The 55,243-nt window shown below is 66.4% G+C and carries 56 protein-coding genes and 2 tRNA genes (2 of these 58 cut by a window edge); 27 read left to right on the forward strand and 31 right to left on the reverse strand.

All coding sequences use genetic code 11. The features are described from left to right. Positions 1-164 carry the 3' portion of a protein adenylyltransferase SelO gene (locus F3H87_RS09070; RefSeq protein WP_149789252.1) on the forward strand. Its footprint begins 1,258 nt before the window's first position, so only the last 164 of its 1,422 coding nucleotides appear in the window; its start codon lies beyond the left edge, outside the window; its stop codon occupies positions 162-164. Between the two features lie 62 nt (positions 165-226). Next, positions 227-724: a DUF2059 domain-containing protein gene (locus F3H87_RS09075; RefSeq protein ID WP_149789251.1), complete on the forward strand. Its 498-nt coding sequence runs from the start codon at positions 227-229 to the stop codon at positions 722-724. Positions 725-730: 6 nt separating this feature from the next. Here F3H87_RS09075 and lpxB read toward each other — a convergent pair whose 3' ends face one another. The 12 genes from lpxB to pyrH all read right to left on the reverse strand — a co-directional run bounded on the left by lpxB (position 731) and on the right by pyrH (position 12,931). After that, entirely contained in the window at positions 731-1,894 is a 1,164-nt protein-coding gene (lpxB, locus tag F3H87_RS09080; RefSeq protein ID WP_149789312.1) for a lipid-A-disaccharide synthase, read from the reverse strand. Next, positions 1,891-2,787, reverse strand: coding sequence for an LpxI family protein (locus F3H87_RS09085; protein ID WP_149789250.1), 897 nt, complete (start codon positions 2,785-2,787; stop codon positions 1,891-1,893). The genes lpxB and F3H87_RS09085 overlap by 4 nt, the downstream gene beginning before the upstream one ends. Before the next feature lie 4 nt (positions 2,788-2,791). Further along, a complete protein-coding gene (gene lpxA / locus F3H87_RS09090; RefSeq protein ID WP_149789249.1) occupies positions 2,792-3,577 on the reverse strand; it encodes an acyl-ACP--UDP-N-acetylglucosamine O-acyltransferase in 786 nt (261 codons plus the stop codon). A gap of 6 nt (positions 3,578-3,583) precedes the next feature. Continuing rightward, positions 3,584-4,048 carry a 3-hydroxyacyl-ACP dehydratase FabZ gene (fabZ, locus tag F3H87_RS09095; protein ID WP_149789248.1) on the reverse strand — a complete coding sequence of 155 codons (465 nt, stop codon included), beginning with the start codon at positions 4,046-4,048 and terminating at the stop codon, positions 3,584-3,586. 75 nt (positions 4,049-4,123) lie between these two features. Continuing rightward, on the reverse strand, positions 4,124-4,723 hold the full coding sequence (locus tag F3H87_RS09100; protein ID WP_149789247.1) for an OmpH family outer membrane protein: 600 nt from the start codon (positions 4,721-4,723) through the stop codon (positions 4,124-4,126). After that, on the reverse strand, positions 4,723-7,011 hold the full coding sequence (gene bamA, locus F3H87_RS09105; protein ID WP_223228018.1) for an outer membrane protein assembly factor BamA: 2,289 nt from the start codon (positions 7,009-7,011) through the stop codon (positions 4,723-4,725). Before bamA ends, F3H87_RS09100 begins: the two co-directional genes overlap by 1 nt. Positions 7,012-7,448: 437 nt before the next feature. Next, positions 7,449-8,792, reverse strand: a complete 1,344-nt coding sequence (gene rseP, locus F3H87_RS09110; protein ID WP_149789245.1) for an RIP metalloprotease RseP — start codon at positions 8,790-8,792, stop codon at positions 7,449-7,451. 41 nt (positions 8,793-8,833) lie between these two features. Further along, positions 8,834-10,003, reverse strand: coding sequence for a 1-deoxy-D-xylulose-5-phosphate reductoisomerase (gene dxr, locus F3H87_RS09115; protein ID WP_149789311.1), 1,170 nt, complete (start codon positions 10,001-10,003; stop codon positions 8,834-8,836). Then, a complete protein-coding gene (locus F3H87_RS09120) occupies positions 10,003-10,797 on the reverse strand; it encodes a phosphatidate cytidylyltransferase (protein WP_149789244.1) in 795 nt (264 codons plus the stop codon). The genes dxr and F3H87_RS09120 overlap by 1 nt, the downstream gene beginning before the upstream one ends. Then, on the reverse strand, positions 10,794-11,540 hold the full coding sequence (uppS, locus tag F3H87_RS09125) for a polyprenyl diphosphate synthase (protein WP_149789243.1): 747 nt from the start codon (positions 11,538-11,540) through the stop codon (positions 10,794-10,796). Before uppS ends, F3H87_RS09120 begins: the two co-directional genes overlap by 4 nt. Continuing rightward, positions 11,540-12,103, reverse strand: coding sequence for a ribosome recycling factor (gene frr / locus F3H87_RS09130; protein WP_149789242.1), 564 nt, complete (start codon positions 12,101-12,103; stop codon positions 11,540-11,542). Before frr ends, uppS begins: the two co-directional genes overlap by 1 nt. Positions 12,104-12,196: 93 nt before the next feature. Beyond that, a complete protein-coding gene (gene pyrH / locus F3H87_RS09135; RefSeq protein ID WP_149789241.1) occupies positions 12,197-12,931 on the reverse strand; it encodes a UMP kinase in 735 nt (244 codons plus the stop codon). A 132-nt stretch (positions 12,932-13,063) separates the two neighbouring features. Here pyrH and miaA point away from each other — a divergent pair, with 132 nt between their 5' ends. The 7 genes from miaA (at position 13,064) to F3H87_RS09170 (ending at position 21,751) form a co-directional block, all read left to right on the forward strand. Then, a complete protein-coding gene (gene miaA, locus F3H87_RS09140; protein ID WP_149789240.1) occupies positions 13,064-13,945 on the forward strand; it encodes a tRNA (adenosine(37)-N6)-dimethylallyltransferase MiaA in 882 nt (293 codons plus the stop codon). A 66-nt stretch (positions 13,946-14,011) separates the two neighbouring features. Continuing rightward, entirely contained in the window at positions 14,012-14,827 is an 816-nt protein-coding gene (locus F3H87_RS09145; RefSeq protein ID WP_149789239.1) for a helix-turn-helix transcriptional regulator, read from the forward strand. Positions 14,828-15,051: 224 nt separating this feature from the next. Next, on the forward strand, positions 15,052-16,716 hold the full coding sequence (locus F3H87_RS09150) for an ABC transporter substrate-binding protein (RefSeq protein ID WP_149789310.1): 1,665 nt from the start codon (positions 15,052-15,054) through the stop codon (positions 16,714-16,716). Between the two features lie 107 nt (positions 16,717-16,823). Then, positions 16,824-17,876, forward strand: a complete 1,053-nt coding sequence (locus tag F3H87_RS09155) for an ABC transporter permease (RefSeq protein WP_149789238.1) — start codon at positions 16,824-16,826, stop codon at positions 17,874-17,876. Between the two features lie 14 nt (positions 17,877-17,890). After that, on the forward strand, positions 17,891-19,087 hold the full coding sequence (locus F3H87_RS09160) for an ABC transporter permease (RefSeq protein WP_149789237.1): 1,197 nt from the start codon (positions 17,891-17,893) through the stop codon (positions 19,085-19,087). A 99-nt stretch (positions 19,088-19,186) separates the two neighbouring features. Further along, positions 19,187-21,277, forward strand: a complete 2,091-nt coding sequence (locus F3H87_RS09165) for a dipeptide ABC transporter ATP-binding protein (RefSeq protein ID WP_149789236.1) — start codon at positions 19,187-19,189, stop codon at positions 21,275-21,277. A 138-nt stretch (positions 21,278-21,415) separates the two neighbouring features. Further along, entirely contained in the window at positions 21,416-21,751 is a 336-nt protein-coding gene (locus tag F3H87_RS09170) for an antibiotic biosynthesis monooxygenase family protein (protein WP_149789235.1), read from the forward strand. Between the two features lie 81 nt (positions 21,752-21,832). Here F3H87_RS09170 and F3H87_RS09175 read toward each other — a convergent pair whose 3' ends face one another. The 5 genes from F3H87_RS09175 to F3H87_RS09195 form a co-directional block, all read right to left on the reverse strand. Beyond that, positions 21,833-22,354, reverse strand: coding sequence for a hypothetical protein (locus F3H87_RS09175; RefSeq protein ID WP_149789234.1), 522 nt, complete (start codon positions 22,352-22,354; stop codon positions 21,833-21,835). A 198-nt stretch (positions 22,355-22,552) separates the two neighbouring features. Further along, positions 22,553-23,143 carry a lytic transglycosylase domain-containing protein gene (locus F3H87_RS09180; RefSeq protein ID WP_149789233.1) on the reverse strand — a complete coding sequence of 197 codons (591 nt, stop codon included), beginning with the start codon at positions 23,141-23,143 and terminating at the stop codon, positions 22,553-22,555. A 61-nt stretch (positions 23,144-23,204) separates the two neighbouring features. Next, a complete protein-coding gene (locus tag F3H87_RS09185) occupies positions 23,205-23,762 on the reverse strand; it encodes a helix-turn-helix transcriptional regulator (RefSeq protein ID WP_223228019.1) in 558 nt (185 codons plus the stop codon). Further along, a complete protein-coding gene (locus F3H87_RS09190) occupies positions 23,743-24,279 on the reverse strand; it encodes a cytochrome b/b6 domain-containing protein (RefSeq protein WP_149789232.1) in 537 nt (178 codons plus the stop codon). The genes F3H87_RS09185 and F3H87_RS09190 overlap by 20 nt, the downstream gene beginning before the upstream one ends. A 57-nt stretch (positions 24,280-24,336) precedes the next feature. Next, a complete protein-coding gene (locus tag F3H87_RS09195; RefSeq protein WP_149789231.1) occupies positions 24,337-24,600 on the reverse strand; it encodes a PepSY domain-containing protein in 264 nt (87 codons plus the stop codon). 237 nt (positions 24,601-24,837) lie between these two features. Between F3H87_RS09195 and F3H87_RS09200 the strand changes: the two genes are divergently transcribed. Further along, the gene (locus F3H87_RS09200; protein WP_149789230.1) at positions 24,838-25,335 is read left to right on the forward strand and encodes a single-stranded DNA-binding protein; all 498 of its coding nucleotides are present in this window, start codon (positions 24,838-24,840) and stop codon (positions 25,333-25,335) included. 37 nt (positions 25,336-25,372) lie between these two features. Here F3H87_RS09200 and F3H87_RS22080 read toward each other — a convergent pair whose 3' ends face one another. Continuing rightward, positions 25,373-25,504, reverse strand: coding sequence for a hypothetical protein (locus tag F3H87_RS22080; RefSeq protein ID WP_262974980.1), 132 nt, complete (start codon positions 25,502-25,504; stop codon positions 25,373-25,375). 38 nt (positions 25,505-25,542) lie between these two features. On the opposite strand from F3H87_RS22080, the gene F3H87_RS09205 reads away from it, so the two are divergent. After that, positions 25,543-26,400, forward strand: a complete 858-nt coding sequence (locus F3H87_RS09205) for a GNAT family N-acetyltransferase (protein WP_223228020.1) — start codon at positions 25,543-25,545, stop codon at positions 26,398-26,400. 82 nt (positions 26,401-26,482) lie between these two features. Next, positions 26,483-28,300 (forward strand): translational GTPase TypA, encoded by a 1,818-nt coding sequence (gene typA / locus F3H87_RS09210; RefSeq protein WP_149789229.1) that lies wholly within the window; start codon positions 26,483-26,485, stop codon positions 28,298-28,300. A gap of 89 nt (positions 28,301-28,389) precedes the next feature. Here typA and F3H87_RS09215 read toward each other — a convergent pair whose 3' ends face one another. The 3 genes from F3H87_RS09215 to recA all read right to left on the reverse strand — a co-directional run bounded on the left by F3H87_RS09215 (position 28,390) and on the right by recA (position 32,578). Continuing rightward, positions 28,390-28,677 (reverse strand): DUF1330 domain-containing protein, encoded by a 288-nt coding sequence (locus F3H87_RS09215; protein ID WP_149789228.1) that lies wholly within the window; start codon positions 28,675-28,677, stop codon positions 28,390-28,392. 5 nt (positions 28,678-28,682) lie between these two features. Further along, positions 28,683-31,346, reverse strand: a complete 2,664-nt coding sequence (gene alaS / locus F3H87_RS09220; RefSeq protein ID WP_149789227.1) for an alanine--tRNA ligase — start codon at positions 31,344-31,346, stop codon at positions 28,683-28,685. 155 nt (positions 31,347-31,501) lie between these two features. Beyond that, positions 31,502-32,578 (reverse strand): recombinase RecA, encoded by a 1,077-nt coding sequence (gene recA, locus F3H87_RS09225; protein ID WP_149789226.1) that lies wholly within the window; start codon positions 32,576-32,578, stop codon positions 31,502-31,504. A gap of 203 nt (positions 32,579-32,781) precedes the next feature. On the opposite strand from recA, the gene F3H87_RS09230 reads away from it, so the two are divergent. Further along, a complete protein-coding gene (locus F3H87_RS09230; RefSeq protein ID WP_149789225.1) occupies positions 32,782-33,384 on the forward strand; it encodes a gamma-glutamyl kinase in 603 nt (200 codons plus the stop codon). Positions 33,385-33,401: 17 nt separating this feature from the next. On the opposite strand, the gene F3H87_RS09235 is transcribed toward F3H87_RS09230, so the two are convergent. The 3 genes from F3H87_RS09235 to guaB all read right to left on the reverse strand — a co-directional run bounded on the left by F3H87_RS09235 (position 33,402) and on the right by guaB (position 38,449). Continuing rightward, entirely contained in the window at positions 33,402-35,696 is a 2,295-nt protein-coding gene (locus F3H87_RS09235; protein WP_394852174.1) for a hybrid sensor histidine kinase/response regulator, read from the reverse strand. 101 nt (positions 35,697-35,797) lie between these two features. Continuing rightward, complete coding sequence (locus F3H87_RS09240; RefSeq protein ID WP_149789224.1) at positions 35,798-36,961, reverse strand: RsmB/NOP family class I SAM-dependent RNA methyltransferase; 1,164 nt, start codon at positions 36,959-36,961, stop codon at positions 35,798-35,800. 39 nt (positions 36,962-37,000) lie between these two features. Further along, positions 37,001-38,449 (reverse strand): IMP dehydrogenase, encoded by a 1,449-nt coding sequence (gene guaB, locus F3H87_RS09245; protein ID WP_149789223.1) that lies wholly within the window; start codon positions 38,447-38,449, stop codon positions 37,001-37,003. Positions 38,450-38,585: 136 nt separating this feature from the next. On the opposite strand from guaB, the gene F3H87_RS09250 reads away from it, so the two are divergent. After that, on the forward strand, positions 38,586-39,545 hold the full coding sequence (locus F3H87_RS09250) for an agmatinase (protein ID WP_149789222.1): 960 nt from the start codon (positions 38,586-38,588) through the stop codon (positions 39,543-39,545). A gap of 144 nt (positions 39,546-39,689) precedes the next feature. Then, on the forward strand, positions 39,690-41,744 hold the full coding sequence (locus F3H87_RS09255; protein WP_149789221.1) for an ASKHA domain-containing protein: 2,055 nt from the start codon (positions 39,690-39,692) through the stop codon (positions 41,742-41,744). 312 nt (positions 41,745-42,056) lie between these two features. Here the strand turns inward: F3H87_RS09255 and F3H87_RS09260 are convergent, their stop codons facing one another. From F3H87_RS09260 to F3H87_RS22150, 3 genes are all read right to left on the reverse strand, one after another. Continuing rightward, positions 42,057-42,572, reverse strand: coding sequence for a hypothetical protein (locus F3H87_RS09260; RefSeq protein ID WP_149789220.1), 516 nt, complete (start codon positions 42,570-42,572; stop codon positions 42,057-42,059). Continuing rightward, a complete protein-coding gene (locus F3H87_RS09265) occupies positions 42,569-42,931 on the reverse strand; it encodes a hypothetical protein (RefSeq protein WP_149789219.1) in 363 nt (120 codons plus the stop codon). Before F3H87_RS09265 ends, F3H87_RS09260 begins: the two co-directional genes overlap by 4 nt. 168 nt (positions 42,932-43,099) lie before the next feature. Further along, positions 43,100-43,432: a minor capsid protein gene (locus F3H87_RS22150; protein WP_149789218.1), complete on the reverse strand. Its 333-nt coding sequence runs from the start codon at positions 43,430-43,432 to the stop codon at positions 43,100-43,102. Positions 43,433-43,736: 304 nt separating this feature from the next. Here F3H87_RS22150 and F3H87_RS09275 point away from each other — a divergent pair, with 304 nt between their 5' ends. From F3H87_RS09275 to F3H87_RS09290, 4 genes are all read left to right on the forward strand, one after another. Continuing rightward, positions 43,737-44,141: a (R)-mandelonitrile lyase gene (locus tag F3H87_RS09275; RefSeq protein WP_149789217.1), complete on the forward strand. Its 405-nt coding sequence runs from the start codon at positions 43,737-43,739 to the stop codon at positions 44,139-44,141. A 134-nt stretch (positions 44,142-44,275) separates the two neighbouring features. Next, positions 44,276-44,349, forward strand: a tRNA-Gly gene (locus F3H87_RS09280). 66 nt (positions 44,350-44,415) lie between these two features. Next, on the forward strand, positions 44,416-45,480 hold the full coding sequence (locus F3H87_RS09285; protein ID WP_149789216.1) for an AbrB family transcriptional regulator: 1,065 nt from the start codon (positions 44,416-44,418) through the stop codon (positions 45,478-45,480). 64 nt (positions 45,481-45,544) lie between these two features. Next, positions 45,545-46,300: a 3-hydroxyacyl-CoA dehydrogenase gene (locus F3H87_RS09290; RefSeq protein ID WP_149789215.1), complete on the forward strand. Its 756-nt coding sequence runs from the start codon at positions 45,545-45,547 to the stop codon at positions 46,298-46,300. Positions 46,301-46,389: 89 nt separating this feature from the next. On the opposite strand, the gene F3H87_RS09295 is transcribed toward F3H87_RS09290, so the two are convergent. The 3 genes from F3H87_RS09295 to F3H87_RS09305 form a co-directional block, all read right to left on the reverse strand. Next, a complete protein-coding gene (locus F3H87_RS09295; RefSeq protein ID WP_149789214.1) occupies positions 46,390-48,216 on the reverse strand; it encodes an ABC-F family ATP-binding cassette domain-containing protein in 1,827 nt (608 codons plus the stop codon). A gap of 40 nt (positions 48,217-48,256) precedes the next feature. After that, the gene (locus tag F3H87_RS09300; RefSeq protein ID WP_149789213.1) at positions 48,257-48,988 is read right to left on the reverse strand and encodes a GNAT family N-acetyltransferase; all 732 of its coding nucleotides are present in this window, start codon (positions 48,986-48,988) and stop codon (positions 48,257-48,259) included. Between the two features lie 91 nt (positions 48,989-49,079). Next, positions 49,080-49,517, reverse strand: a complete 438-nt coding sequence (locus tag F3H87_RS09305) for an outer membrane protein assembly factor BamE (RefSeq protein ID WP_149789212.1) — start codon at positions 49,515-49,517, stop codon at positions 49,080-49,082. Positions 49,518-49,603: 86 nt separating this feature from the next. Here F3H87_RS09305 and F3H87_RS09310 point away from each other — a divergent pair, with 86 nt between their 5' ends. The 8 genes from F3H87_RS09310 (at position 49,604) to F3H87_RS09345 (ending at position 55,049) form a co-directional block, all read left to right on the forward strand. Next, on the forward strand, positions 49,604-50,146 hold the full coding sequence (locus F3H87_RS09310) for a YceD family protein (protein WP_223228021.1): 543 nt from the start codon (positions 49,604-49,606) through the stop codon (positions 50,144-50,146). Positions 50,147-50,313: 167 nt separating this feature from the next. Next, entirely contained in the window at positions 50,314-50,520 is a 207-nt protein-coding gene (gene rpmF / locus F3H87_RS09315; RefSeq protein WP_149789211.1) for a 50S ribosomal protein L32, read from the forward strand. Between the two features lie 19 nt (positions 50,521-50,539). Continuing rightward, positions 50,540-51,637 carry a phosphate acyltransferase PlsX gene (gene plsX, locus F3H87_RS09320; protein WP_149789210.1) on the forward strand — a complete coding sequence of 366 codons (1,098 nt, stop codon included), beginning with the start codon at positions 50,540-50,542 and terminating at the stop codon, positions 51,635-51,637. Continuing rightward, positions 51,634-52,608: a beta-ketoacyl-ACP synthase III gene (locus F3H87_RS09325; RefSeq protein ID WP_149789209.1), complete on the forward strand. Its 975-nt coding sequence runs from the start codon at positions 51,634-51,636 to the stop codon at positions 52,606-52,608. Before plsX ends, F3H87_RS09325 begins: the two co-directional genes overlap by 4 nt. Before the next feature lie 98 nt (positions 52,609-52,706). Continuing rightward, positions 52,707-53,009, forward strand: a complete 303-nt coding sequence (gene ihfA, locus F3H87_RS09330) for an integration host factor subunit alpha (RefSeq protein WP_149789208.1) — start codon at positions 52,707-52,709, stop codon at positions 53,007-53,009. A gap of 18 nt (positions 53,010-53,027) precedes the next feature. After that, on the forward strand, positions 53,028-53,732 hold the full coding sequence (locus tag F3H87_RS09335) for a MerR family transcriptional regulator (RefSeq protein ID WP_149789207.1): 705 nt from the start codon (positions 53,028-53,030) through the stop codon (positions 53,730-53,732). A gap of 59 nt (positions 53,733-53,791) precedes the next feature. Beyond that, positions 53,792-53,868: transfer RNA gene (locus tag F3H87_RS09340), tRNA-Pro, on the forward strand. 104 nt (positions 53,869-53,972) lie between these two features. After that, positions 53,973-55,049, forward strand: a complete 1,077-nt coding sequence (locus F3H87_RS09345; protein WP_149789206.1) for a 2'-deoxycytidine 5'-triphosphate deaminase — start codon at positions 53,973-53,975, stop codon at positions 55,047-55,049. Between the two features lie 13 nt (positions 55,050-55,062). Here the strand turns inward: F3H87_RS09345 and F3H87_RS09350 are convergent, their stop codons facing one another. After that, a protein-coding gene (locus F3H87_RS09350) for a hypothetical protein (RefSeq protein WP_149789205.1) crosses the window boundary here: on the reverse strand, positions 55,063-55,243 show its 3' portion. 35 nt of this gene lie beyond the right edge of the window; the window shows 181 of its 216 coding nt (coding positions 36-216); the start codon falls outside the window, past its right edge; the stop codon is at positions 55,063-55,065.

Genomic DNA, 55,243 nt, shown 5'->3' on the forward strand with positions numbered 1-55,243 from the left:
GGGTCGAACAGATGATCCAGGCCGCCACGCGCGGCGATTACGCCCCGTTCGAACGGCTGCTCGACGTGCTGGCGCATCCGTTCGACGATCAGCCGGACGCCGACGACCTGCGCCGCCCGCCCGAACCGCATGAGGAAGTGAAACAGACCTTTTGCGGCACCTGAGATTGCGCAGGGCGCGCACCCGCCCTAGGCTGCGGCGGAGTCACTGGTCAAGGACATCCCCGATGCTTACCCCCCTGCGCGCGCTCCTGCTTGCCTCGTCGCTGACCCTTGCCGGGCCGCTGGCCGCCGGGGATGCCGAGGACGCCGCCTATCAGGAACGCCTTGCCGCCGCGCGCGCCTATGTCGAGATGTCGATGCAGGATGTCGAGATGGCGCGCATCGTCGAACAGATGTGGCGCGGGGCGCTGCCGCAGTTCCGGCAGATCGCCGGCGGGCCGTTGACGGAACAGCAGATGACCGATCTGCAGGCGCTTTACATGGAAGTGTTCGAGGCGCCCATGCGCGACGTGATGCGCGATCAGGACAAGCTGATGGCCGACCTCCTGTCGCTGGAGGAAATCGCCGCGCTGCGCGATTTCTACGCCACGCCCGAGGGCCGGTCGGTGATGCGCAAGCTGCCCGATATCCTGGCCCGCCAGCAGCCGCAGATCATGGCGCTGGTGCAGGATTCGCTGCCGCAGATACTGCCCCGGGTCAGGGATATCCTGCGCCCCGAGTGACCACGCTCAGCCCGCGCTGTCGGCAAGCCCCGACAGCACCGCCGTCGCCGCGCGCAGCCCCGGCGCCGCCTGCCCGCGCCCCAGCCTGTCCATCGTCAGGTCCATCGCCGCGCGCTGCGCCTGCGGGTCGGCCATGACCTGCCGCACGGCGGGGGCGATCAGGTCGGGGCGGCAACGCGCCCCGATGAATTCCGGCACCGCGCGGGTGTCGGACACCAGATTCACCAGCGTCACGGTATCGACTTGCAGCATCCGGGCGATGATCTGCCGGCTGAGCCAGCTCATGTCATAGGCGATGACCATGGGCGTGGCGCTGGCCGCCAGTTCCAGCGACACGGTGCCCGACGCCGCCAGCGCCACATCCGCGGCGCGGAAGGCGGCGCGCTTGTCGGCGGCGAATTCGGCGGGGTCCGCCTGCCGGGGGTCGAGGATCAGCGGCGCGACCGGCCACCCCCCCGTCGCCTCGCCGATCATGTCGGCCACATGCGCCACCGCCGGGATAACGACGCGCAGGCCGGGCAGATCGCCATGCAGCCGGGCGCAGACATCCGTGAATACCGGCATCAGCCGCCCCACCTCGCCCCGGCGCGATCCGGGCAGCAGCAGCAGCAGCGGCGCGTCCCCAAGCCCGTGCGCGGCGCGGAATCCCTCGGCCTCGGCCTCGCTGGCGACCGGTTCCGACACGACCGGGTGGCCCACGAAATCGCAGCGCATCCCGGCGGCCTCCATATAGGGCGGCTCGAACGGGAACAGCGCCAGCACCTGGTCGACCACCTGCGCCATCTTCCCGGCCCGTCCCGGCCGCCACGCCCAGACGGTCGGCGCCACGTAGTGCACGGTGCGGATGGTGCTTGCCGCCCTGACCCGGCGGGCCACGCGCAGGCAGAAATCGGGGCTGTCGATGGTGATCAGCACATCGGGCCGCGCCGCAAGCACCGCCTGTGCGGTCTGTTCGATCCGGCGTTTCAGGTGGCGGTATTTCGGCAGGATCTCGGCCAGCCCCATGACCGAAAGCTCCTCCATCGGGAACAGGCTTTGCATCCCCTCGGCCTGCATCAGCGGCCCGGCAACGCCATGAAACTCGACCTCGCGCAGGGATTTCAGCCCCGCCATCAGCGCCGCGCCCAGCCGGTCGCCCGACGCCTCGCCCGCGATCAGGAACACCCTCAGCGCACCCACAGGAACATCCCCATCGCATCGAGGATCGCCACGACCTCGGGCCGGTCCAGCACGATCACGCCGCCCGCCTCGATCACGATCCCGTCCAGCCCCACCTCGGCGGCATGGCAGGCGGTATCCGCGCCGATCGCGGGCAGGTCGGCGCGGCGGTCCTGCCCCGGTTTCGGCGCCTTGAACAGGATCGCCCCGGCGCCCGGCGCGTCCGCCGCATCCTCCAGCGTGTCCGACAGCCACGCGGCGGCCTGCCCGGTCATGCCGCCGGCGGGGTCGAACCGCCAGGCAAGGGGATCGAACCCGCTGGTCCCGATGCCGCGCGGACCGGCCAGCCGCGCCAGCATCGCGTCGGTGCCCGACTGCTCCTCGCGCGCCAGCACCCTGCCCCGCCGGATCACGCAGGCCTGCCCCAGATCGGCGCGGCCCTGTTCGTGCAGAACGCGCAGCGCCACCGCCACGTCGTCGCGGTGGGTCTGCTGCGGCTGCCGCTTCGTCGGCACGCCCGCTGGCAGCAGCAGGTCCGGTGCCAGTTCATGCGCGGCGCGGATGGTAAAGCCGGTTTTCTCCAGCAACCCCATCACCACGCGCAGCGCGCCATCGTCGCCCTGCCCCAGCGCCTGTTGCAGCAGCGGCACCAGCGGGGCGGTTTCGGCATCCAGCCTGGCAGGGTCGATCCGGGGCCGGTCGATGGCCCCGCACAGGCAGATATCGGTCACGCCGCGTTCGCCCAGCTCCAGCAGGAAGCTGCCCAGCGTTTCCAGCCGGAAGGTGATGTCGGGCGCCAGCCCCCCGGGCACGATCCCGTCCAGCGCGCAGACCAGAGGCGGGCTCTCCTGCGCCGCGGCCACCGCCGCGGGCAACCGGCCCCGCCCTGCGATCAGCGCCAGCATCGGGCTACCGTGGCGTCAGGAAATGCCGGTCCGACGCGGCGGTGACGAAATCGACGATCTGGCGCACGTAGTCGCTGCCGGTTTCCTCGCCCAGGCGGCGGGCGCGGTCCTGGAACGTGCCCTCGCCCTGCGCCAGCATCTGGAACGCGGCGCGCAAGGCGGTGATGTCCGCCCGCGCCACGCCGCGGCGTTTCAGCCCGACAAGGTTCAGCCCGTCCAGCTCGCCCCTCGGCCCCTGCACAAGCCCGTGCGGGATCACGTCATTGGCCACCATCGACAGCGCGCCGATGATCGCGCCCTGCCCGATCCGCACCCATTGGTGCACGCCCGACAGCCCGCCGACGATCACATCGTCCCCGATCACGCAATGGCCCGCGATGGCCGAGTGGTTGACGATCACCACCCGGTCGCCCACCTGCGCATCATGGGCGATGTGGCAACCGGCCATGAACAGCCCGTCATCGCCGATGCGGGTGACGCCGCCACCGCCCTCGGTGCCGGTGTTCATCGTCGCATGTTCGCGGATACGGTTGCGCGCGCCGATCTCAAGGCGCGTCCGCTCGCCACGGAATTTCAGATCTTGCGGGATCTCGCCGATCACGGCAAAGGGGAACACCACCGTTTCCGGCCCGATCGTGGTGGCCCCGGTCACGACGACATGGGATTTCAGCTCGACCCGGTCGCCCAGTCGCACCTCGGGACCGACATGGCAGAACGGGCCCACGCGCACATCGGCGCCCAGTTCGGCACCGTCCTCGATGATGGCGGACGGGTGAATGAGGCTGGCCATCGGGGGTTACTCCTGCGGCAGGTCCATCATCGCGGTAAACTCGGCCTCGGCGGCCATGTCCCCGTCGACCGTGGCCGTGCCCTTGAACTTCCACACCTTTGCGCCCGGCTTGCCGCGCAGCGTCGTCAGCTCCATCCGCAACTGGTCGCCCGGCACCACCTTGCGGCGGAACTTGCAGCCGTCGATGCCCATGAAATAGATCAGCAGATCCTTGTCGGCCAGGTCCATCGCCACGCCCACCATGACGGCGGCGGTCTGGGCCATCGCCTCGACGATGGTGACGCCGGGCATGATCGGGGTGCCGGGGAAATGCCCCTGGAAATGCGGCTCGTTCATGGTGACGTTCTTGATCCCCACGGCGCTGGACGTGCCGTCGATATCCGTCACCCGGTCCACCAGGAGGAACGGGTAGCGATGCGGCAGTATCCGCTGGATCAACTGGATATCGGCGCTTTTGAGCGTGTCACTCATGAGGTCATCCTTGGTCAGGTTCCGGCATCGCCTGTCCCTAGCAACTCCCCCCGCCCGGGGCAAGCGCGGCGGCGTTCAGTCGGCGGGATCTGCCGGGGCGGGCTCATCGTCCGGCGCGGCGCCGGTGTCGTCCTGCGGCGTGGCTTCCTGCGCGGCATCCAGCCGGCTGATCGCCAGTTCGGTGATGTCGATCGCCTCGAGCGTCAGCACGACCGAGCGGGTATCGACCACCATGACCGCGCCGGACTCGCGCACGATCTCGGCCAGCACCGGACGCGCGGCATCGTCGAACCGGTCGCGCATGGCATCGCCTTTCTGCGTCAGTTCCAGCGCGAGCTGCCGCCGTTCGGCGCGGATACGCACCACCTTCTGATCGAAGGCGCTGGCCGCCTCGCGGAACGCCTCGGGGTTCATGGTGTCGCGCAGGCCGGTCAGCTCGACCTCTTCGGCCTCAAGCTCGGCCTCGATCTTGCGGTTCTCGGCCTCCAGCAGGATGCGCTCGGCCTCAAGCTCGGCCACCAGCGCGCGACCGAGCTGCGAGCCGGAAAAGAACCGGTCGTAGTTGATCGACAGGATCGGGCTGCGGATCACCGGCTCGCCCTGCGACAGCGGTTGCGCCGCAAGGGGCGGCGCCAGCGCCAGCAGGACAGCCAGACAGACCGCCCGCAGCGCCATCAGAACCGGGTCGAGATCGTGACGTCGAATTTCTGTTCGTCGTCGCGGTCCTCTTTCTCAAGCGCCTTCGAGAAGTTGAACCGCAGCGGGCCGATCGGCGTATTCCAGAAGATCGACAGGCCGACCACATGCCGCCACGACCGGTCCTCGTAAAGGATGTTCGAACTGCTGAAGGTATCGTCCAGCCCCCAGACCGATCCGACATCGTAGAACGCGCCGCCGCGAATGCCGTATTCCTCGGGCAGGCCCAGCGGGAACTCGGCCTCGAACTTGGCCACGGCATAGAGGTTGCCGCCCAGCGCGTCGTCGATGACGTTGTTGGGATCGCTGTTGTCGAATTCGCGCGGGCCGATACCGTCGGGGGAAAACCCGCGCATGATCGAGTTGCCGATCAGGAAGCGGTCGGTGACACGGCTGTTGCCCTCGCGGAAGTTCAGCATCCCGCCTTCGAGCGAGGCGCGCAGCGTCACTTCCTCGTTGGCGATCTTGGTTTCGAACGTGGCCTTGGCCTTGGTGCGGATGAACTTGCTGTCGCCGCCAAGCCCGGCGAATTCCTGGCCGAACTGCAGCCGGAAGCCGGTATTCGGGTTCAGCCCGTTGATCCGGCTGTCATAGGTATAGTTATAGCCGACCGCGCTGGTCCAGACATCGCCCTGCGCCGCCTCGCGCGAGATGATGGTGCCCGAGGTGTCGAAGCTGGCCGACAGATCCTCGTAATCGGCCTCCATGTCCATGGTCTCGGCCAGGTAATAGACGTTCAGCCGCCCGCGTTCGCTGACCGGGAAGGTCAGGCCGGGGCGGATGCGGCCCAGGCGGGTGTCGTAATTGGCGTTCTGGTTGTCTGTCTCGATATACCCGACGTCCAGCGCGAATTCGAGATCGCGGCCCAGGAAGGCCGGTTCCGCGAATTGCAGGCGGTAAATCCGGTTATCCTGCGCGCCAGAGATCGAGAAGGACAGTTTCTGCCCCCGCCCGAGAAAGTTTTCCTCGGCAAAGGACGCCACCAGCGAAAAGCCGTTATTGGTCGAGAACGCGCCGCCGAAGGACAGCGAACCGGTGGGCTGTTCCTCGACATTCACGTCGATCACCACCTGGTCGGGGCTGGAGCCTTCGCGCGCGTTCACGTCGGCGTTCGAGAAATAGCCCAGCGCGCGGATGCGCTCGGCGCTTTCGCGGATTTCGCGCGGGTTGAACGGATCGCCCTCGACGATGCGGAACTGGCGCCGCACCACGCGGTCCAGCGTGGTGGCGTTGCCCTCGATGTCGATGCGCTCGACAAACACGCGCGGCCCGCGCACCACGGCGAATTCCACGTCCAGCGTCAGGTCGCGGTCGTTGCGGGTGATGCGCGGCTCGACCCGGATGAAATCCAGCCCCTTGCGGATCGCCAGACGCTCCAGCCGGGCGATCGAGTTCTCGACGACGGTCGGCGAATAGACGACGCCGGGCCGCACGCGCAGCGCCTCCTGGAACTCGTCGGGATCGACCTCGGACAGCTCGGTCGTCGTGGTGATTTCGCCAAAGCGGAATTGCTGCCCCTCGTAGATGTTGAAGGTCAGGAAATAGCCGTCGCGCTCGCGCGTCAGTTCGGCGTTGACGCTGGTGGTGCGGAAATCGACATAGCCGCGCGAGTTGTAGAAATCGCGCAGCACCTGCTTGTCGAACTCGATCCGGTCGGCGACGAAGGTGTCGCGGCGGATGAAGGCGCGCAACAGGCCCGCCTGCTTGGTTTCCAGCACGCGGCGCAGGCGGCGGTCGGAATAGACCTTGTTGCCGACGAAGCCGAGGCGCTCGATCTCGACCAGGTCGCCCTCGAAGATTTCGAACACCAGGTCGACGCGGTTGTCGCTGCGGCGGATAATGCGCGGGGTCACCCGCGCGGCCAGCCGGCCGGCGTTGTTATACGCTTCGGCGATGCGGGTGGCGTCGCGTTCGGCGACCGAGGCGCTGAACACCCGGCGCGAACGGGATTCGACCACCGCTTCCAGCACCTCGTCGTCGATCCGGCGGTTGCCCTCGAACGAGATGCGGTTGATCGTCGGGAATTCCGAGACCCGGATCACCAGCGTGTTGCCGCGCGGCTCCAGCTCGACGGTTTCGAACAGGCCCGAGCCCAGGATGCTCTGATACGCGTCGTTCAACTGCCCCGCCGACACCGTTTCGCCGCGGGCGATTCCCGCGTAGGACAGGATGGTGCCGGGTTCGATCCGCTGGCTGCCCTCGATTCTCACGTCGCTGAAGCGATAGCTTTGCGCCTCCGCCCGTTCCGGCAAGGCCGTCAAAGCCATTGCAATGACTAGGAAAATAAACGCGCCGGCATGGCGCAGTCTGGCGGTGGTCGTTGCGGGGCCCCGGCCCAGCGCGGAAAATGCGGCGATCATAGGTTCCCCCGGACAGACCTTCGGATGCCATCTGACTACCGGCAATACTGCCCCTTGTCAAAACGCCAAACGCGCGCCACCGGGGACGCGCGTCGGAAATCCGGCCTGTGTCAGGCCCTATGGGGGATCACAAGCTGTAGAGGTAGGAGGCAAAAGCAAGGCAGATATAGATGGCACCGATAAAAAGGATGCGGTCCCAGCTCAACCTGACCAAAAGCCCGAGGCCCCGTGCGCCTGTCTGGATCGCTTGCATGTCCATTCCTCGCAAATTCCGCGTTCGGCACGGAAATTACCGGTGGAATGTGGCACGATTTTGGCGCCCGCACGGCAAGATACTGCCCCGCTCAGGGGCAGAAGATGTCGTTCGTCAGCGCAAAGGCCATCAGCGACAGGATCACGATCAGCCCCGCCGTCATCAGCACGCGCAGCACCTTGTCGCTGGGCGGTTTGCCCGCCACCGCCTCATAGGCGTAGAACACCAGGTGCCCGCCATCCAGAACCGGGATCGGGAACAGGTTGAGCAGCCCCACCGCGGCCGACAGCACGCCGATGAAATAGACGAAATTCGTCGCGCCCTGGCTGGCCATCTGGCCCGACACCTCGGCGATGCCGATGGGGCCGGACATGTTGCAGCTTGAAATCGCGCCGGTCACCATGTGCCACAGCCCCGAGACCGAGCCGCGCATGATCGCCCAGGTGCCGGCGACGCCGCTCCACAGCGCCTCGCCCAGGCCCGGCGTTGTCGTGGCCGGCTCGAACGCCATGCCGCCGACGATGCCGATGCGCCAGTTGGTCTGGAACCCGCCATCGGGCTGCGGCTCGTCCACCCGGCGCGGCGTCAGCGTCAGCTCCAGCGTCTCGCCCCCGCGCCAGACGGTCAGCGCCAGCGGCGCACCGCCCCCGGTCTCGACCCGCTCCTTCAGCTGGGAAAAGGCAAAGATCGGCGTGCCGTCCACGGCGGTGATCACGTCATCCACCGCCAGCCCGGCGGAAAACGCCGCCGATTGCGGCGCAAGCTGGGTCACGACCGGCGGCAGCAGCCACGGGCCGTCGAGCGACAGCCGTTGCCCGTCGCGCTCGACCGCGTAGGTCAGGCCGGGCGCCTCCTCCAGCGTCTCGAGCAGATCGTCGAACCCGTCTTCCCGATCCATGCCGGGCACGTCCAGCCCGTTGATCCCGATCAGCACGTCGCCCGGTTGCAGCGCGGTTTCCTGCGGCAGCGGGCGCATCTCGCCGATGGTCAGCGGATCGACCGGAACGCCGCGGGTCATGCCCACGGCGGCGAACAGCGCGATCGCCAGCACGAAGTTGAACACCGGCCCCGCCGCCACCGTCGCCGTGCGCGCCCAGAGCGGCGCCCCCGCCATCGTGCGGCGCTTTTCCTCGGGCGTCATGTCACGCACCGCGCCCGCGTCGGGGGCGCTGGCGGCGTTGGCATCGCCGTGGAACTTGACGTAGCCGCCAAAGGGCAGCGCGGCGATCTGCCAGACCGTGCCGCGTTTGTCGGTGCGGGCATAAAGGACCGGGCCGAACCCGAGCGAGAACACATCCGCGTGAATCCCCGACCAGCGGCCGACGATGTAATGCCCGTATTCATGGATCGCCACGATCACCGACAGCGCCACGACAAAGGCCACAACAGTCCACACCAACCCGCCGAACTGCGGAAGCAACGTCAGAATATCCAAAAGCCTGTCCTTCTTTGCCTGTCCTGCCCGGGCCGGCCCCGTCAGCCGTGGCGCGCGATGGCGGTATCGACGCCCTGACGTGCCAGATGGTCCAGCCGGGCCACGTTATCAAGGGTGATTGGGTCATCAACAAGGCCGGAACGGGACGTAAGATCGTCCAGAACCCGCGCCACGATATCGGCCATGCCGGTAAAGCCGATATGGCCGGCGATGAACGCATCCAGCGCGCGCTCCTTGGCGCCGTTGAACACCGCGCCCGCCAGCCCGCCATGGCGCATCACCTGCCGCGCCAGGTCCAGCGCGGGGTAACGCGCCGGATCGGGGGCGCGGAAATTCAGCTGCCCGATACGTGCCAGGTCCAGCCGGTCGACCGGGAGTTCGGCGCGTTCGGGCCAGTTCAGCGCATAGCCGATGGCGTGGCGCATGTCCGACGGGCCGATATGCGCCATCAGGGCGCCGTCGCGGAACCCCACCAGCGCGTGCACCAGCGACTCGGGGTGGATCAGCACTTCGATCCGGTCGGGATCGACGCCGAAGAATTCCCTTGTTTCAATGACTTCCAGCGCCTTGTTGAACATCGAGGCGCTGTCGATGGTGATCCGCTGGCCCATGTCCCAGTTGGGATGGCACGATGCCTCGGCCACGCTGGCCTGCGCCAGCCGGTCCAGCGGCCAGTCGCGGAATGCCCCGCCCGAGGCGGTGATGACGATCCGCTCGACCGTGGCGATATCCTCGCCCGCAAGCGCCTGGAAGATGGCCGAATGCTCGCTGTCCACCGGCAGGATACGCGCGCCGTGGCGCGCCGCCGTTTCCATCAGCAGCGGCCCGGCGGTCACCAGCGATTCCTTGTTGGCCAGCGCCAGCGTGGTGCCCTGCTCCAGCGCGGTCAGCCCCGGCGCCAGCCCGGCCACCCCCACGATGGCCGACATGATCCAGTCGGCGGGGCGCGTCGCGGCCTCGGCCAGCGCGGCCTGCCCCGCCGCCGCCTCGACACCCGATCCCGCCAGCGCCGCGCGCAGATCGTCCAGCCGCGCGGGATCGGCGGTCACCGCCAGTTCCGCGCCCAGCCGTTTCGCATCCGCCGCCAGTTGCGCGATGTTCTGCCCCCCGGTCAGCGCCACGACATCGAACCGCGCAGGGTCACGCGCGATCAGGTCGATCGTGTTCTGCCCGATCGAGCCGGTGGCGCCAAAGATCGACACCCGCCGCATCACGCGAACAGCCCCAGCGCCAGCACCACCAGCGACGCGCCGATCAGCGCATCGAACCGGTCCAGCAACCCGCCATGCCCCGGTATCAGCGCCGAGCTGTCCTTGACCCCCGCCCGCCGCTTGATCGCGCTTTCCGCGATATCGCCCATCTGCGCGGCAAAGCCCACGAACATCGAAAACAGCGCCACCGCCAGCGGGTTTGCCGGTGTCCCTAAAATCCCGGTAAAGACCGGCACGAAACACAGCCCCACCAGCCCCGCGCCGATCCAGCCCGCCACCGTGCCCGACCACGTCTTCTTGGGGCTGATCGCGGGCCAGAATTTCGGCCCCCCGATCGTGCGGCCCGCGAAATACCCCGCCACGTCCGAGGCGATGACGACACAAAGCAGCCAGACCAGGAAAACGATGCCCGGCCCGTCGCGCATCCAGCACAGGCTGTAGCCCGCCAGCAGGACCATCGGCGCATAGATCAGCCAGGATTTGCGCGCGGTGCGCATCGCAACCGCCCCGGCGATCACGACGGCGGCAATGGCGGGCAACACCAGCAAACCGGGCACGTAATTCAGCGCCACGATCACCGCGCCCGACAGCGCGCCCAGCGCGATGGCCGTGCCGCGCCCGTCATGGGTCAGCATCCGCACCAGTTCCCAGATCATCGCCCCGATGACCAGCCCGGCAAAGGCATGGAACCATGCCCCGCCCAGCCAGACCATGCCCCCGCCGATGACGAGCATCGCAACCGCGGATGCAATGCGCACGCGCAGGTCGCCCCATTTCGAAACGGGGGCGGTCATGCCGGAACGGCACCGAAGCGGCGGTCGCGGGTGGAATAGCCCTGCACCAGCCGGGCGAACTCGGCGCGGGTGAAATCGGGCCAGAGCGTGTCGATGAACTCGTATTCCGCATAGGCCGACTGCCACAGCAGGAAATTCGAGATCCGCGCCTCGCCGCTGGTGCGGATCACCAGGTCGGGATCGGGCAGAACGCAGGTGTCGAGATATTTCGGCAGGGTTTCCTCGTTCACCGTGGCCGGGTCCAGCCGGCCCTTCGCCACGTCCTCGGCCAGCCGCCGGGTGGCGCGGGCCACCTCGTCGCGCCCGCCATAGTTCAGCGCGATGGTCAGGTGCACGCGGTCGTTTTCGCGGGTCAGGTGCTCCAGCTCGTCCATCATCTCGACCAGCTTGGCGTCAAGGCGCACGCGGTCGCCGATGAACCGCACGCGCACGCCGGCCTCGCGCAGGGCGCGGGCCTCCTTGGTGATATAGCGGCGAAACAGGTTCATCAGCCCCGCCACCTCGACCTGGGTGCGCTTCCAGTTCTCGGTCGAGAAGGCAAAGATGGTCAGGTATTTCACGCCGAGGTCGGGGCAGGCCTCGACGATCTCGCGCACACGGCGGGCGCCGGCATGGTGGCCGAACAGGCGCGGCCGGCCGCGCTGCGTGGCCCAGCGGCCATTCCCGTCCATGATGATGGCGACGTGGCGCGGGCCGCGCCCGATATCGGGGGTGGGTTTCACGGGTTCCGCGCCGTCGTCCATCAGACCTGCATGATCTCGGCCTGCTTGGTTTCCAGCGCCTCGTCCACCGCCTTGATGTAGCGGTCGGTCAGCTCCTGCACCTCGGTTTCCCAGAATTTCTGGTCATCCTCGGACATCTGGTCCTTGGCCTTCTTGATCTGGTCCATGCCGTCGCGGCGCACGTTGCGCACGGCAACGCGGGCGTGTTCGGCATATTGCGCGGCCACCCGGCCCAGTTCGCGGCGGCGTTCCTCGTTCAGTTCGGGGATCGGCAGCATGATGATCGTGCCGTTGGTCTGCGGGTTGATCCCGAGACCGGAATTCATGATCGCCTTTTCCACCGCACTCACCATCGAACGGTCCCACACGTTGATCGTGACCATGCGCGGCTCGGGCACGTTGACGGTGCCCAGCTGGTTGATCGGCGTCTGCTGGCCATAGGCCTCGACCGTCACCGGCTCCAGCATCGTGGCCGAGGCGCGGCCCGTCCGCAGCGAGGCGAATTCGGTTCTCAGCGATCCCATCGCGCCCTGCATCCGGCGCTCTAGGTCGGCGGTGTCCAGTTCAAACTCTTCGTCGGCCATCTGCTCGTCTCTCCCCAAAGGGCTTGTCTTCGCCCCTGCTATAACCCCAAGACGCGCGGCTTGTATAGGGCAGAGCCGCCGGCGCGGTGCCGATCAGCCATGCACCTTGGTATAGGTGCCCTCGCCCGCCAGGATGCCGCGGAAGCCGCCCGGCTCGTCCAGCGAAAAGACGATGATCGGCAGGTTGTTGTCGCGCGCCAGCGCGATCGCGCTGGCATCCATCACGCCCAAGTGCTGCTGCAGCACGTCGTCATAGGTGATCGTGTCATAGCGCGTGGCATCGTCGAACTTCTTGGGGTCCTTGTCATAGACCCCGTCCACCTTGGTGCCCTTGAAGATCGCCTCGCAGGCCATTTCGTTGGCGCGCAGCGTGGCGGCGGTGTCGGTGGTGAAATAGGGGTTGCCGGTGCCCGCGGCGAAGATGCAGACGCGCTTTTTCTCAAGGTGGCGCACGGCGCGGCGGCGAATATAGGGCTCGCAGACCTGGTCCATCGGGATGGCGCTGATGACGCGGGTATGCACGCCCAGCGCCTCGAGCGCGCCCTGCATCGCCAGCGCGTTCATCACGGTGGCCAGCATCCCCATGTAATCGGCGGTGGTGCGCTCCATCCCCTGCGCCGAGCCCTGAAGCCCGCGAAAGATGTTGCCGCCGCCGATCACCATGCAGATTTCCACCCCCATGTCGTGAACCGATTTCACCTCTTCGGCGATTCGCTGGACGGTGGGCGGGTGCAGGCCGAACCCCTGATCCCCCATCAGCGCCTCCCCCGAGATTTTCAGCATCACACGCCTGAATGTGGTTTTCGGGGGCTGGGCTGCGTCGGTCATCGCGGGGGGCTCCGTGCCTTATGTCTGGATCGCGCGCAAAATGTCGGAAAACGCCCGCGGGTTCAATGCATGTCGTGGCGACAGCGGGATTGCCTTTTGAAACCGCGCGGTTTTGCGGCTAAATCGCGCGGAATGGATGCCATCGCCACGATACCCGCCGACCGCCCCGTCCTGATCGCCGGCCCCACCGCCAGCGGCAAGTCGGCGCTTGCGCTGCGCATCGCGGAGGATGCGGGCGGGGTGATCGTCAATGCCGACGCGATCCAGGTGTTCGACTGCTGGCGCATCCTGACCGCACGCCCCGACGCGGACGACGAGGCGCGCGCGCCGCACCGCCTTTACGGTCATGTGCCCTGCGATTTTGCCTATTCGGTGGGGCATTGGCTGCGCGAGGTCGCCGAAATCCTGCAAAGTGGCGACCGCCCGATCATCGTCGGCGGCACGGGGCTGTATTTCCGCGCGCTGACCGAGGGGCTGGCCGATATCCCCGCCACGCCCCCCGGCATCCGCTCCGAGGCCGATGCGCTGCGGCGCGACGGGGGCGCGGGCGCGCTGCTGGCCGGGCTGGACGACAAGACCGCCGCCCGCATCGACCGCCGGAACCCGATGCGCGTGCAGCGCGCGTGGGAGGTGCTGCGCGCCACCGGGCGCGGGCTGGCCGACTGGCAGGACGACACGCCGCCGCCCCTGCTGCCGCTGGACGCCGCCGCGCCGTTGCTGGTCGAGGCCGGCAAGGACTGGCTGAATGCCCGCATCGCGCAACGCTTCGACAGGATGCTGGAGCTGGGCGCGCTGGACGAGGCGCGCGCGCTGCTGCCGCGCTGGGACCCTGCCCTGCCCGCCGCCAAGGCCATCGGCGCACCGGAGCTGATCGCGCATCTGCGCGGCGAGCTGACGCTGGAGCAGGCGCGCGAGGCCGCGACCGTCGCCACCCGGCAATTCGCCAAGCGCCAGCGCACCTGGTTTCGCGCCCGCATGGGCGGATGGACGCGGATTGCCGCCGAGACGCTTTGATTTCGCCATTTTTTTTGCGACAGAATGGGCGCGACACGTCCCACGCCAACCCCAAGTGACCACCCGATGCAGGATCAGCCCGCACTCCCGGCCCCGGCCATTCAGACCATCGTGCAATTCGCCGGCGGCGCGCCCTGGCGGCTGGAGCTGCTGCACGCGCATGACCACGACATGCTGTTCTGGATCACCCGCGGACAGGGCCGCGCGATCGTCGAGGGCACGCGGCGCGGGATCGGGGCGCATAACGCGCTGTTCCTGCCCGCGGGCACCCTTTACGCGCTGGACCTGGGGGCGCAGAGCTTTGGCCTTGCCCTGACGCTGCCGGACGGTCCGGCGCTGGGTTTCGGGCGGATGGCCCGCCACCTGCGCATCCGCGACCAGCAGGCGCAGGCGGACCTGACCGCGATCCTGGACGCGATGCAGCGCGAGACCGCCCGGACCGCCGCCCTGCAGGAGCGCGCGCTGGCCGCCCACGCGCAGCTGGTCGCGGTCTGGATGCACCGGCAGGACGTCGAACCGCCCGCCACCGGCAACACCGCCGCGCGGCGGCTGGTCGCGGCCTATTGCGACCTGCTGGTGCGCCGCCATCGCAGCGGCGTCAGCATGGCGGAGCTGGCCGATGCGCTGGGGGTCACGCCGACCCATCTGAGCCGCAGTTGCAAGAACATGTGCGGCCTGACCGCCGCCGAGATGCAGACGCAGGTCAGCCTCCATGCCGCGCGCGACCTGATCGAGACCGGCACCGCGCCGCTGTCGCGCATCGCCAGCCATCTCGGCTTTGGCAGCGCGGCGTATTTTTCGCGCTTCATCACCCAACATACGGGCAAAACCCCCAGCGCCCTGCGCCATTCCAGACCGGCTGCGTCAAAAATGCCCGGTTAGGGGATTTTCGGGTTGCGTGAACGCGCTATGTCGTTTTTGTATTAACATAATGTCGCTTTCAGAAGACGAAATGACGATTGCGAGCGTTGACGCGCGGAACATTCTGGTGCCGAATGCTTGCAAAGGAGGGGATGTAGAGACTGCCATTGCGCAGGCACGGCGAAATGCCGGGAAAAACAGTCCGTCCAGAACACCAAATCAGTGTGTCACAGGGAGAAAAAATGATGCAATCCAATTCCGTAACAGAGAACGTCCATGCCGCGGCAAAGATGTACGCCGAGGAATTCAGGGCCGGCAAGCTGAGCCGCCGCGAGTTCCTGACCCGCACCACCGCCCTGGGCGTGAGCGCAACCGCCGCCTATGGCCTGATCGGCCTGGCACAACCCGTCCAGGCGCAGGAGGCCCCGGTGCAGGGCGGCACGCTGCGAATTCAGCAATCGGTCAAGGGCATGAAGGACCCGCGCGCCTATGACTGGTCGGAAATCGGCAACCAGTCGCGCGGCTTCCTGGAATACCTGGTGGAATACAATGCCGACGGCAGCTTCCGCCCGATGCTCCTGGAAAGCTGGGAGGTGAACGAGGACGCCACGCAATATACGCTGAACGTGCGGCAGGGCGTGAAATGGAACAACGGCGACGATTTCACCGCCGAGGACGTGGCCCGCAACATCGCCGGCTGGTGCGACAAGGGCATGGAGGCCAACTCCATGGCCAGCCGCATGGGCGGGCTGATCGACGAGGGCACCGGGCAGGCCCGCGAGGGCGCGATCGAGGTGGCCGACACCCATACCGTCGTGCTGCACCTGTCGTCGCCCGACGTGTCGGTGATCGCCAACATGTCGGACTATCCCGCCGCGATCACCCATTCCAGCTATACCTCGGGCAGCCCGTTCGACAACGGCGTCGGCACCGGCCCCTATCGCCCGGTCAGCATGGAGGTGGGCGTCAACTGCATCCTCGAACGCGCCGAGGATCACGAATGGTGGGGCACCGAGGTCTATGGCGGCCCCTATCTCGACCGGGTCGAATTCATCGACTACGGCACCGACCCGTCGGCCTGGGTGGCCGCCGCGGAATCCGAGGAGGTCGACCTGCTGTACGAGACCGTGGGCGATTTCATCGACGTGATGGATTCGATCGGCTGGACCAGGACCGACGCCGTGACCGCCGCCACCATCGTGTTCCGCGGCAATCACGAGGCCGAGGTGAACGGCACGAAGCCCTATGCCGACAAGCGCGTGCGCCAGGCGCTGGCGCTGGCGGTGGACAACTCGGTGCTGCTGGAGCTGGGCTATTCCGGCCGGGGTGAGCTGGCCGAGAACCACCATGTCTGCTCGATCCACCCGGCCTATGCCGATATCGGCCCGGCGCCCTTCGACCCCGAGCGCGCGCTGGCCCTGATGGAAGAGGCCGGGATGGCCGATTTCGAGCACGAGCTGATCACCGTCGACGACGACTGGCAGCGCAATACCGGCGACGCCCTGGCCGCGCAGCTGCGCGACGCGGGGATCAACGTCAAGCGCACGATCCTGCCGGGCAACACGTTCTGGAACAAGTGGACGGAATATCCGTTCAGCGCGACCGAGTGGAACCACCGCCCGCTCGACGTGCAGATCCTTACCCTTGCCTACCGCTCGGGCGAGGCCTGGAACGAGGCGGCCTATTCCAGCGACGAGTATGACGCGCTGATCAACGAGGCCAACGCCATCGCCGATGCGGATACCCGCCGGGGCACCATCGAGAAGATCGAGACCCTGCTGCGCGAGGACGGGGTGATCATCCAGCCCTACTGGCGCTCGCTCTACAACCACCACAACGGCAACCTGGTGAACGCGGCGAAACACCCCGCGCACGAGATTCACCTGTACAAGATCGGCTTCGCAAGCTGATCGGGCACCAACGATAACAAGAGACGGGCGCACCCTGCGCCCGTCCGGCCGACCCGGGCCGGCACCGGCAGCAAGGCGCGAGCCGCGGCAACCAACGGGGGAAACTGATGGGACTGTTCATTCTCAGGCGTGTCTGGGTGATGGTGCTGACCGCACTCTGCCTGACCTTCGTCGTATTTTTCCTGACCAACCTGTACCCGAACCTGGAAAAACTGGCGAAAACCCAGGGCAACATGCGCATGACCGACGAAGAGGTCGCGCGATGGCTGGACAATCGCGGCTACGGCGCACCGATCCTGAGCAAGTACGGCCAGTGGCTGGGCGTCTGGCCCGGCTGGACCCACGAGACCGAGCGCGGCGTCACCGGGCGCTGCATCGACGGGCTGGCGACACCCGAACAGGCGGCCGGGGCGCCGCGGTTCTGCGGCGTGATCCAGGGCGACTGGGGCTATTCCACGGTGTTCCGCGACGAGGTGTCGGGCATCGTCGGCACGCGGCTGGGCCTGACCGGCAAGCTGATGCTGTGGGTGCTGGTGCTGATGGTGCCGGCGGCGCTGGCGGTGGGCGTGCTGGCGGGGATGCGCGAGGGATCGGCCACCGACCGGACGCTGTCGACCTTCTCGATCGCCACGACGGCGACGCCGGAATACGTGTCGGGCGTGATCTTCATCGCCATCTTCGCCTCGTCCGCGGTGGGGCTCAAGTGGTTCAAGGGCACCGCGACCAGCGCGATGGAGGACGCCAATTTCGAGAACTTCTTTCTGCCGGTGCTGACCATCGCGCTGTACGGCATGGGCTATATCGCGCGGATGACGCGGGCCTCGATGACCGAGGTGATGACCGCGCAATATGTCCGCACGGCGCGGCTGAAGGGCGTGTCCTTTCCCAATATCGTGATGAAGCACGCGCTCAGGAACGCGCTGATCGCGCCCTTCACCGTGATCATGCTGCAATTTCCCTGGCTGCTGAACGGGGTGGTGATCGTCGAGACCCTGTTCAACTACAAGGGCTTCGGCTGGACGCTGGTGCAGGCCGCCGGCAACAACGATATCGAGCTGCTGCTGGCGGTTTCGGTGGTGTCCGTCATCGTGGTGCTGGTGACCCAGCTGATATCCGATATCGGCTATGTCTACCTGAACCCGCGCATCCGTATCTCGTAGGAGGGGAATAGCTCATGGATCCTCTCGGCTGGGGTGAGATCATCGCGCGCGTCCTGTGGCAGTTCCTGCCGGTCTGGGTCTCGCTCGTCGCGCTTTTTGCAATCTCGATCGCGTTCAAACGGCGGCTGGGGCTTTACGGCAAGCTGTTCGACAGCACCATCGGCATGATCGGTTTCGCGCTGGTGATGTTCTGGGTGTTCACCGGCATCTATGCCGGGCTGTTCGACATGATCGCCACACATGACCCGCTGGGCCAGGTGTCGGGCATGAAGAACAAGGGGCCCGGCACGCCGCTGCAGGGTGCCGGAGAGGCCGATTACGGCTGGTACCTGCTGGGCGGCGACAACCTGGCGCGCGACGTGTTCAGCCGCATGGTCACCGGGTCGTGGGTGGTGGTGCAGATCGCGCCGCTGGCCACGCTTTTCGCCTTCATGGTGGGCATCACGCTGGGCCTACCGGCGGGGTTCTACGGCGGGCGGCTCGATACCTTCCTGTCGTTCCTGGCCAACCTGATCCTGGCCTTTCCGGTGATCTTGCTGTTCTACCTGCTGGTCACCCCCGAGATCGTGGCGACGGGCGTGCCGAACTACATGGCGACGGTGCTGTTCGTGTTTCCGCTGATCTTCATGGCGGTGCTGCTGAATTCGCGCTTTCACACCAAGCCGGGCTTTCGCACGCCGCTGCTGATCGCGGTGCTGGGGGTGATGGGCTGGCTCTACCTGTCGCTGATCTCGGAGGCGGGATCGAAGGTGGCGGTGCTGCCCCGCGCGCTGGACCTGTTCGACATCCCCGGCGGTATCCTGGTGGTCTTCGTCTCGGTCGTCTTCGTCAACTCGCCCACGGTGTTCCGCATCGTGCGGGGGCTGGCGATGGACATCAAGACGCGCGACTATGTGGCCGCCGCGCAAACCCGCGGCGAGGGGCCGTGGTACATCATGCTGTGGGAAATCCTGCCCAATGCACGCGGGCCGCTGATCGTCGATTTCTGCCTGCGCATCGGCTATACCACCATCCTTCTGGGCACTCTGGGCTTCTTCGGGCTGGGCCTGCCGCCCGAAAGCCCCGACTGGGGCTCGACCATCAACGAGGGGCGCAAGCTGCTGTCGATCTACCTGCATCCCGCCCTGCCCCCGGCGCTGGCGCTGCTGAGCCTCGTCCTGGGGCTGAACCTGCTGGCGGACGGGCTGCGCGAGGAAAGCCTGAAGGACTGACTTGGAGAACCGGACCGGGGGGCCAGCCCCCCGGACCCCCCGGGATATTTCCAGAGAGAGGAAGGCCAAAGCCTGCTTTCTCTGACAGGGAGACAAAAAATGAGCAAACTGGCAGAGTATGACGGGCCCATCCTCGAAATCGACAAGCTGTCGATTTCCTTTTTCACCCGGCTGCGGGAAATCCCGGCGGTGATGGATTTTTCCTGCGTGGTGCAGCCGGGCGAGGCGATGGGCCTTGTCGGCGAATCCGGCTGCGGCAAATCCACCGTGGCGCTGGGGGTGATGCAGGACCTGGGCGTGAACGGGCGCATCGTCGGCGGCTCGATCAGGTTCAAGGGCCGCGACCTGAGCGAGATGAGCGCCGCCGAGCTGCGCGACATCCGCGGCAACGAGATCGCCATGATCTACCAGGAGCCGATGGCCAGCCTGAACCCGGCGATGAAGATCGGCAAGCAGCTGATGGAAGTGCCGATGATCCACGAGGGCGTCGGCGAGAAAGAGGCCCGCAGGCGCGCGCTGGAGGTGGTGACGGACGTCAAGCTGCCCGACCCCGAGCGCATCCTGAAATCCTATCCGCACCAGCTTTCGGGCGGCCAGCAGCAGCGCATCGTGATCGCCATGGCGCTGATGTCGAAACCCGCGCTGCTGATCCTCGACGAACCCACCACGGCGCTGGACGTGACGGTCGAGGCGGCGGTGGTGGAACTGGTCAAGGACCTGGGCAAGAAATACGGCACTTCGATGCTGTTCATCAGCCACAACCTCGGCCTCGTGCTGGAAACCTGCGACCGGATCTGCGTGATGTATTCCGGCGAGGCGGTGGAAACCGGCAGTATCGCGGATGTGTTCGACAAGATGCAGCACCCCTATACGCAGGCGCTGTTCCGGTCGATCCCGCTGCCGGGGGCGGACAAGAACGCACGCCCGCTCAAGGCGATTCCGGGCAATTTTCCCCTGCCCCACGAGCGCCCGCCGGGCTGCAATTTCGGCCCGCGCTGCGATTATTTCGCCAAGGGGCTGTGCGATATCGACGAGCGCGTGCCGATGGTGGATATCGCGGGCGACGACCGGCACCGCTCGCGCTGCCTGCGCATCGACGAGATCGACTGGCACGCCCCGGTCGAGGCCAGCCAGACGACCGCCAGGACCGAACCGGGCAATGTCGTGCTGAAGATGGACAAGCTGAAGAAATATTACGAGGTCGCGGCCAACGCACTGTTCGGCGGCGGCGCGACCAGGGTAGTCAAGGCCAACGAGGAGCTGTCCTTCGAGGCGCGCGAATCCGAGACGCTGGCCATCGTGGGCGAATCCGGCTGCGGCAAATCCACCTTCGCCAAGGTGCTGATGGGGCTGGAAACCGCGACCGAGGGGCAGATCATCCTCGACAACCGCAACATCGAGGCCACACCGATCCAGGCCCGCGACACCAAGACGGTGGCGGATGTGCAGATGGTGTTCCAGAACCCGTTCGACACGCTCAACCCCTCGATGAGCGTGGGCCGGCAGATCATACGCGCGCTGGAAATATTCCGCGTGGGCCGCACCGATGCCGAACGGCGCGAGCGGATGCTGCAACTGCTGGACCTGGTGAAACTGCCCCGCGCCTTCGCCGACCGGATGCCGCGGCAACTGTCGGGCGGGCAGAAACAGCGCGTGGGCATCGCCCGGGCCTTTGCCGGCGGCGCGCGGATCGTGGTGGCGGACGAGCCGGTATCGGCGCTCGACGTGTCGGTGCAGGCGGCGGTGACCGACCTGCTGATGGAAATCCAGCGCGAGAACAAGACCACACTGCTGTTCATCAGCCACGACCTCAGCATCGTGCGCTATCTCAGCGACCGGGTGATGGTGATGTACCTGGGCCACGTGGTCGAACTGGGCACCACCGAGCAGGTCTTTGCCCCGCCCTACCACCCCTATACCGAGGCGCTGCTGTCCGCCGTGCCGATCGCCGACACGAAGGTCGAGAAAACGCATATCGTGCTCGAGGGCGATATTCCCTCGGCGATGAACCCGCCCACCGGCTGCCCGTTCCAGACCCGCTGCCGGTGGAAGGATCAGGTGCCGGGTGGCCTGTGCGAGAAAGAGGTGCCTCCGCAACGCACCATGGCCGAGGGTCACCAGGTCAAGTGCCACCTGTCCGACGAGATCCTCAGGGGGATGGAGCCGGTCATCAAGGTCGCCGCGGAATAGCCGCGTGCCCCCCTTCATCGTTCCGGCAATACTCCGGGGAGCGTGAGGGGCAGCGCCCCTCACCCGGGCGGTGACGCCCGGGCTTGCCCGCCCCATGCGCCCGGGCTAGCGTCGGCGCGCCAGCCACAGGACGCGCCGATGACCCGTTTCGCCCCCCTGCCCGATCCGCCCTATTACGCCGTGATCTTTTCCAGCCAGCGCGCCGATGGCGACAGCGGCTATGCCGCGATGGCCGAGAAAATGGCCCGGATGGCCGCCGCCGCGCCCGGCTGTATCGGCATGGAAAGCGCGCGCGACGAAGACGGGTTCGGCATCACCGTCAGCTACTGGACGGACGAGGCCGCGATCCGGGCCTGGAAAGCGGATGCCAGCCACCTTACGGCGCAGCACCTGGGCAAGACCCGCTGGTACGAGCAGTACCGGCTGCGCGTGGCCCGGATCGAGCGGCATTACGACGGCCCCGACGGGCGCTGAACGCCACCCGGCCCTGCCCGCGCGCATGAAAAACCCCGCCGGAGCCGTCCGGCGGGGTCGCTTCTGTGCAAGCCGGCGCCCTTACTTGGACGTGGCGCCGCTCATGAACTCGGGCAGGTTTTCGGCGACGTTCGACGCAAAGGCCTGGACCATCGCGTTATAGAAATCGTCCGGGGACGGGTTGATCTGGATGAACCCCTCGGGGACGGCAGACTCGTTGGTTATGGCGATCAGGCGCACCGGGTAGCTGTGCGGGTCCTGATCGGTCATCGGACTGGTGATCACGACGACCCCCTCCATCTGGTTGAATTCCTGGGTGTCCGGCAGGACCGTGTCGCCATCCAGGCTGACGGACTGCACCTTCACGTCAATGTCATAGCCGTTGGGATCGTCCGTCACCTCGACCAACTGGGCCACGGCCTTTTCCAGGTCGGTTTCCAGGTCGGGGTAATAGTCCAGCGCATTCGCGCCATCGACGCCTTCGATCTCGGTCGATACGTCGATATCCTTGACGGTGGCGTCTTCCGCCGCAATTGCCAGTGCCGGCAACAGGCCAAGACCCGCAACTGCGACAAGGGCTTGCATCGAGGTTTTCAGTGTCATGGCACACTCCATTCGCTTGTTGGCCGCATACCGGCGCCGGGCTGGCCCGGTTTCATGCGTATCGGAGTGAAAAACCAATCCCGGCGCGTTCGGTTCCCTGAACGCCCGCGGCGGGATCGGCGGATTCCTGCCACGTGCCACAGGTCCGCGCGTGCCGCGGCAAGGCCCTGATGGCGGCGGGGGCGGCCCCTGCGGGGCCTAGCTGCCCCAGATCACCCGCACGTAGTTGCGGGTTTCGCGATAGGGCGGCACGCCACCGTATTTCTTCACCGCGGCGGGCCCGGCATTATAGGCCGCCAGCGCCAGCCGCCATGTCCTGAACTCGCGGTATTGCTGGGCGAGGTAGCGCGCGCCGCCATCGAGATTCTCGTAAGGATCGTGCGGGTCGACGCCCAGCCGCGCGGCGGTGAAGGGCATCAGCTGCGCCAGGCCGATCGCCCCCTTGTGCGACAGCGCCTTGGGATTGAACCGGCTTTCCTGGTGCACCAGCCGCAGGAACAGGTCCTCGGGCACGCCATGGCGCCGCGCCGCATCGCGCGCCATCTGCAGGTAGGGCCCGGTATAGCGGCCGTTATAGGATTTGACATCGTCGCCCCAGATCGTCGGGGTGTTCACCTTTTGCGGCTGCAGCCGGACCGAGTTGTTGTATTGCTGCGCCGCCCGGGTATCCAGCACCTTGGTCTGCGACCGGAAAAGCTGGGTCCGGGATTTCGACGACAGAACATCGGCCTGCGCCGCGCCGGTCAGGACCAGCCCGAGAACCAGGGAAGCAACAACCCGTCCACGCATGTCTCACATGTCCCTCTGAATTTGCGGCGCAGTATACGCATTTCGCCCGGCACGAAAACCCTTAACCATCGGGGGCCGCCGGGGCGGTGCCGGCCTGGCCGACAAGCGGCGCCTGCATCAGATCCTCGACCAGCAGGCTCAGCAGCGCGCCACGCCCCGATACGCCCGCCTTGCGGTAAATCCCGTTCAGATGCGCCTTGACCGTGCCCTCGGCCGAGCCGCGCAGTTCGGCGATCTCGGCGTTGTTCAGCCCCTTCAGGGCAAAGGTGGCCACGTCGCGCTCGGACGGGGTGAGGTTCCAGCTGTCGAAATAGCTTTCCATCAGATCGTGCAGGGCACCCGCGGCGATGGACAGGCCGCGCTCTACATGCGCCTTGCGGCGCAGCAGGCGAAAAAGATAGCGCAGCTCGAACAGGATGCCGACCGCCAGCCCCAGCGCGGCCACGGTCTCGATGATCAGGTGCCAGTCGCCGAGGGCATATCGCCCGGCATCCGCGAAGTCCGAGATCGCGTCGCTCAGGAAAAAGACCGCGCAAAAGGCCTGGACCAGGATCAGCCCGGCCAGGCCCACGCCTTCGCGGCGCATACTGCCCAGATCGTCACCGTTCAGAAAGCTCATCCGGCATCACCTTGGTCCCCGTCACCATCGCGCGGGCCAGGTTCACCCCGGTACGGCGGCTTTCCGCGATCACCGCGGCGACATGCGCCAGCGCCGATATCCCGACCCACAGGACCAGAGCTTCGTGCATTTCCTCGACCCAGTCCACGCCCCAGAAGGTCGCGGTGGTCATCATCCAGCCGGTCAGGCTGATCGCGGCAATCCCGGCCAGCAGGTTCCAGATCATCCAGGCGCCCAGCGGGCTGTGGCCCAGGTGATGCCGCACCCGGCCCGTGGCCATGTCGCGCAACTGGCCGATCGCGGCGCTGACGCTTGGCAGGAAATCGCTGAACCGGGCATGGCGCGTGCCGACCAGCCCCCAGACCAGCCGCACGCCCAGAAGTGCCACGATGATCCAGCCGACCTGCTCGTGCAGCGCGCCGTCCTCGTCGATCACCAGCGCGTTGAGGACGAAGCCGGTGGCCAGCGTCCAGTGAAATACCCGGATTACCGGGTCCCAAACCTTTTTCGGTGTCATGATCGTTCTCCCGTTGTGGCGGGGCCGGCACCGGAACCGGCCCCGCGCGCCCGCCTGTCAGTCGTCGATCTTGGTGCGACGCACCGTCAGGTCGGGATTGAGGTAAAGCTCCAGCCGCTGACCGTCCTTCAGCGCGTAAACCTCGATCTCGCCATCCTCCATCTCGATCTTGCGCACGTCGTAGCCTTCGCCGGTCAGCCTTTGGGTGATCTCGGCGCGTTTCTCGGCGGTCAGCCCGCGGCCGTTGTCGTCCGAGGCCTGCGCCATCGGTGCGACAAGGGCCAGGGCGGCGATCAGCGGAAGGGTCTTGAGCGTTTTCATGGCAGTCATCCTTTTGCCTGTAGTTCCGGGTTGGCCGGCCTGTGTGCCGGTGTGGTGGCAATCTCGGATGGCGGGATGGCAAAAGGAATTGGCCCGCAGGTGTAATCGGGCCGGCGGGCATGGGTCTATAACTGCGGTTTAGGGCGAAAAGGCGGGTCTTTTCGGAAAAGTTTACCTTTCCTTCACTCACGCGGGATGATGTAACCTGCGCTGAGACGACTCGACAGGAGGGATGGCATGGCCGGTTCGGTGAACAAGGTAATTCTGGTGGGCAACCTGGGGCGCGACCCCGAGGTGCGCACCTTCCAGAACGGCGGCAAGGTGTGCAACCTGCGCATCGCCACGTCCGAGACGTGGAAGGACCGCAACACCGGCGAACGCCGCGAACGGACCGAGTGGCATTCGGTGGCGATCTTTCAGGAAGGGCTGGTGCGCATCGCCGAGCAATACCTGCGCAAGGGCTCCAAGGTCTATATCGAGGGCAAGCTGCAAACCCGCAAATGGCAGGACCAGTCCGGCCAGGACCGTTACAGCACCGAGGTTGTCCTGCAGGGCTTCGACGGGGTGCTGACCATGCTCGACAGCCGCAGCGAAGGCGGCGGCGGCGGCAATTACGGCGGTGGCCAGGGCGGCGGCTATGGCGGCGATTACGGCGGCGGCTACGACAGCGGGCCGGGCCAGGGCGACAGCGGCCCCGCGCCCTCGCGCGACCTGGACGACGAAATCCCGTTCTGATCTTTCAGCCGCCCCCGATCCGGGGGCGGTTCTCGTTTCAGCCCCAGACAAGCTGGATCACGGCGCCGCATGGCAGCGCGATGGCCAGCGCCACCAGAACGGCCGCCTGCCAGGCAAGCCGCGGGCCGGGGGCATGAATGCCCATGACGAAGGAACTGCGCCGGGTCATGGGCGCGATTAAGCCATGATTCACTTTCCGGTGGGTTAATGCGCGCCATGATGGACGGCGCCCCCTTTCCCCCTGCCGAATTGGCCCATGTGCCGGTGCAGCAGCACCCCGCCCATGCGGCGGCGTTGCGCCGGATCGGTGCCGGGGTTCAGCGGATCGACCTTGCCGACGGTGGGTATGCGCATGCGCTTTTGCGCCGGTTCGGCCCCCTGCGGCTGGCGCTTGTCCCGCGCGGCCCGGTCTGGCCCGAACCGCGCGCGCCGCGAATGGACGACCTGCGCGCGCTGCGCCGCGCCCTGCCCGCCCGGACAATGCTGATCGTCAATGGCGACGGGCCGCTGCCGCGCAGCCTGCGCATCCTGCCGCTGGTCACGCCGCAATGGGTGGCGGAATGGGATCTGACCCCGCCGCCCGATACCCTGCGCGCCGGGCTGCACCAGAAATGGCGCAACCGCCTGCACCGCGCCGGGGCCGCGCCCGTTCATGAACAGGCCATGCCGCCCGACCCGGATCACTGGCTGTTGCAGCACGAGGGCGCGACCGCGCGGCGCAGGGGATATACGCCATGGCCGGCAAAACTGGTCGCCGCCCATGCGGCGGCGGGCCATGCCCGGCTGTTCACCGCCGGGCCGCGCGACGCGCCCGTGGCGGCCATGCTGTTCCTGCGGCACGGCGCCCGCGCCACATACCAGATCGGCTGGTCCGGCGCGGCGGGCCGCGCGCAGGACGCCCACAGGCTGCTGTTGTGGCACGCCGCGATGGCGTTGCGCGGTGACGGTGTGCGATGCCTCGACCTTGGCACGATCGACACCGAAACCGCGCCGGGCCTTGCCCGGTTCAAGCTGGGCACCGGCGCCCGCGCCCGCCCGCTGGGCCCCACGGTGCTGGTGCCCTGACGCCGCAGCGCGGCGTTTTGCGGCTGGTATTTCCGTCGCACACAGGCTAGGCGGTCCGCGAACAGGCCCAAAGGACACGCGCATGGATCTTCGCAATATCGCCATTATCGCCCACGTCGACCACGGCAAGACCACCCTGGTGGACGAGCTGCTCAAGCAATCAGGGGCGTTTCGCGAGAACCAGGCGGTCGCCGAACGCGCGATGGACAGCAACGACCTGGAGCGCGAGCGCGGCATCACGATCCTCGCCAAGGCCACAAGCGTCGAGTGGAAGGGCACCCGCATCAACATCGTCGACACCCCCGGCCACGCCGATTTCGGCGGCGAGGTCGAACGCATCCTGAGCATGGTGGACGGCGTGGTGCTGCTGGTCGATGCCGCCGAAGGGCCGATGCCGCAGACGAAATTCGTGACCTCCAAGGCGCTGGCGCTGGGGCTCCGCCCGATCGTGGTGCTGAACAAGGTCGACAAGCCCGACGCCGAACCCGACCGGGCGCTGGACGAATGTTTCGACCTCTTCGCCAACCTCGGCGCGGACGAGGACCAGCTCGATTTCCCGCATCTTTACGCCTCGGGCCGGTCGGGCTGGGCGGATGCCGAACTGGACGGGCCGCGCAAGAACCTCGATGCGCTGTTCCAGCTTGTCGTCAACCACGTGCCCGCGCCGCGCCAGATCAAACACCAGGACGAACCGTTCCGCATGCTGGCCACCACGCTGGGCAGCGACCCGTTCGTGGGCCGCATCCTGACCGGCCGCGTGGAATCGGGCCGCGCAAAGGTGGGCGCCTCGGTGCAGGCGATCAGCCGCGTGGGGCAGAAGATCGAACAGTTCCGCATCACCAAGATCCAGGCGTTCCGCGGCCTCGGCCAGCAGGATATCGACGAGGCCGTGGCCGGCGATATCGTCAGCCTGGCGGGCATGTCCAAGGCCACCGTGTCCGACACGATCTGCGCGCTGGCGGTCGAGGAACCGCTTGAGGCGCAGCCGATCGACCCGCCCACCATCACCGTCACCTTCGGCATCAACGACAGCCCGCTGGCCGGGCGCGACGGCAAGAAGGTGCAATCGCGCGTGATCCGCGAACGCCTGCTGAAAGAGGCGGAATCGAACGTCGCCATCCGCATCAAGGACACCCCCGGCGGCGAGGCGTTCGAGGTTTCGGGCCGCGGCGAATTGCAGATGGGCGTGCTGATCGAGAACATGCGCCGCGAGGGGTTCGAGCTGTCGATCTCGCGCCCGCAGGTGATCCTGCGCGAAGAGGACGGGCAAAAGCTGGAACCGGTGGAAGAGGTCACGATCGACGTCGATGACGACTATACCGGCGCGGTGATCGAAAAGATCACCGGCGCGCGCAAGGGCGAACTGGCCGAGATGAAACCCGCCGGTGTGGGCAAGACACGCATCATCGCGCATGTGCCGTCGCGCGGGCTGATCGGCTATCACGGCGAATTCCTGACCGACACGCGCGGCACCGGCGTGCTGAACCGCGTGTTTCACGGCTGGACCCCGCACAAGGGCGCGATCCCGGGCCGCCGCGCCGGCGTCCTGATCTCGATGGAGGATGGCGAGGCGGTGGCCTATGCGCTGTGGAACCTCGAAGAGCGCGGCCGCATGTTCATCAGCCCGCAGGAAAAGGTTTACCAGGGCATGATCATCGGCGAACACAGCCGCGAAAACGATCTCGAGGTGAACCCGCTCAAGGGCAAGAAGCTGACCAACGTGCGGGCCAGCGGCACGGACGAGGCGGTGCGCCTGACCCCGCCGATCACGCTGAGCCTGGAAGAGGCGATCGCCTATATCAATGACGACGAACTGGTCGAGGTGACGCCGAACGCCATCCGGCTGCGCAAGCGGTATCTCGACCCGCACGAACGCAAACGGATGTCGAAAACGCTCTGAACAGACGAAAAGAGAACGGGCCGCAAATTGCGGCCCGTTTCATTTTCAACAGGATAGCGCCGGTCATCAGCGGCAATGCCGCCAAGCGATCACTCGGACGTTTCAACGATCAGCAATTCCCGTTCCGACGCGCCGCGCGCGTGATCCAGCGCCTGCTGGTATTCGGGGCTGTGATAGCAGGCCTCGGCCGCCTCGACCGAGGGGAATTTCGCCACCACGTTGCGGGGCCGTTCCTTGCCCTCAAGCTGCACGTAGCGGCCGCCGCGCGCGATGAATTCCCCGCCATGCCTGGCGATGGCGGGGCCGGCCAGTTCGGCGTATTTGCCATAGGCCGCCTCGTCGGTAACGGTCACATGGGCGATCCAGAGTGCGGGCATCTGTGTTATCCTCCGATGACGGCCTTGGCGGCCTTTATTGCGTCGGACGCGTTGGCCACGTCCTTGCCGCCGCCCTGCGCCATGTCGGGGCGGCCACCGCCGCCCTTGCCACCCAGCGCCGCGACCGCGGCCTTGACCAGATCGACCGCCGACAGTTTTTCGGTCAGGTCATCGGTCACACCGGCGGCCACGGCGGCCTTGCCGCCCGCGTCGGCGATCAGCAGAACCGCGCCCGATCCCAGCCGCGACTTGTGCTCGTCGATCAGCGCCGGCAGGTCCTTGCCCGACACGCCCTGCAGGGTCTGCGCCAGGAATTTCACGCCGCCGACCTCTTCGGCCCCGGCGCCACCGCCCTGCCCCGCGCCACCGGCCATCGCCAGGTCGCGGCGCAGCTGGGCCACCTCGTTTTCCAGCCGCTTGCGGTCGTCCAGCACGGCGCGCACACGCTCGGCCACCTCGCCCGGCGCGGTGCGCAGCTCGGCGGCGGCGGCGGAAAGCTGGGCCGACTGGCTGTGCAGATGCGCCAGCGCCGGTGCGCCGGTCAGCGCCTCGATCCGGCGCACGCCCGCGCTGCTGGCGCTGTCGCCCAGCAGGACGAACACGCCGATATCGCCGGTCTGGCGCACATGGGTGCCGCCGCACAGCTCGATCGAATAGGTCTGGCCATCGGCACCCTTGCCGGTGCCGTCCAGCGTGCCCATCGACACCACGCGCACCTCGTCGCCGTATTTCTCGCCGAACAGCGCCTGCGCGCCGATTTCGCGCGCGTCATCCGGCGTCATGATCCGGGTCGAAACCGGGCTGTTCTGGCGGATAAAGGCGTTCACCTCGTCCTCGACCTGCACCAGTTCATCCCCGCTCAGCGCCTTGGCATGGCTGAAATCGAAGCGCAGGCGATCCTGGGCGTTCAGGCTGCCGCGCTGCGCCACGTGGTCGCCAAGCGCGCGGCGCAATGCCTCGTGCAGCAGGTGCGTGGCCGAGTGGTTGGCGCGGATCGCGGTGCGGCGCGCGTGATCGACCTCCAGAACGGCGGCGGAACCGCGGGCGATCTCGCCCTCTTCGACCTCGGCGAAATGGATGTAGACGCCGGCCACCTTGCGCGTGTCGGTCACGCGGGCGCGTCCGCCTTCGGTGCGGATGACGCCGGTATCGCCGACCTGACCACCGGATTCGGCGTAAAACGGCGTCTGGTTCATCACGATCTGCACCGGCTGGCCCGTCACGGCCGTGTCAACCTCGGCCCCGTCCTGCACCAGCGCCATCACCTGCCCCTCGGCGGTTTCGGTGTCGTAACCCAGGAAATCGGTCGCGCCGTGGGTTTCGCCCAGATCGTACCAGATCGCGGCATCCGCCGCTTCGCCCGAACCCGCCCAGGCGGCACGCGCCTTGGCCTTTTGCTCGGCCATCGCGGCATCGAACCCGTCGGTATCGACCGTGCGGCCCTTTTCGCGCAGCGCATCCTGCGTCAGGTCCAGCGGGAAGCCGTAGGTATCGTAAAGCTTGAAGGCAGCCTCGCCCGGCAGCGCGGCGCCTTCGGGCAAATCCGACAATTCGTCGTCCAGCAGTTTCAGCCCGCGATCCAGCGTCTGCTTGAAGCGGGTTTCCTCCAGCTTCAGCGTTTCCTCGATCAGCGCCTGCGCACGGGTCAGTTCGGGATAGGCCGCGCCCATCTGGCCCACCAGCGACGGCACCAGCCGGTACATCAGCGGGTCTTGCGCGCCCAGCAGATGCGCATGGCGCATCGCGCGGCGCATGATCCGCCGCAGCACGTAACCGCGCCCGTCATTCGACGGCATCACCCCGTCCGCGATCAGGAACGAGGTCGAGCGCAAATGGTCCGCGATCACCCGGTGGTGCACACTGCCCGGCCCGTCGGGATCGGTGCTGGTGGCGTCGGCGCTGGCCTCGATCAGGGCGCGGATCAGGTCGGTGGCGTAGTTGTCGTTGGTGCCCTGCAGCAGCGCGGCCACCCGTTCGATCCCCATGCCGGTGTCGATCGACTGGTTCGGCAGCTCGGTGCGGCTGCCATCCTCGAACTGCTCGTATTGCATGAAGACGAGGTTCCAGATCTCGACGAAACGGTCGCCATCCTCTTCCGGGGTTCCCGGAGGGCCGCCCCAGTATTTGTCGCCGTGGTCAAAGAAGATTTCCGAGCACGGCCCGCAGGGGCCGGTCGGGCCCATCATCCAGAAATTGTCGTCCGTGGGGATACGGATGATGCGGTCGTCGGACAGGCCCGCCACCTTTTTCCAGATATCGGCGGCCTCGTCATCGGTGTGATAAACCGTGACCAGCAGGCGATCCTTGGGAATGTCCAGTTCCTTCGTGATCAGTTCCCAGGCGAAGGGGATGGCGTTTTCCTTGAAATAATCGCCGAAACTGAAATTCCCCAGCATCTCGAAAAACGTGTGGTGGCGCGCGGTATAGCCGACGTTGTCCAGGTCGTTGTGCTTGCCGCCCGCGCGCACGCATTTCTGGGCCGTGGTGGCGCGCGTGTAATCGCGGTGTTCGACCCCGGTAAACAGGTTCTTGAACTGCACCATGCCCGAATTCGTGAACATCAGCGTCGGGTCGTTGCGCGGAACCAGCGGGCTGGACGGCACGATCTCATGCCCCTGCCTGGCAAAGTAGTTCAGAAAGGTCGATCGGATATCGTTCAGCGTCGGCATGATGGGCGATCTCTGGCCTTGTCATTTGCGGGTTTGCGCAGATGTATCCTTGCCGCCCTGCACTGTCCATAAGGGGGTGCGATTTCTTGGCCCCCGAATGCAGAAAGGGGCGCCGAGACGCGCCCCTTTCCGATCACAATCGTTTCGGCCCGTGGTCAGCCTTCGAACACGTCGTCATCCGCCCCGGCATGATCGCCCGGGGCCATGTCGAACTCCAGCCCGTGCGCGGCGCGGATCTTGTCCTCGATCTCCAGCGCCATTGCGGCATTTTCCTTCAGGAAGGTCTTGGCATTCTCGCGCCCCTGCCCGATCCGCTCGTCGCCATAGCTGAACCATGCGCCGGATTTCTCGACCACCCCGGCCTTGACGCCCAGGTCCAGCAATTCGCCGGTTTTCGAAATGCCCTCGCCATACATGATGTCGAATTCCACCTGCTTGAAGGGCGGGGCCACCTTGTTCTTGACGACCTTGACGCGGGTGGCGTTGCCCACAACCTCGTCACGGTCCTTGATGGCGCCGATGCGGCGGATGTCGAGCCGCACCGAGGAATAGAATTTCAGCGCGTTGCCGCCCGTCGTGGTTTCGGGGCTGCCGAACATCACGCCGATCTTCATGCGGATCTGGTTGATGAAGATCACCATGCAGTTCGAGCGGCTGATCGAGCCGGTCAGCTTGCGCATGGCCTGGCTCATCAGGCGGGCCTGCACGCCCACGTTGCTGTCGCCCATGTCGCCCTCAAGCTCGGATTTCGGCGTCAGCGCCGCGACCGAGTCGACCACGACCATGTTGACCGCGCCCGAGCGCACCAGCGTATCGACGATTTCCAGCGCCTGTTCGCCGGTGTCGGGCTGGCTGATCAGCAGCTCGTCCAGGTCGACGCCCAGCTTTTTGGCATATTGCGGGTCGAAGGCGTGTTCGGCATCGACAAAGGCGCAGACGCCGCCCTTTTTCTGCTCTTCCGCGATGCAATGCAGCGTCAGCGTCGTCTTGCCCGAGGATTCGGGGCCGTAGATTTCCACGATGCGGCCCTTGGGCAGGCCGCCGATCCCGAGCGCGATATCCAGCCCGAGCGAGCCGGTCGAGGTGGCCTCGATATCCCGGACGGGATTGTCGCTGCCCATCTTCATGATCGAGCCCTTGCCGAATTGCCGCTCGATCTGGGCAAGCGCGCTGTCGAGCGCCTTTTGCTTGTCGGCGTTTTTCTTGCTGTCCATGCTGAGAAGATCTGCCATTCTGGTTGCTCCGATCCGTTATTCCACACCCTGCCGGGGGCGGCAACACTTGCCTGTTGTTCACATATTGTTCCAGATCCCTGTATGAGACCAAAACCGGAACATTTCAATACCAATGTTGCGCATTTCCAGATTTCGCGGTTTTGGTTAAAAACTGTTTAAGCTCCGGCGATCGGGGCGCCAGGCAGGGGGCGGCAAGCGGTATGTTGGTATTCTGGAAGAAAAAACTGGTGTTCCTCTCGGTGCCGAAAACCGGCACCACCGCCTATGAGGAGGCGCTGGCGCCGCTGGCCTCGATAGTGATTCTCGATCCCCCCGAACTGAAGCACGCGCCGCTTTACCGCTATAACCGCTTCTTCCGGCCGATGTTCGAAAAGGCCGGGGGCTGCGACGACATGGAAACGCTGGCCGTCATGCGCGAACCGGTGTCGTGGCTGGGCAGCTGGTATCGCTACCGCCGCCGGCCCTTCATGCAGGGGCGGCGCAACGCGACCTTCGACATCAGCTTCGACGAATTCGTCGAAGGGTATGTCCAGGGCAACCCGCCGGGTTTCGCCGATGTCGGCAGCCAGGCGAAATTCCTGGAGCCGCGCCCCAACGGCACCGCGGTCACCCATCTTTTCCGCTACGAGGACCAGGCCGGGCTGATCGCCTTTCTCGAAGACCGGCTGGAGACACGCATCAGCCTGCCCCGCGCCAATGTCTCGCCCGAGATGGAGCTGACCCTTTCGCCCCGGGTCGAACGCAAGCTGCGCCGCAAAAAGCCCGAGGAATTCGCGCTTTACGAGTCGATCCCGCTGCGCTGAGCGCACCCGCCGCGCCGTCAATGCAGCTGGCGCTGCACGGTTTCGGTCAGCTCGCTGAGCGAAAAGGGCTTGGGCAGAAAGACCGAGTTCGGCAGATCCTTCTGCGCCTCGCCAAAACTTTCCTCGGCATAGCCCGAGACAAAGACGACCTGGACATCGGGGCGATCCTGCAACGCCGCCTTCACCCAGCTTGGCCCGTCCAGCCCGGGCATCACCACATCGGTGACGAAAAGATCGACGGCGAGCCCCGGATCGCGCAGCAGGTCCAGCGCGGTTTCGGCCGAATCGGCCTCGATCACCGTGTAGCCGCGCAGGCGCAGCGCCCGCGCCGCGAAGGCCCGCACCGGCGCCTCGTCCTCGACCAGCAGGATCACCCCTTCGGCGGGTTTCGCCGGCAGCGCGGCGGCCTGCGCATCGGGGGCGGCGCCCTGCCCGGCCTCGTCCAGCGCGGGGAAATAGAGCGTGAACCGGCTGCCCTGCCCCGGCGTGCTGTCCACGAAGATGTATCCGCCGCTCTGCTTGACGATGCCATAGGCGGTCGACAGGCCCAGCCCGGTGCCCTGCCCGACGCCCTTGGTGGTAAAGAAGGGCTCGAACACCTTCTGGCGCAGATCGCAATCCATGCCGATACCGTCGTCGCTGACGCGGATGGTGACATATTCGCCCGCCGGCACCGTCGCCCGGTCGCGCGACAGCGGCGCGGCCAGTATCTCGCACCCGGTCTCGATGCGGATCTCGCCGCCGCCGGGCATGGCGTCGCGCGCATTGACCACCAGGTTCATCAGCACCTGTTCCAGTTGCCGCCGGTCCACCCGGATCGGCCGCAGCGCCGGGTCGTGCATCAGCGACAGCGTCACGCGCTCGCCCACCAGCCGGTTCAGAAGATGCGTGAGATCGGCCAGCGTGTTGCGGATATCCACGATCTCGGGGCGCAGGGTCTGCTTGCGCGAAAAGGCCAGCAATTGCCCGACCAGCGCGGCGGCCCGGTTGGCGTTCTGGTTGATCTGCACCAGGTCGGCGTAATCCGGGTCGCCCTGATCGTGGCGCAGAAGCAGAAGGTCGCAATGCCCGGAAATCGCGGTCAGCAGATTGTTGAAATCATGCGCCACCCCGCCGGCAAGCTCGCCGATCGCCTGCATCTTCTGGCTTTGCACGAACTGCGCCTCAAGCGACTTGAACTCGGTGGCGTCCGACACCACCGCCATCAGCTCGGGCGCGTCGGCCGGTCCGGTGGCGTGCAGGGCGACCTGTACGAATACCTCGCGGTCGTGGCGCGCGAGGCGCAGGAATTCCGATTGCCGCGTCAGCCGCCCGTCCAGCGCATCGGCGATCCAGTCGGAAATCGACCGGCCCAGCCCCTCCATCAGCGAGGACAGCGGCACGCCCTCGCAACTGTCGCGCCCGAACAGCTCCAGCGCGACGCGGTTGGCCTGCCGGACATGCCCCCGGCCGTCGATCCGCAACAGCGCGACCGGCAGGCTGTCGAGAAGATCGCCGTCCGAGGCCGCCTGCCGCGTCCCGCCCGGCGGTGGCAGCAGGTAGATCTCGCGCCGGCCCGCCACCCCCTCGCCCTGCGCGATCAGGCAATCGACGCGCCCGTCCGCGCCGCTGACCGCATGAACATGGCCGGGACGCAGCGGCAGGTCGGGGAATATCCGGTCAAGCGACCTGCGCCGGTCGCCGATCAGGCGGCGGGCGGCGTCGTTCATCGACAGAACCGTGCCGCTGCGCCCCACCGTCAACAGCGGCAGCGCGACCGAGCCGCGCGTGCCCGCCGCGCGGTCGGCCATATCCTCGAGCCGCCAGAGAAAGGCACCCTGCTCCAGCCGGTGCGCCGTGATCCGCGTGTGGCCGCGGCGCGACACCACATCCTCGGCCGCGTGGCCCGTGGCGGCGGCCTTGCCCTGCAGCCGGAACAGCACCGCGCCGGGATTGGCGAAATTCCGTTCCAGCGCGCCGGCCAGCGTTTGCGCCCTGCCCGACAGGCGGTCCGCGGCGATGTTGCGGCTGCGGATCGCGCCATCGGCATCGGTGACGAAGGTCGGCAGCACGTCATGCGCGACAAAGCCCGAGATCAGCGCCAGCGCGCGTTTCCGCCGCCGCGCGTGCAGCCACACGCCCAGCCCGGCGGCGAGGATCGCCGCCAACAGCGTGATCCCGGCGGCCAGGCTGCCCAGCGCCAGCGCCGGATGCGGCAGCATCCGCGCCGCGACGACGCAAAGCGCGGCGCAGGCCAGGATCAGCGGCACGCGTCGCAACACCCGCGCCGAACTGCGCGCGACCGGACCTGGAGAAAGCGCGGTATCCGCCAAAGCTGGCCCCCTGATGCAACCTCGTTCGCGGCAGTAATGCGCACGACGCGTTAATCAGGGTTTAACACGCCGCGAATCTCTCCTTAAAGTTGTTTATGATATTAATGTCTCGCCAGAACGGACAGGTAGAACCCGTCGCCCTCGGGGCCGGGCAGCCAGCGACAATCGCGCGACAGGCTCCAGCCGGGATGGCGGTTCAGAAAGGCGTCGATGCGGTCGCGGTTCTCGCAGTCGAGAACCGAGCAGGTGGTATAGGCAAGCCAGCCCTGCGGCGCGACCAGACCGGCCGCCCGGTCCAGTATCGCGTCCTGGCTGGCGGTCAGATCGGCCAGCCGCGCCGCGGTCAGGGCCCATTTGCCCTCGGGCGCGCGCCGCCATGCGCCGCTGCCGGAACAGGGCACATCGGTCAGCACAAGGCCATAGGGCGCCGCGGCCTGCACAGCCGCCATATCCGCGCGGGCGATCCGCGCGCCGGCCCGGGCGGCGCGGGCGGGAATGTCCTTCATCCGGTCGGGGGCGGCATCATGGGCGGTGACCGCACGGCCGAACCGCGCCGCCATCGCCAGCGCCTTGCCTCCGCCGCCAGCACAGAAATCCAATATCTTTTCGACGGTTACATCTGGAAGTTCACATATGGATGCCTGGCTTGCGCCGTCCTGCAGCTCGACCAGACCTTCCAGAAAAGGCGCCGATTGCGCGATGCGACGGGCGCCTTCGGTCACGATCAGCGCGGTCGGCGCAATGGCGGCTTCGACCGTCACGATCCCGGCATCGGCAAGCGCCTGGCGCGCGGCCTCGCGCGGCATCCGCGCGGTGTTGACGCGCAGCATGACCGGCGCGCGGTGGCGCAGGGTTTCGGCGCAGGCTTCGGCCGCCTCGCCCAGGCTGTCCTGCCACAGCGGCCAGAGCCAGTCGGGCAGATCCAGCGCATCCAGCCCCTGCGGCGGGGCGCCCGCCGCGTCCTCGGCCGGGCTCAGCGGGGCGGGCGCGTGCCCGTCGCCGGTGAAAAGCGTCGCGGGGTCCGTGCCCTCACCGCGCAGCAGGCCGATCATGCGCGCACGGCCGCTTTCGCCTCCGCCCAGCACCGCGCAGGAGCGCCAGCGGCGCAGCGCGTCGAACACATGGTCACGCACCGCCGCGCGATCCTTCGATCCGGCAAAGCGCGAGGCCCGCGCCCAGCGCGTCAGCGCCATCTCGGCCGGCGTGCCCTCGCGGATCGTGTCAAGGATCGCGGCGGCGGCGGCAACGCGCGCGCCGGGCGTCAAACCGAAACCTCAACTTTGCTACGCAACCACATGATAAGACTACATGATCCGGTAGTTCGGGCTTTCCCGCGTGATCTGCACGTCATGCACATGGCTTTCCTTCAGCCCCGCGCCGGTGATCTTGACAAAGCGGCAATTGCTGCGCATCTCCTCGACCGTGGCGCAGCCGGTATAGCCCATCGCCGCGCGCAACCCGCCGACAAGCTGGTGGATCACGGTGCCCGCCGCACCCTTGTAGGGCACCTGCCCCTCGATCCCTTCGGGCACCAGCTTGTCGCTGGCGGCATCCTTCTGGAAATAGCGGTCGGCCGAGCCGCGCGCCATCGCGCCGAGGCTCCCCATGCCGCGATAGGCCTTGAACGACCGGCCCTGGTACAGGATCACCTCGCCCGGGCTTTCGTCGGTGCCGGCGATCATGCTGCCGACCATCGCGCAGGACGCGCCCGCCGCGATCGCCTTGGCGAAATCGCCCGAGAACTTGATGCCGCCATCGGCGATCACCGGCACGTCGCCCGCCGCCGTCGCGCAATCCATGATCGCGGTCAGCTGCGGCACGCCGACGCCCGCCACCATCCGCGTGGTGCAGATCGAGCCCGGCCCGATCCCCACCTTGATCGCGTCCGCGCCCGCGTCGATCAGGGCGCGCGTCGCCTCGGAGGTGGCGACGTTGCCCGCGATCACCTGCACCTCGTTCGACAGTTTCTTGACCCGGCCCACCGCGTCCAGCACGCCCTGGCTGTGGCCGTGGGCGGTATCGACCACGATGATGTCGCAGCCCGCATCGACCAGCGCCTCGGACCGCTCAAAGCCCGACTCGCCCACGCCGGTGGCGGCAGCGACGCGCAACCGGCCCAGCTGGTCCTTGCAGGCGGTGGGGTTCAGAACCGCCTGTTCGGTATCCTTCAGCGTCAGCAGGCCGGTCAGCTTGCCATTCCTGTCGGTCACCAGCAGCTTTTCGATCCGGCGCGCCTTCATCAGGCTGATCGCCTCGTCCCGGTCGGCCGGTTCCTGCAGGATCGCCAGGTGTTCGGCGGTCATCATGACGCGCACCGGCGTGTCGTCCTTTTCAGCGAACCGCATGTCGCGGTTGGTCACGATGCCGACGACGCGGTGCTTTTCATCGACCACTGGAAAGCCGGTGAAACCGTAGCGTTCGGTCAGCGCCTTGGCATCCGCCAGCGTCTGGTCCGGTGTCAGCGTGACGGGGTTGTAGACGATCCCGGATTCGAACCGCTTGACCCGCCGCACCTCGCGCGCCTGCACCTCGACATCCAGGTTCTTGTGGATGACGCCGATCCCGCCCGCCTGCGCCATGGTGATCGCCATGCGGCTTTCGGTGACCGTGTCCATCGCCGAGCTGAGCAGCGGGATGTTCATCATGATGGATTTCGTCACCTTCGTGCGTGTATCCGCCGAGGATGGCAGCACGCTCGACGCGGCGGGAACAAGCAGAACGTCATCGAAGGTCAGGGCCTCGCGAATCTCCATTGGGCAACTCCTTGGGAGGGGTTCGGTTGGCACGTCCCTATCGCACGGATACCGGCCGGGGGAAAGCCCGATTCCCGCTTGCCCGGTGCGATATTCGGGGCCAATCTCGCGTCAGGGGCCGAAAGGAGCGCAAGATATGGCAGGGCACGGGTATGAAGGCGGGCGGCTCGATCTGCCCTTCGTGGGGATCTCGACCTTCGGCAAGCGGCCCTATGTCGGCGACTGGTCCGCGATCGGGGCCGAGGTGGCGATCCTGGGCGCGCCGTTCGATTCCGGCACCCAGTTCCGCCCCGGTGCGCGGTTCGGCCCGCGCGGCGTGCGCGAGGCCAGCACGCTGTTTTCCTTCGGCCATGCCGGCGCCTACGACCACGAGGATGACGTGACCTACCTGCCCGGCTGGGTCCGCATCGTGGATATCGGCGATGCCGATATCGTCCATACCGACACGATCAAGAGCCATGCCAATATCGAAACCGGCGTGCGCGCGATCCTTGACGCAGGCGCCCTGCCCGTCGTGATCGGCGGCGATCATTCGATCAACATCCCCTGCATCGAGGCGTTCGAAGGGCGCGGCGACATCCATATCCTGCAGATCGACGCGCATCTCGATTTCGTAGACGAACGCCACGGCGTGACGCGCGGCCACGGCAACCCGATGCGCCGGGCAGCGGAAAAGCCTTATGTCACCGGGCTGACGCAGGTGGGTATCCGCAATGTCAGCTCGACCGCGAAAGAGGGCTATGACGCCGCGCACGCGATGGGCTCGGACATCCTGAGCGTGCGGCAGGCGCGCAACCTCGGCCCGCAAGCGGTGATCGACCGCATCCCGCGGGGCGCGCGCGTCTATGTCACGGTGGATATCGACGGGTTCTGCCCCTCGATCGCGCCCGGCACCGGCACGCCCAGCCATGGCGGGTTTCTCTATTACGAGGTGCTCGAGATGATGCAGGCGCTGGCCCGGCGGCACGAGGTCGTGGGCATCGACCTGGTCGAGGTGGCCCCCGATTACGATCCCACCGGATCGACCGCGATCCTGGCGGCGCAGCTTTTGCTCAACACGCTGGGCTTCATCTTCCACGCGCGCGGCTTTTCCTGAACGGTTCTTGAGCGGTTTCGAATATCATCTGGAAAAGATTTCAGCCCCTTGTGCCGCCTGCGGCCCGGAAAATGACGTTTGCCGCCTTTCGCGCAGGGCCCCAGCGGCTATGGTCTGCGCAAGCGCGAACAACCGAGGCCAGGCATGAGCACCGATCCCGTCAAAGAGCCCCTTGTCATCTTCACCCCCTCGGGCAAGCGCGGCCGCTTTCCCGCCGGCACCCCTGTCCTGACCGCCGCGCGGCAGCTTGGCGTCGACCTGGACAGCGTCTGTGGCGGGCGCGGGATCTGTTCGAAATGCCAGGTCGTCCCGTCCTATGGCGAGTTTTCCAAGCACGGGGTCACGGTGGCAGACGATGCCCTGTCGGACTGGAACTCGGTCGAGGAACGGTATCGGCAGAAACGCGGAATGAAACCGGGCCGGCGGCTGAGCTGCCAGGCCACGGTGCAGGGCGACGTGGTGATCGACGTGCCCCCCGAAAGCCAGGTCCACCGGCAGGTGGTGCGCAAGGCCGCCTCGGCCCGCGCGATCACCATGGACCCGGCCACGCGGCTCTATTTCGTCGAGGTCCAGGAGCCCGACATGCACGAACCGACCGGCGATCTGGAACGGCTGGAACGCGCGCTCGGCGAACAATGGCAGATCGGCGAGATCACCGCCGACCTGAGCGTTCTGGGCAAGCTCCAGCCCACCCTGCGCAAGGGCAAATGGCAGGTGACGGTGGCGCTTTACCACGATCACACGGGCGGCCCCGCGCGCCTGATCGACATCTGGCCCGACCTGCATGAAGGCGGGATATACGGGCTGGCGATCGACCTCGGCTCGACCACCATCGCGGGGCACCTGTGCAATCTGGATACCGGCGAGGTTCTGGCCTCGTCCGGGCTGATGAACCCGCAGATCCGGTTCGGCGAGGATCTGATGAGCCGGGTCAGCTATGCGATGATGAACCCCGGCGGCGATGCCGAGATGACCCGCGCCGTGCGCGAGGCGCTGAACGCGCTGGCGCAGGAACTGGCGGAAGAGGGCAAGATCGACCCGGCCCTGATCTGCGAGGTCACGCTGGTCTGCAACCCGGTGATGCACCACCTGGCGCTGGGGATCGACCCGGTGGAACTGGGCCAGGCGCCCTTTGCGCTGGCGACCTCGGACAGCCTGTCCCTGCCCGCCCGCGCGCTGGACCTGACGGCCATCAACACCCGCGCGCGGCTTTACATACTGCCCTGCATCGCGGGCCATGTCGGCGCCGATGCCGCCGCCGTGGCGCTGTCGGAAGAACCCGACAAGTCCGACGACCTGGTGCTGGTCTGCGATGTCGGCACCAATGCCGAGATCCTGCTGGGCAACCGGACGCGGGTGCTGGCCTGCTCCTCGCCCACCGGCCCCGCCTTCGAGGGCGCGCAGATCAGTTCCGGCCAGCGCGCGGCCTCGGGCGCCATCGAACGGATCGAGATCGACCCCGTCACCAAGGAGCCCCGCTTTCGCGTGATCGGCATCAACCGCTGGTCGGACGAGCCGGGATTCGACAAGCAGGTCGCCAGGACCGGCATCACCGGCATCTGCGGCTCGGGCATCATCGAGGCGGTGGCCGAGATGCGCATGGCGGGGCTGCTGGACCCGTCGGGCCTGATCGGCTCGGCCGCGCAGACCGGCACGGATCGCTGCATCGCCGACGGGCGCACCCATTCCTACGTCATCCATGACGGCACCGCCGATGGCGGCCCGCTGATCAGCGTGACCCAGGGCGACATTCGCGCGATCCAGCTTGCGAAATCGGCGCTTTACGCGGGCGCCCGGCTGCTGATGGACGAAATGGGCGTCGACAAGGTGGACCGCGTGGTGCTGGCAGGGGCGTTCGGCGCGCATATCAGCCCGAAACACGCGATGGTGCTGGGCATGATCCCCGACGTCGCCCTTGACCGCGTGACAAGCGCCGGCAACGCCGCCGGCACCGGCGCGCGCATCGCGCTGCACAACGTCGCCGCCCGCGCCGCCATCGAGAAGACCGTGCGCGAGATCACCAAGGTCGAAACCGCGATCGAGCCCAAATTCCAGGACCATTTCGTCGCCGCCAACGCCATCCCCCACGCCACCGACCCGTTCCCGGAACTGCGGCAGGCGGTGCCCCTGCCCGACGTGCATTTCAACACCGGCGGCGGTGACGGCGAAGGCGGCCGCCGGCGCAGGCGGCGGGGATAAGGCGCACTTGCCGGCAGGGTCGTCCCGGGGCGCTGGCAAGACTTGCATTGCACAGACCTGCGACATGGCGGAAGGCATCGGACCGCCTGTGCCCCCTCCACCGGCCATCGCACATTGCCGCTCAGCGTGCAGGCATACTTATCTGCGCATCTAATGGCCGGTTTGAGCCCAATGACCTGATGCTGCACCTTGCACCAATGTCCGCTGCTCGAGCTGTGGATAAAAACCTGAAAATAATCAAACCGGGTTTTGCAAAGGGTTTGCGGCTCAAGATTTTTCAACCGATGGACACGTCATTTTTGACTAATTCATTTAAAACGTGAAGTAGCGAGTTGCGCACGATCGACCAACGTATTGCTCGTCTTCCGAAAGTCGTTTGAACATCCATAGCGTATTCACGTGCAAGTCGACTGGTGCTCCGATGTAGTTTGACGTCGAGTTGGCGGTGGCCCGCAGTTCAGCATACAGAGACGGGTTTTCCTCTTGCTTCACTAAGCCAGTTTCAGCGGTCCAAACAAAGGAAAAGTCTGACTTCGAACTGCTGTGTTCCGGCCAAGCGGCTCCAAGGGTCGCAACGTCAGTTACATGTATGGGGGAAATTTCCTTGCCAATGACAGTGCCCTCAGGATCACGCAGCACAACATCTGGTATCAAGTAGCTGTTGCTAAAGTCAACAAATGCCTCGTAGCTCAGTTCGCTTCCGTTCGGCAGTTTCACGCACTGCCCAAATTTCAGAGAATAAACCCAGACGAGCGCTATGAGGCCCAGGCCGCCCAGGATTGTAATGACACTCAATGTGACGATGAAGATGCGAAGGGCGACAATCATTCTGTGTATTCGCTGCGGGTTGCATCTGCATAAATTCGCCCTTCGATGGAGCCTGACCATGTTCCGGTGATGGCATATGGCTTCCCGTCACGAATGCCAAATCGTTGCGGGCCACCAGTTGGCAATCCAGTGCGGCCTCTCAAGTAATCGTTCAACGGCTTGTGAATATTGTCATACAAAATACTGCCGGGGCGATAGTCATCTACTTCCACCCCAACGTCCAGTGGGTCCGCGAATTCGTCATCAAGGTATAGGGCCAAGCTCCCCGAAAGGTCGATGATGCCGTTTTGCTCGACGCTTTGCCCGGAAAATGATCCACCGATTGTGGTGTCGCCGATGCTGAAAACAATTCCTGTCATATCATACGTTCTTTCAAAACTATAGGAGACAGATCCATCAAGAGCACTTCTTGCTGCGCTCGCTATTTGACCTTTCAGCACCTCGCCACGTCGATCAATAAAGGCTGATATGATCTTTTGGCTATGCCCGATTTGCGTAAGCGTAACGCCACGCCCACCACCGTTAAATTAGTGATTTATGAAGTCAGAGTTGGACCAGCCGGACTTGGTGCCCAACCCATTGATGGAGAGTCGCAAATACTCGGATGTTTCAGGGTAATAGGGGTCCGCAGTGCATCGACAGTTGTAATCTTCTCCCGGATGACCACCAACAGGTGGATCGTCCCATGAAAATACCTGTCCTTCTCGGGCAGCGTGTGATGAGCGAACTTTGCCGTCATCGCGGGTGCGCCAAATATAGTGGGTGGTTGGTCGCGCTCGCCCGACAGACAGTTCAATGGGCGTTCCCTTGCGGAGGTATGCCTCAAACGCCTTTTTGTATAATTTCCGATCGACGAACATCGTGGTGCCACCCTGCTGCAGTTCCTGGCAATTATGGTCGTCCTGGACAGCTAATTTTCCGTTAACCGCTCGTGCGCACTCTCAAAAGCAGTTCTTAGGGCAACCGCTGCGAACGCTAACTTCGTCCCGTAAACCAGACACTTGGCGAATAGTATTTCTCGCCGCCTTCGCCCCCCTGACCGGCCTGTGCCACCCAAGGCTCTGAAACACGGGATGGCCCGTTGTGACGGGCACCGTCTTGACCGCCTTTCCCTGCCCCCTCACACCGCTATTCTGACCGCTACCGCAAGACAGGAGACACGCCATGAAAATCCACCGCGCAGGCAGCCGCCCGTCACAAGGCCCGAACCCCGATTACTTCACAGGCACCGTCCGGTTCGATCCTGTCATCTCGGCCGAAGCACCCGCACGCATCAACGCCGTGACCGTCACGTTCGAGCCCGGCGCGCGCACGGCATGGCACACCCATCCCTACGGCCAGACCCTGATGGTCACCGCCGGCAAGGGTCGGATCGGCAAGCGCGCGGGCACGGTGCAGGAGGTTTTCCCCGGCGATGTGGTCTGGTTCGAACCCGGTGAGGAACACTGGCACGGCGCCGCGCCGGACTGCGCGATGACGCATATCGCGATCCAGGAGAAAGAGGGCGACAGCGCCGCCGACTGGCTGGAAAAGGTGGCTGACGCCGATTATCTCGCACAGGCCGGTTGAACCGCGCGGTTCGGGGTCAAAACCGCGCGGTTTCGGTATATTCAGGCGCACCAGGAATATACCTTGGCCGTCGCCGCTCACCATGAATCGGCCTTGACGGCCCCGCCGCGCTGGCATACCTCTGGCGCGCTCCCGCGGGTGTAGCTCAATGGTAGAGCCGCAGCTTCCCAAGCTGAAGACGAGGGTTCGATTCCCTTCACCCGCTCCAATCCCCCACCCCATTGGCATTCCGGTTTGCGCTGCGCTATAGCATGGCTGTAACGGACAGGTTTCCATGACTCGTGCGAGCATTCTGACAACGCTGGCCTTTGTGCTGCTGGGCGGGTTCGGCGGCTACATTGCCCAGATCCTGCATTTTCCCTTGCCCTTCATGCTGGGCAGCCTGGTGGCGACCGCGCTCGGCTCCACGCTGTTCGCGCGGGCGATTCCCGAAGGCTATCTCTTTCCCCAGCAGGTCCGGCTGATCTTTCTGGCGGTGATCGGGGTGATGATCGGCGCGCAGGTGTCGCCCGAACTGCTGGAGCTGCTGCCCGCGATGCTGGCCAGCTTTACCGCCATCGCCCTGTTCGTCGGGCTGGCGCATGGCGGCAACTACCTGATCTTCCGCTATATCGGCGGCTACGACCCGGCCACGGCATTCTATTCCGGCACCCCCGGCGGGCTGATGGAATCCATTGCCCTGGGCGAGGCCGCGGGCGCCGATATCGCCACGCTGACCATGCAGCAGTTCCTGCGCATCATCCTGGTGATCAGCCTCGTTCCGGTGGGGCTGTCGCTGTGGATGGGCGCGCCGGTGGGCAGCGCCAGCGGCATCACGCTGGCCCATGCCAGCCCGTCGGATTTCAGCCATGTGCACCTGGTGGTGCTGACCGGGCTGGCCGGGATCGTCCTCGGCAAGCTGCTGCACCTGCCCGCCTGGCAGCTGACCGGCCCGCTTTTCGCCGCGGCAGCGGTCAGCGCCACGGGACTCGGGGTGCTGGATATGCCGAACTGGATGATCTCGGTCTGCCAGGTGGTGATCGGCGCCAGCCTCGGGATGCGGCTGGGGGGCCTGCGCGGGCGGGCGATGCTGCACGGCACCTGGCTGGGCATCCTGTCGGTCGGGCTGATGCTGGGGATCGGGCTGGTCTTTTCGCTGATCCTGGTGCGGCTGACGGGGCAACCCCTCGACATTCTCCTGATCAGCTTTGCCCCCGGCGGCGTGACCGAGATGGCGCTGGTCGCGCTCAGCCTGAATGCCAACCCCGCGCTGGTGACCGCCCACCATATCTGGCGCATCATCATGACCGTGATCGAGCTGGCCTTCATCGGACGTTACGTCCAGCCACGCGTGCTTTGACAGCGCGATCGGCCCTGCGCTATCGGAACCCATGTTCCACTGACCGGCAGGAAAGGCCATAGCCATGAAAATGCAAGACACCGCTGCGATCATCACCGGGGGCGCCTCGGGCCTGGGCGAGGCGACCGCGCGCCTGTTCCGCGAAAGCGGCGCCCAGGTCACGATCCTTGACCGCGACGCCGAAAAGGGCCCCGGGGTCGCCGACGAGATCGGCGCCACCTTCGTCGAAACCGACGTGACCAGCGAAACCTCGGTGCAGAACGCCATGGCCGAGGCCGTCAAGGCGATGGGCAGGATCAACGCCGCGATCAACTGCGCCGGTGTCGGCACCGCCGAAAAGACCCTGCACAAGGACGGCCCGCACAGCCTGGACCACTATAACCGGGTGATCGGCATCAACCTTGTCGGCACCTTCAACGTGTCGCGGCTGGCCGCCGCCGAAATGGCGAAGAACGAGCCCACCGAAGACGGCCAGCGCGGCGTGATCGTCAACACCGCCTCGGTCGCGGCCTTCGATGGGCAGAAGGGCCAGGTGGCCTATGCCTCGTCCAAGGCGGGGATCGCGGGCATGTCGCTGCCGATGGCGCGCGACCTGTCGCGCGAGGGCATTCGCGTGATGGCCATCGCGCCCGGCATCTTCCTGACGCCGATGCTGATGAGCCTGCCCGAAGAGGTGCGCCAGCAGCTTGCCATGGACGTCACCTGCCCCAAGCGGCTGGGCGATCCGCGCGAATATGCCGAGCTGGCCCGCTTCATCACCGAGTCGGGCTATCTGAACGGCGAGACGATCCGCATCGACGGCGCGCTGCGGATGCGCTGAACGGGCAAAGGGGGGCTGCCAGCCCCCCTCTTGTCGCTGCGCGACAATTCACCCCCGGAAGTATTTGCAGAACGATGAAGCCCGGCGGATCAGACCGCGTTTTCGCCCTTTTCCATCAGGGTCAGCCATTCCTCTTCGGCCCCGGCCAGTGCGGTCTGGCGCTGCACCAGTGCTTCGGTTGCCTTCTGGAACTTCACCGGCTCGCTTGTGTAAAGATCGGGCCGGGCGAGCAGCTCTTCGAGCTTGGCGATCTCGGCGCCCAGCCGATCGATCTCGTCCGGCAGCGCCTCGAGCCGGTGCTTTTCGGTGAAAGTCAGGCCCGGTTGCGTGGGCTTTTCCTTTTTCACCTCTTTCTTCAGGTTCGTGGCTTGGGATACTGATTTATCAGGCTTTTCCCCGGCCTGGCTTTCCGCCCTCTGGGCCAGGTAGTCGCTCCAGCCGCCGGCATAGACGGTGGCGCGGCCGTCCCCTTCCATCGCGATGGTGGTGGTGGCCACGCGATCCAGGAAATCGCGGTCGTGGCTGACCAGCAGCACGGTGCCGTCGAAATCGTCCAGCAATTCCTGCAACAGGTCCAGCGTTTCGATATCGAGGTCGTTGGTCGGTTCGTCCAGCACCAGCAGGTTGGATTCCCGCGCCATCAGCCGGGCCAGCAAAAGCCGCGCCTTTTCCCCGCCCGAAAGCGATTTGACCGGCGCCCGCGCCTGGGCGTCGTCGAACAGGAAATCCTTGAGATAGGCAACCACGTGTTTCGGCTGTCCGCGCACAAGCACCTGGTCGGCCTTGCCCGACACCCGCATATCGGGATCGCCGGTCAGGCTGTCCCAGAGCGTCATTTCCGGGTCGAGCCGCGCGCGCGCCTGGTCGAACACCGCCGGCAGCAGGTTGGTGCCATGGGTGACGGTGCCGGTATCGGGCTCGATTTCCTTCATCAGCAGTTTCAGCAGCGTCGTCTTGCCCACGCCGTTGGGCCCGACAAAGGCGACGCGATCGCCCCGCAGGATGCGGATATCGAAGGGGCGCAGGATCAGCTTGTCGCCGTAAGCCTTTGAAATGCCTTTCGCTTCGATCACCTTGCGGCCGGATTTCGGGCCGTCCGCCAGCGCCATTGCCGCGGTGCCCTGCCGCTTGATCTGCGCCGCGCGGTCGGCGCGCAGCGCCTGCAGCGCGCGCACCCGGCCCTGGTTGCGCTTGCGCCGGGCGCTGATGCCCTCGACGGCCCAGCGCGCCTCGGCCCGGATCTTGCGGTCCAGCTTGTGCCGGGCGGTATCCTCTTCTTCCCAGACCTTGTCGCGCCAGGCCTCGAACCCTTCGAATCCTTCCTCGCGGCGGCGCACCGCGCCCCGGTCGATCCACAGCGTCGCGCGCGTCAGCGCCCGCAGGAAGGCGCGGTCGTGGGAAATCAGCACGAAACCCGCGCGGGTCTGGCGCAGCTCGTCCTCAAGCCAGCGGATCGCCTGGATATCCAGGTGGTTGGTCGGCTCGTCCAGCAGCATCAGGTCGGGCGCCTCGGCCATCAGTTTCGCCAGCGCGGCGCGGCGGCGTTCCCCGCCGCTGGCGGTCTCCACCGGTCGTGCGGGGTCGAATTTCAGCCCCTCGCCCGCCATTTCCACGCGATACATCTCGCCCGGCTCCAGCGTGCTGGCGGCATAATCACCCAGCGTGGCAAAGCCGGTCATGTCCGGCTCCTGCTCCATGTAGCCCACGGAAATGCCCGGCGGCACCACACGTTCGCCGGTGTCGGGCTCGACCAGCCCGGCCATCACCTTCATCAGCGTGGATTTGCCCGAGCCGTTGCGCCCCACCAGCGCCACCCGGTCGCCCGGCTGCACCACCAGCGACAGGCCGGAAAACACCGGATCGCCGCCGAAGGTCAGCGAGATGTCGTTGAGCTGGAGTAAAGGAGCGCGTGCCATGCCGCGCAGCTATCCCCGCGCCCGGTTGCCGTCAAGCGGTTCAGCCCGCCACCGCGCGCAGCAGTTTCTTGCGGGCGGGCGGAATGGCGCGGATTTCCAGCCCGGTGAACACGTGCAGCGTGTTCATCTGGTCGTCCACCACCGCGTGATCGCTGACCCAGCCGCCCATCAGCAGGTAGGTGCGCAGCAGCGGCGGCATGCGCAGCATCGCCAGCTTGGCGTCGGGCTTGCGCCGCAAAAGCTGGGCAAACCGGAACACGCGCGGCGCCTTGACCCGCGGCAGCCAGCGTTTCGGCGCGATATGCCGGTCGCGCAGCACGGTGAAGGCGTCGAGATACTGGTCCGCCTCGGTGCCCTTGAACGACGAGCAGCCGAACAGCAGCTCGACCCCGTGTTCGTCGACATATCCCGTCATCGCGCCCCAGGCGACGCGCAGGATATCGGGGTCTTTCACCTGCGGATGGATGCAGAACCGCCCCAGTTCGACCATCGGGCCGGCAAAGCTGCGCAGGCGCGACAATTCGTAATATTGCGCGGAATAGCTGCGGTCGATCTCGGCCCCGTGGCTGAGCGGCAGGAACCGGAAGCAGCAGACCGGGCGGCCGGTTGCCACCTCTTCGACAAGGATATGGGCGCAGATCTCGTCGAAGCGGTCCGCATCCAGCCCCTCGCCGCCGTGAAAGCACAGGTGCCGCAGGCGTTGCGCCGCGGTCAGATCGTCAGGCGTTTCGGCCAGCCGCGCGATATAGCGGCCCCGTTTCAGTGTCGTCATGGCGGCCATCCTGCAATGAGCCCTGTGCGAAAAATCTAGTCGCACGCCCCATAGCACACAAGATGTGACAGCCCCGCGACGGGTGCCGGGATCAATCCAGGATGTCGCCGGCGGCGAAATTGCCCAGGTTGCGCAGAAGCTGCCGGAGGAAGCCGTTATCCGCCGTCGCGCTTTCGGTCACGCGGCGGGCCAGCGGCACGACCTGCCCGTCTTCCAGCCCGAAGCGTTCGATGTTGCGCACCACGCCCGCGTCGTCGAAGCTGATCGCCAGAACCTCGCGGCTGACCACCTCGGGGCGGCGATAGGCGTAATGGCGTACCCGGCTCTGGACGTAGTAATATCCCGAACTGTCCAGAACCCCGCCCGCCGAGGGCGAGCCGACGACCTCGGCCACGGTATCGCGGGTGTCCACGCCGACGACGATCTGGGACAGATCCTCTTCCTTGGGAACGTAGCCGTGATTGCGATAGACCGCCGAACAGGCCGCCAGGGCCAGAACGCACAGAACTGCAGCGATTTTGCGGACCATCCACGCCCCCCTTGCCTTGGCACGCCGTGCCTTCTATCCCGATTACAGAAGGAACCGGCAGGGTTCAAGAATGGAAGCGCGCCGAGATGACCAAAGCCCAGACCCGTTTTCGCATGTCCGAGCTGCCGCCGTCGCGGCCGGTGACGTTCGAACTGCGCCCCACGCCCGATGAAAACCGCGCCATCGCGGACGACCTGGGCCTGTCGGGGCTGCGCAAGCTGTCCTTCCAGGGCACGCTCGAACCCGAGGGCAAGCGCGACTGGCGGCTGGTCGCGCATCTGGGTGCGACCGTCACGCAGCCCTGCGTGGTGACGCTGGCCCCCGTCACCACCCGCATAGAAGAGGACGTCACGCGCCGCTACCTTGCCGCCATGCCGGGGATTCCCGACGAGGACGAGGTCGAGATGCCCGAGGACGACAGTATCGAGCCGCTGCCCGACATGCTGGACCTGTCCGTCGTGATGACCGAGGCGCTGGCGCTGGCGCTGCCGCTCTACCCCCGTGCCGAAGGGGCGGAGCTTGAGGAAACGGTGGTCACCGAACCCGGAAAGACGCCGCTCAGGGACGAGGATACCAGGCCCTTTTCGGGGCTTTCCGCATTGCGTGATGCGCTGAAAAAGGACGATTGAACCATGCCCGCCGGCACGCGCAAAAAACCGCTTGCTTATGCACGGAATCGCAGTATTTTCCGGCCTTCATCGGATTCAGGGTTGGACATGCGGGCAACACTTCTGTAACTGCCCCCTAAACCCTTGTGAAACACGGCGCAGGGCGCCACAGGAATAAAGGTTGCGACATGGCTGTCCAACAGAACAAAGTATCGAAATCGCGCCGCAACAACCGCCGCGCACATGACGCGCTGGTTGCGGCAAACCCCAACGAATGCCCCAATTGCGGTGAACTGAAGCGTCCGCATCACGTCTGCGCGGCCTGCGGCCATTATTCCGACCGCGAAGTGGTCGCCATGGTCGACGAGGTTGATCTGGACGAAGACGCGGCCTGATCGCAGGGCGATTGTCCGCATGAGTGGCTCTCAGGATCAATCCTCGAACGCTCAGCGACGGATCGTCATTTCTGTTGACGCCATGGGTGGCGACCGGGGGCCGGCGACCGTTGTCGCCGGCATTTCGCGTTCGGCGAAAAAGAATCCCGACATCGCCTTCATCCTGCACGGCCCCAGAGACGAACTGACGCGGCTGGTCGCAAAGCGGCGCGCGCTTGCCGGCCGCTGCGAGATCCGCGATGCCAGCGACGTCGTGCACATGGAGGACAAGCCCAGCCAGGTGATGCGCCATGGCGACGGCACCTCGATGTGGTCGGCGCTGGAATCGGTGCGCAACGGCGAGGCCACGGTCTGCGTGTCCTGCGGCAATACCGGCGCGCTGATGGTGCTGTCGATGCTGCGGCTGAAACGGCTGCCCGGCGTCAACCGCCCCGCCATCGCCGTGCTCTGGCCGTCGCGCAACCCGCAGGGATTCAACGTGATGCTGGACGTGGGCGCCGATATTCGCGCCGACGCGCAGGATCTGCTAAGATACGCGCTGATGGGGTCGTCCTACGCGCGCAACGGGCTGGCGCTGGACCATCCGCGCATCGGCCTGCTGAATGTCGGCACCGAGGAACACAAGGGCCGGGCCGAACTGAAGGCCGCGCATGACCTGATCGCGGCCAATGCCGAAAAGGCGCGGTTCGACTTCGTCGGCTTCGTCGAAGGCGGCGATATCCCCGGCGACCGCTGCGACGTGATCGTGACCGACGGGTTCACCGGCAACATCGCGCTGAAGACCGGGGAAGGCACCGCAAGCCTGATCGGCGACCTGCTGAAAGAGGCGTTCGAATATACGCCCCTGTCGCGCATCGCCGCCCTTCTGGCGCTGACCTCGATGCGGCGCCTGCAAAAACGGATAGACCCGCGCCGGGTGAATGGCGGGGTGTTCCTGGGGCTGAACGGGACGGTGGTGAAATCGCATGGCGCGGCCGATGCCACCGGCGTGTCCGCCGCCGTCAAGCTGGCCTTCCAGCTTGCGCAAAGCGGCTTTTCGGACAAGATCGCCGCACGGCTGGCGGCCGCCACCTCGCAGCTGGAAGACATGAAGACCGAAAAGGACGTGGCAGAATGACGATACGGGCAGTGGTGCGGGGCGTCGGGCATTACCTGCCCGAGCGCGTCGTCGAGAACAGCGAATTCGAAAAGACGCTGGATACCAGCGACGAATGGATTCGCACCCGCTCCGGTATCGAGCGCCGGCATTTCGCCGCCGATGGCGAAACCACCTCGGCCCTGGCGCTCCATGCCGCGCGTGCGGCGCTGGACGATGCCGGGCTGGCCGCCGACGATATCGACGCGATCATCCTCGCCACCTCGACCCCCGACCTGACCTTCCCCTCGGTCGCCACCATGGTGCAGGAGGGGCTGGGCATGACGCGCGGCTTCGGTTTCGACGTGCAGGCCGTCTGCGCCGGATTCATCTTCGCGCTGGCCAACGCCAATGCCCTGATCCTGTCGGGCCAGGCGCAGCGCGTGCTGGTGATCGGGGCCGAGACCTTTTCCCGAATCATGGACTGGACCGACCGGTCGACCTGCGTCCTGTTTGGCGACGGTGCCGGCGCGCTCGTGCTCGAAGCGCAGGAAGGCACCGGGGAAACCTCGGACCGGGGGATTCTGTCCGCCGACCTGAACTCCGACGGCCGATACCGCGACATGCTCTATGTCGATGGCGGCGTGTCCTCGACCGGCGAGGCGGGCAAGCTGCGGATGCAGGGCAACCCGCTGTTCCGGCAGGCGGTGGACAAGCTGACCTCGACCGCCCATGCCGCGCTGGCCAGGGTCGGGCTGAGCGATGGCGACGTGGACTGGATCGTGCCGCACCAGGCCAATATCCGCATCATCCAGGGCACCGCAAAGAAGATGGGCCTGTCGATGGATCGCGTGGTCGTCACGGTGCAGGATCACGGCAACACCTCGGCGGCGTCGATCCCGCTGGCGCTGTCGGTGGGGCGCGAACGCGGCCAGATCAAGGAGGGCGACCTGATCGTCACCGAGGCGATCGGCGGCGGGCTGGCCTGGGGCGCGGTGGTCCTGCGCTGGTAGGCGATTTCCGGCATGTAAACGCCGCTTGCCAAGCCATTGATATTGACTCGGAAATTGCCCTGCCCCTATCATCCCGAAAACCTCAGGGGGATATGTGGATGACCGGGAAAACCTTAACGCGTATGGATCTGAGCGAGGCGATATACCGCGAGGTCGGTCTTTCGCGCAACGATGCCAGTCAGCTGGTGGAAACGGTGCTCGACCACATGTCCGACGCGCTGGTGCGCGGCGAGCAGGTCAAGATCTCTTCCTTCGGCACCTTCTCGGTGCGCGAAAAGGCCGCCCGCATCGGTCGCAACCCCAAGACCGGCGAGGAGGTTCCGATCAATCCCCGCCGGGTGCTGACCTTCCGGCCCTCGCATCTGATGAAGGACCGCGTTGCCGCCGGTAACAAACGGTAAGGAAAGGACAAAAGGGCGATGGCAAAATCCCCTGACGCATTCCGCACCATCAGCGAAGTGGCGGAATGGCTGGACAAGCCCGCCCATGTCCTGCGCTTCTGGGAAAGCAAGTTCACGCAGGTCAAGCCGGTCAAGCGTGCCGGCGGCCGCCGCTATTACCGCCCCGAGGACATGCTGCTTCTGGGTGGCATCAAGAAGCTGCTGCATGACGACGGCATGACCATCAAGGGCGTGCAGAAGATCCTGCGCGAACAGGGCGTGAAACAGGTATCCGCGCTGTCGCAACCGCTGGACGAAATCAGCCAGGCCGCGCAGGATGCCACCACGATCGAGGCCGGGGCCATGGCGCCCGAACCGGCGCCGGCGCCCGAGAGTCAGTCGCCCGAAGCCCCCCCGCAGGACATCGCGGGCGAGGATATCGCCGCGCCGGACCAGCCAGAAACCGCCCTGCCCGCCTTTCTGCACACGCAGCCGGAGCCCGTCCCGCAAGGGGCCGAACCGGGGCCCGCCGAACCGGACACCGCCCCGCCGCCACCGCGCCCCGCGATCATCGAGGTTGCAGAGGTGCCCCCGCCCGACCGGATCGAGGCCGCGCCCGGCATCCTGTCGGCGATCCTGTCGCGCCGCACTCCCCTTGCGGCCCCCGCGCGCGCCAAACTGGCCGGTGCCCGCGACGACCTGGCCCGCCTGCGCACCCGTCTTGCGCAAAACGGAAAAGAGTAGCCAAAGGCGCGAATTTCGCCCTTGCCCCCCGGCGCAAATCCGGTATGTAGGCGCAACGTCGGGCTATAGCGCAGTCTGGTAGCGCGTCCGTCTGGGGGACGGGAGGTCGTAGGTTCGAATCCTGCTAGCCCGACCATCACATACCCACCCCGGACCATCCCCTGAAAACCGCGCGATTTGCCTTGCGTTCCGCGCGATTTTTCCGGCACAACACCCCGGACCATCAGGGGACGGGATGCGATGACCGGGGTTCTTGCCAGCCAGCAGATCGAAGCGTTGTGCGACAGCGGCACCATCGGGATGACCGCGCCGCTGGCCGAGGGGCAGGTGCAGCCCGCCAGCCTCGACCTGCGGTTGGGGACCGTCGCCTATCGCGTGCGCGCCTCGTTCCTGGCCGGCCATGGCCGCCGCGTCGCGGACCGGCTGCAACAGTTCGAAATGCACCGCGTCGATCTGAGCGACGGGGCGGTTCTGGAAAAGGGCTGCGTCTACCTTGTGCCGCTGATGGAATCGCTGGCCCTGCCCGGCGATATCCATGCCGTGGCCAACGCCAAAAGCTCGACCGGGCGGCTGGACCTGCTGACGCGCGTGATCACCGATGGCGGGGTCGAGTTCGACCGCATTCCGGCGGGCTATACCGGCCCGCTCTATGCCGAGATCTGCCCGCGCTCGTTCTCGGTGCTGGTGCGTCCGGGGATGCGGCTGAACCAGATCCGGTTCCGGCAGGGACAGGCGGTGCTGTCGGACGATGAGCTGCGCGCCCTGCACCGCGATCAGCGCCTTGTGGATGGCGAGGCGGTGATACAGGACGGGCTGGGCTTTTCGGTGGACCTGACGCCGGGGCCCGGCGGGCTGGTGGGCTATCGCGCCAAGCCGCATACCGGGGTGATCGACCTGGACCGGATCGGCGCCTACGACCCGGCCGAGTTCTGGGAAAAGGTCATCGCCCATGACGGGCAGATCATCCTAGACCCCGGCGCGTTCTATATCCTCGTCAGCCGCGAGGCGGTGCATATCCCGCCCGATTACGCCGCCGAAATGGCGCCCTATATCGCCATGGTGGGCGAGTTCCGGGTGCATTACGCGGGGTTCTTCGACCCCGGTTTCGGCCATGACGCGGCGGGCGGCGCCGGGTCGCGCGGCGTGCTCGAGGTGCGCTGCCACGAGGCGCCTTTCGTGCTGGAACACGGGCAGGTCGTCGGCCGGCTGGTCTATGAACGGATGTCGCAGGTGCCCGCGCAGGTCTATGGCGCCGGGATCGCCTCGAACTACCAGGGACAGGGGCTGAAGCTGTCCAAGCATTTCCGCGCGGGCTGATCCGCGCAAGCGGTCAGAACTTGCCCATGCGCCGGGTGATCCGCGCGGCCTTGCGCGCGGTGCGGACGGCCTGCTTGCCCTTGCGGGCCTGCGACTGTTCGGCCCCGGTCGTCCGGTCCTGCGGTTTGCCCCCGCCGGACATGCGCGACAAACCGGCATTCATGCCCTTGTTCACGACCCTGCGCAGAAACATG

This window comes from Lutimaribacter pacificus (assembly GCF_900142185.1).
Classification (GTDB): Bacteria; Pseudomonadota; Alphaproteobacteria; order Rhodobacterales; family Rhodobacteraceae; genus Lutimaribacter; species Lutimaribacter pacificus.

Excerpts from the sequence above, each read along its gene's own strand:
- F3H87_RS09260 (WP_149789220.1), bottom strand. The coding sequence starts at position 42,572 with ATGATTGTCGCCCTTCGCATCTTCATCGTCACATTGAGTGTCATTACA.
- F3H87_RS09200 (WP_149789230.1), top strand. The coding sequence starts at position 24,838 with ATGGCCGGTTCGGTGAACAAGGTAATTCTGGTGGGCAACCTGGGGCGC.
- bamA (WP_223228018.1), bottom strand. The coding sequence starts at position 7,011 with ATGGCTTTGACGGCCTTGCCGGAACGGGCGGAGGCGCAAAGCTATCGC.
- F3H87_RS09145 (WP_149789239.1), top strand. The coding sequence starts at position 14,012 with ATGCAGGATCAGCCCGCACTCCCGGCCCCGGCCATTCAGACCATCGTG.
- recA (WP_149789226.1), bottom strand. The coding sequence starts at position 32,578 with ATGGCAGATCTTCTCAGCATGGACAGCAAGAAAAACGCCGACAAGCAA.
- F3H87_RS09345 (WP_149789206.1), top strand. The coding sequence starts at position 53,973 with ATGACCGGGGTTCTTGCCAGCCAGCAGATCGAAGCGTTGTGCGACAGC.
- miaA (WP_149789240.1), top strand. The coding sequence starts at position 13,064 with ATGGATGCCATCGCCACGATACCCGCCGACCGCCCCGTCCTGATCGCC.
- F3H87_RS09160 (WP_149789237.1), top strand. The coding sequence starts at position 17,891 with ATGGATCCTCTCGGCTGGGGTGAGATCATCGCGCGCGTCCTGTGGCAG.
- ihfA (WP_149789208.1), top strand. The coding sequence starts at position 52,707 with ATGACCGGGAAAACCTTAACGCGTATGGATCTGAGCGAGGCGATATAC.
- F3H87_RS09155 (WP_149789238.1), top strand. The coding sequence starts at position 16,824 with ATGGGACTGTTCATTCTCAGGCGTGTCTGGGTGATGGTGCTGACCGCA.
- fabZ (WP_149789248.1), bottom strand. The coding sequence starts at position 4,048 with ATGAGTGACACGCTCAAAAGCGCCGATATCCAGTTGATCCAGCGGATA.
- F3H87_RS09100 (WP_149789247.1), bottom strand. The coding sequence starts at position 4,723 with ATGGCGCTGCGGGCGGTCTGTCTGGCTGTCCTGCTGGCGCTGGCGCCG.
- F3H87_RS09215 (WP_149789228.1), bottom strand. The coding sequence starts at position 28,677 with ATGCCCGCACTCTGGATCGCCCATGTGACCGTTACCGACGAGGCGGCC.
- F3H87_RS09165 (WP_149789236.1), top strand. The coding sequence starts at position 19,187 with ATGAGCAAACTGGCAGAGTATGACGGGCCCATCCTCGAAATCGACAAG.
- dxr (WP_149789311.1), bottom strand. The coding sequence starts at position 10,003 with ATGCGGCGGGTGTCGATCTTTGGCGCCACCGGCTCGATCGGGCAGAAC.
- F3H87_RS09195 (WP_149789231.1), bottom strand. The coding sequence starts at position 24,600 with ATGAAAACGCTCAAGACCCTTCCGCTGATCGCCGCCCTGGCCCTTGTC.
- frr (WP_149789242.1), bottom strand. The coding sequence starts at position 12,103 with ATGGCCGACGAAGAGTTTGAACTGGACACCGCCGACCTAGAGCGCCGG.
- plsX (WP_149789210.1), top strand. The coding sequence starts at position 50,540 with ATGAGTGGCTCTCAGGATCAATCCTCGAACGCTCAGCGACGGATCGTC.
- F3H87_RS09205 (WP_223228020.1), top strand. The coding sequence starts at position 25,543 with ATGCGCGCCATGATGGACGGCGCCCCCTTTCCCCCTGCCGAATTGGCC.
- alaS (WP_149789227.1), bottom strand. The coding sequence starts at position 31,346 with ATGCCGACGCTGAACGATATCCGATCGACCTTTCTGAACTACTTTGCC.
- rpmF (WP_149789211.1), top strand. The coding sequence starts at position 50,314 with ATGGCTGTCCAACAGAACAAAGTATCGAAATCGCGCCGCAACAACCGC.
- F3H87_RS09255 (WP_149789221.1), top strand. The coding sequence starts at position 39,690 with ATGAGCACCGATCCCGTCAAAGAGCCCCTTGTCATCTTCACCCCCTCG.
- guaB (WP_149789223.1), bottom strand. The coding sequence starts at position 38,449 with ATGGAGATTCGCGAGGCCCTGACCTTCGATGACGTTCTGCTTGTTCCC.
- F3H87_RS09305 (WP_149789212.1), bottom strand. The coding sequence starts at position 49,517 with ATGGTCCGCAAAATCGCTGCAGTTCTGTGCGTTCTGGCCCTGGCGGCC.
- F3H87_RS09230 (WP_149789225.1), top strand. The coding sequence starts at position 32,782 with ATGTTGGTATTCTGGAAGAAAAAACTGGTGTTCCTCTCGGTGCCGAAA.
- F3H87_RS09310 (WP_223228021.1), top strand. The coding sequence starts at position 49,604 with ATGACCAAAGCCCAGACCCGTTTTCGCATGTCCGAGCTGCCGCCGTCG.
- F3H87_RS09150 (WP_149789310.1), top strand. The coding sequence starts at position 15,052 with ATGCAATCCAATTCCGTAACAGAGAACGTCCATGCCGCGGCAAAGATG.
- F3H87_RS09190 (WP_149789232.1), bottom strand. The coding sequence starts at position 24,279 with ATGACACCGAAAAAGGTTTGGGACCCGGTAATCCGGGTATTTCACTGG.
- F3H87_RS09265 (WP_149789219.1), bottom strand. The coding sequence starts at position 42,931 with ATGACAGGAATTGTTTTCAGCATCGGCGACACCACAATCGGTGGATCA.
- F3H87_RS09170 (WP_149789235.1), top strand. The coding sequence starts at position 21,416 with ATGACCCGTTTCGCCCCCCTGCCCGATCCGCCCTATTACGCCGTGATC.
- F3H87_RS09085 (WP_149789250.1), bottom strand. The coding sequence starts at position 2,787 with ATGCTGGCGCTGATCGCAGGGCGGGGCCGGTTGCCCGCGGCGGTGGCC.
- F3H87_RS09250 (WP_149789222.1), top strand. The coding sequence starts at position 38,586 with ATGGCAGGGCACGGGTATGAAGGCGGGCGGCTCGATCTGCCCTTCGTG.
- F3H87_RS09325 (WP_149789209.1), top strand. The coding sequence starts at position 51,634 with ATGACGATACGGGCAGTGGTGCGGGGCGTCGGGCATTACCTGCCCGAG.
- F3H87_RS09180 (WP_149789233.1), bottom strand. The coding sequence starts at position 23,143 with ATGCGTGGACGGGTTGTTGCTTCCCTGGTTCTCGGGCTGGTCCTGACC.
- uppS (WP_149789243.1), bottom strand. The coding sequence starts at position 11,540 with ATGGACGACGGCGCGGAACCCGTGAAACCCACCCCCGATATCGGGCGC.
- F3H87_RS09300 (WP_149789213.1), bottom strand. The coding sequence starts at position 48,988 with ATGACGACACTGAAACGGGGCCGCTATATCGCGCGGCTGGCCGAAACG.
- F3H87_RS09185 (WP_223228019.1), bottom strand. The coding sequence starts at position 23,762 with ATGAGCTTTCTGAACGGTGACGATCTGGGCAGTATGCGCCGCGAAGGC.
- F3H87_RS09175 (WP_149789234.1), bottom strand. The coding sequence starts at position 22,354 with ATGACACTGAAAACCTCGATGCAAGCCCTTGTCGCAGTTGCGGGTCTT.
- pyrH (WP_149789241.1), bottom strand. The coding sequence starts at position 12,931 with ATGACCGACGCAGCCCAGCCCCCGAAAACCACATTCAGGCGTGTGATG.
- F3H87_RS22080 (WP_262974980.1), bottom strand. The coding sequence starts at position 25,504 with ATGACCCGGCGCAGTTCCTTCGTCATGGGCATTCATGCCCCCGGCCCG.
- F3H87_RS09290 (WP_149789215.1), top strand. The coding sequence starts at position 45,545 with ATGAAAATGCAAGACACCGCTGCGATCATCACCGGGGGCGCCTCGGGC.
- F3H87_RS09295 (WP_149789214.1), bottom strand. The coding sequence starts at position 48,216 with ATGGCACGCGCTCCTTTACTCCAGCTCAACGACATCTCGCTGACCTTC.
- F3H87_RS09335 (WP_149789207.1), top strand. The coding sequence starts at position 53,028 with ATGGCAAAATCCCCTGACGCATTCCGCACCATCAGCGAAGTGGCGGAA.
- typA (WP_149789229.1), top strand. The coding sequence starts at position 26,483 with ATGGATCTTCGCAATATCGCCATTATCGCCCACGTCGACCACGGCAAG.
- lpxA (WP_149789249.1), bottom strand. The coding sequence starts at position 3,577 with ATGGCCAGCCTCATTCACCCGTCCGCCATCATCGAGGACGGTGCCGAA.
- F3H87_RS22150 (WP_149789218.1), bottom strand. The coding sequence starts at position 43,432 with ATGTTCGTCGATCGGAAATTATACAAAAAGGCGTTTGAGGCATACCTC.
- F3H87_RS09285 (WP_149789216.1), top strand. The coding sequence starts at position 44,416 with ATGACTCGTGCGAGCATTCTGACAACGCTGGCCTTTGTGCTGCTGGGC.
- F3H87_RS09275 (WP_149789217.1), top strand. The coding sequence starts at position 43,737 with ATGAAAATCCACCGCGCAGGCAGCCGCCCGTCACAAGGCCCGAACCCC.
- F3H87_RS09120 (WP_149789244.1), bottom strand. The coding sequence starts at position 10,797 with ATGACCGCCCCCGTTTCGAAATGGGGCGACCTGCGCGTGCGCATTGCA.
- F3H87_RS09075 (WP_149789251.1), top strand. The coding sequence starts at position 227 with ATGCTTACCCCCCTGCGCGCGCTCCTGCTTGCCTCGTCGCTGACCCTT.